60 protein-coding genes and 4 tRNA genes (1 of these 64 cut by a window edge) are annotated in these 55,234 nt (G+C 63.4%); 61 read left to right on the forward strand and 3 right to left on the reverse strand.

The features are described from left to right. The first annotated feature begins 337 nt into the window (after positions 1 to 337). The 49 genes from birA to katG all read left to right on the forward strand — a co-directional run bounded on the left by birA (position 338) and on the right by katG (position 37,160). Positions 338 to 1,303, forward strand: a complete 966-nt coding sequence (gene birA / locus DMO17_RS15085) for a bifunctional biotin--[acetyl-CoA-carboxylase] ligase/biotin operon repressor BirA (RefSeq protein ID WP_110683321.1) — start codon at positions 338 to 340, stop codon at positions 1,301 to 1,303. After that, positions 1,293 to 2,036, forward strand: coding sequence for a pantothenate kinase (locus DMO17_RS15090; RefSeq protein WP_110683322.1), 744 nt, complete (start codon positions 1,293 to 1,295; stop codon positions 2,034 to 2,036). Before birA ends, DMO17_RS15090 begins: the two co-directional genes overlap by 11 nt. A 2-nt stretch (positions 2,037 to 2,038) precedes the next feature. Continuing rightward, on the forward strand, positions 2,039 to 2,716 hold the full coding sequence (locus DMO17_RS15095) for an SPOR domain-containing protein (RefSeq protein WP_110683323.1): 678 nt from the start codon (positions 2,039 to 2,041) through the stop codon (positions 2,714 to 2,716). A gap of 131 nt (positions 2,717 to 2,847) precedes the next feature. Continuing rightward, positions 2,848 to 2,932: transfer RNA gene (locus tag DMO17_RS15100), tRNA-Tyr, on the forward strand. Between the two features lie 25 nt (positions 2,933 to 2,957). After that, a tRNA-Gly gene (locus tag DMO17_RS15105) sits at positions 2,958 to 3,031 on the forward strand. A 26-nt stretch (positions 3,032 to 3,057) separates the two neighbouring features. Further along, positions 3,058 to 3,133: transfer RNA gene (locus DMO17_RS15110), tRNA-Thr, on the forward strand. Positions 3,134 to 3,217: 84 nt separating this feature from the next. After that, positions 3,218 to 4,411 (forward strand): elongation factor Tu, encoded by a 1,194-nt coding sequence (gene tuf, locus DMO17_RS15115; protein ID WP_110683324.1) that lies wholly within the window; start codon positions 3,218 to 3,220, stop codon positions 4,409 to 4,411. A gap of 54 nt (positions 4,412 to 4,465) precedes the next feature. After that, a tRNA-Trp gene (locus DMO17_RS15120) sits at positions 4,466 to 4,541 on the forward strand. Positions 4,542 to 4,590: 49 nt separating this feature from the next. Beyond that, positions 4,591 to 4,959, forward strand: coding sequence for a preprotein translocase subunit SecE (secE, locus tag DMO17_RS15125; protein ID WP_110683325.1), 369 nt, complete (start codon positions 4,591 to 4,593; stop codon positions 4,957 to 4,959). A 9-nt stretch (positions 4,960 to 4,968) separates the two neighbouring features. Next, positions 4,969 to 5,502 (forward strand): transcription termination/antitermination protein NusG, encoded by a 534-nt coding sequence (gene nusG, locus DMO17_RS15130; protein ID WP_021702718.1) that lies wholly within the window; start codon positions 4,969 to 4,971, stop codon positions 5,500 to 5,502. 118 nt (positions 5,503 to 5,620) lie between these two features. Continuing rightward, the gene (rplK, locus tag DMO17_RS15135) at positions 5,621 to 6,052 is read left to right on the forward strand and encodes a 50S ribosomal protein L11 (RefSeq protein ID WP_110683326.1); all 432 of its coding nucleotides are present in this window, start codon (positions 5,621 to 5,623) and stop codon (positions 6,050 to 6,052) included. Then, positions 6,052 to 6,747 (forward strand): 50S ribosomal protein L1, encoded by a 696-nt coding sequence (gene rplA / locus DMO17_RS15140; protein WP_110683327.1) that lies wholly within the window; start codon positions 6,052 to 6,054, stop codon positions 6,745 to 6,747. The genes rplK and rplA overlap by 1 nt, the downstream gene beginning before the upstream one ends. 204 nt (positions 6,748 to 6,951) lie before the next feature. Next, positions 6,952 to 7,452, forward strand: coding sequence for a 50S ribosomal protein L10 (gene rplJ, locus DMO17_RS15145; RefSeq protein WP_110683328.1), 501 nt, complete (start codon positions 6,952 to 6,954; stop codon positions 7,450 to 7,452). A gap of 82 nt (positions 7,453 to 7,534) precedes the next feature. Further along, positions 7,535 to 7,903: a 50S ribosomal protein L7/L12 gene (rplL, locus tag DMO17_RS15150; protein WP_110683329.1), complete on the forward strand. Its 369-nt coding sequence runs from the start codon at positions 7,535 to 7,537 to the stop codon at positions 7,901 to 7,903. A 220-nt stretch (positions 7,904 to 8,123) separates the two neighbouring features. Then, on the forward strand, positions 8,124 to 12,197 hold the full coding sequence (gene rpoB, locus DMO17_RS15155; RefSeq protein ID WP_110683330.1) for a DNA-directed RNA polymerase subunit beta: 4,074 nt from the start codon (positions 8,124 to 8,126) through the stop codon (positions 12,195 to 12,197). A 56-nt stretch (positions 12,198 to 12,253) separates the two neighbouring features. Beyond that, the gene (rpoC, locus tag DMO17_RS15160) at positions 12,254 to 16,453 is read left to right on the forward strand and encodes a DNA-directed RNA polymerase subunit beta' (RefSeq protein WP_110683331.1); all 4,200 of its coding nucleotides are present in this window, start codon (positions 12,254 to 12,256) and stop codon (positions 16,451 to 16,453) included. Between the two features lie 155 nt (positions 16,454 to 16,608). Further along, on the forward strand, positions 16,609 to 16,980 hold the full coding sequence (gene rpsL / locus DMO17_RS15165; protein WP_110683332.1) for a 30S ribosomal protein S12: 372 nt from the start codon (positions 16,609 to 16,611) through the stop codon (positions 16,978 to 16,980). Between the two features lie 104 nt (positions 16,981 to 17,084). Further along, entirely contained in the window at positions 17,085 to 17,555 is a 471-nt protein-coding gene (rpsG, locus tag DMO17_RS15170) for a 30S ribosomal protein S7 (RefSeq protein ID WP_110683333.1), read from the forward strand. 30 nt (positions 17,556 to 17,585) lie between these two features. Further along, positions 17,586 to 19,721 (forward strand): elongation factor G, encoded by a 2,136-nt coding sequence (gene fusA, locus DMO17_RS15175; RefSeq protein ID WP_110683334.1) that lies wholly within the window; start codon positions 17,586 to 17,588, stop codon positions 19,719 to 19,721. Between the two features lie 30 nt (positions 19,722 to 19,751). Continuing rightward, positions 19,752 to 20,945, forward strand: a complete 1,194-nt coding sequence (tuf, locus tag DMO17_RS15180) for an elongation factor Tu (RefSeq protein ID WP_110683324.1) — start codon at positions 19,752 to 19,754, stop codon at positions 20,943 to 20,945. A 152-nt stretch (positions 20,946 to 21,097) separates the two neighbouring features. Further along, positions 21,098 to 21,409 carry a 30S ribosomal protein S10 gene (gene rpsJ / locus DMO17_RS15185; protein WP_003243886.1) on the forward strand — a complete coding sequence of 104 codons (312 nt, stop codon included), beginning with the start codon at positions 21,098 to 21,100 and terminating at the stop codon, positions 21,407 to 21,409. Between the two features lie 83 nt (positions 21,410 to 21,492). Next, entirely contained in the window at positions 21,493 to 22,128 is a 636-nt protein-coding gene (rplC, locus tag DMO17_RS15190) for a 50S ribosomal protein L3 (RefSeq protein WP_076580073.1), read from the forward strand. Positions 22,129 to 22,141: 13 nt separating this feature from the next. After that, positions 22,142 to 22,744 carry a 50S ribosomal protein L4 gene (gene rplD / locus DMO17_RS15195; RefSeq protein WP_110683335.1) on the forward strand — a complete coding sequence of 201 codons (603 nt, stop codon included), beginning with the start codon at positions 22,142 to 22,144 and terminating at the stop codon, positions 22,742 to 22,744. Beyond that, positions 22,741 to 23,040: a 50S ribosomal protein L23 gene (gene rplW / locus DMO17_RS15200; RefSeq protein ID WP_021702707.1), complete on the forward strand. Its 300-nt coding sequence runs from the start codon at positions 22,741 to 22,743 to the stop codon at positions 23,038 to 23,040. Before rplD ends, rplW begins: the two co-directional genes overlap by 4 nt. A 14-nt stretch (positions 23,041 to 23,054) precedes the next feature. Then, entirely contained in the window at positions 23,055 to 23,876 is an 822-nt protein-coding gene (gene rplB / locus DMO17_RS15205; RefSeq protein ID WP_043310307.1) for a 50S ribosomal protein L2, read from the forward strand. A 16-nt stretch (positions 23,877 to 23,892) separates the two neighbouring features. Then, entirely contained in the window at positions 23,893 to 24,168 is a 276-nt protein-coding gene (gene rpsS / locus DMO17_RS15210; protein ID WP_003448728.1) for a 30S ribosomal protein S19, read from the forward strand. A gap of 13 nt (positions 24,169 to 24,181) precedes the next feature. Continuing rightward, positions 24,182 to 24,514, forward strand: a complete 333-nt coding sequence (gene rplV, locus DMO17_RS15215; protein WP_003103908.1) for a 50S ribosomal protein L22 — start codon at positions 24,182 to 24,184, stop codon at positions 24,512 to 24,514. Positions 24,515 to 24,527: 13 nt separating this feature from the next. Further along, a complete protein-coding gene (gene rpsC, locus DMO17_RS15220) occupies positions 24,528 to 25,214 on the forward strand; it encodes a 30S ribosomal protein S3 (RefSeq protein WP_110683336.1) in 687 nt (228 codons plus the stop codon). A 12-nt stretch (positions 25,215 to 25,226) separates the two neighbouring features. Continuing rightward, on the forward strand, positions 25,227 to 25,640 hold the full coding sequence (gene rplP, locus DMO17_RS15225; RefSeq protein ID WP_110683337.1) for a 50S ribosomal protein L16: 414 nt from the start codon (positions 25,227 to 25,229) through the stop codon (positions 25,638 to 25,640). After that, on the forward strand, positions 25,640 to 25,831 hold the full coding sequence (gene rpmC / locus DMO17_RS15230) for a 50S ribosomal protein L29 (RefSeq protein WP_110683338.1): 192 nt from the start codon (positions 25,640 to 25,642) through the stop codon (positions 25,829 to 25,831). Before rplP ends, rpmC begins: the two co-directional genes overlap by 1 nt. A gap of 2 nt (positions 25,832 to 25,833) precedes the next feature. Further along, entirely contained in the window at positions 25,834 to 26,100 is a 267-nt protein-coding gene (gene rpsQ / locus DMO17_RS15235) for a 30S ribosomal protein S17 (RefSeq protein ID WP_110683339.1), read from the forward strand. Between the two features lie 22 nt (positions 26,101 to 26,122). Next, positions 26,123 to 26,491 carry a 50S ribosomal protein L14 gene (rplN, locus tag DMO17_RS15240; protein ID WP_003243907.1) on the forward strand — a complete coding sequence of 123 codons (369 nt, stop codon included), beginning with the start codon at positions 26,123 to 26,125 and terminating at the stop codon, positions 26,489 to 26,491. Positions 26,492 to 26,503: 12 nt separating this feature from the next. Beyond that, on the forward strand, positions 26,504 to 26,818 hold the full coding sequence (rplX, locus tag DMO17_RS15245) for a 50S ribosomal protein L24 (protein ID WP_110683340.1): 315 nt from the start codon (positions 26,504 to 26,506) through the stop codon (positions 26,816 to 26,818). A gap of 19 nt (positions 26,819 to 26,837) precedes the next feature. Beyond that, entirely contained in the window at positions 26,838 to 27,377 is a 540-nt protein-coding gene (rplE, locus tag DMO17_RS15250; RefSeq protein WP_110683341.1) for a 50S ribosomal protein L5, read from the forward strand. Positions 27,378 to 27,389: 12 nt separating this feature from the next. Beyond that, positions 27,390 to 27,695: a 30S ribosomal protein S14 gene (gene rpsN / locus DMO17_RS15255; RefSeq protein WP_021702699.1), complete on the forward strand. Its 306-nt coding sequence runs from the start codon at positions 27,390 to 27,392 to the stop codon at positions 27,693 to 27,695. A 174-nt stretch (positions 27,696 to 27,869) separates the two neighbouring features. Next, positions 27,870 to 28,262: a 30S ribosomal protein S8 gene (gene rpsH, locus DMO17_RS15260; RefSeq protein ID WP_110683342.1), complete on the forward strand. Its 393-nt coding sequence runs from the start codon at positions 27,870 to 27,872 to the stop codon at positions 28,260 to 28,262. Positions 28,263 to 28,274: 12 nt separating this feature from the next. Then, positions 28,275 to 28,808 (forward strand): 50S ribosomal protein L6, encoded by a 534-nt coding sequence (gene rplF / locus DMO17_RS15265; protein WP_110683343.1) that lies wholly within the window; start codon positions 28,275 to 28,277, stop codon positions 28,806 to 28,808. Between the two features lie 10 nt (positions 28,809 to 28,818). Next, entirely contained in the window at positions 28,819 to 29,169 is a 351-nt protein-coding gene (gene rplR, locus DMO17_RS15270; protein ID WP_110683344.1) for a 50S ribosomal protein L18, read from the forward strand. A 3-nt stretch (positions 29,170 to 29,172) separates the two neighbouring features. Continuing rightward, the gene (gene rpsE, locus DMO17_RS15275) at positions 29,173 to 29,703 is read left to right on the forward strand and encodes a 30S ribosomal protein S5 (protein WP_110683345.1); all 531 of its coding nucleotides are present in this window, start codon (positions 29,173 to 29,175) and stop codon (positions 29,701 to 29,703) included. Positions 29,704 to 29,705: 2 nt separating this feature from the next. Beyond that, positions 29,706 to 29,882 carry a 50S ribosomal protein L30 gene (gene rpmD / locus DMO17_RS15280; RefSeq protein ID WP_110683346.1) on the forward strand — a complete coding sequence of 59 codons (177 nt, stop codon included), beginning with the start codon at positions 29,706 to 29,708 and terminating at the stop codon, positions 29,880 to 29,882. Positions 29,883 to 29,884: 2 nt separating this feature from the next. Beyond that, positions 29,885 to 30,319: a 50S ribosomal protein L15 gene (rplO, locus tag DMO17_RS15285; protein WP_110683347.1), complete on the forward strand. Its 435-nt coding sequence runs from the start codon at positions 29,885 to 29,887 to the stop codon at positions 30,317 to 30,319. Next, the gene (gene secY / locus DMO17_RS15290) at positions 30,320 to 31,648 is read left to right on the forward strand and encodes a preprotein translocase subunit SecY (protein WP_110683348.1); all 1,329 of its coding nucleotides are present in this window, start codon (positions 30,320 to 30,322) and stop codon (positions 31,646 to 31,648) included. It abuts the gene before it with no gap. Positions 31,649 to 31,679: 31 nt separating this feature from the next. Beyond that, positions 31,680 to 31,796, forward strand: coding sequence for a 50S ribosomal protein L36 (rpmJ, locus tag DMO17_RS15295; RefSeq protein ID WP_043217073.1), 117 nt, complete (start codon positions 31,680 to 31,682; stop codon positions 31,794 to 31,796). Positions 31,797 to 31,929: 133 nt separating this feature from the next. Beyond that, positions 31,930 to 32,286 carry a 30S ribosomal protein S13 gene (gene rpsM, locus DMO17_RS15300; RefSeq protein WP_021702691.1) on the forward strand — a complete coding sequence of 119 codons (357 nt, stop codon included), beginning with the start codon at positions 31,930 to 31,932 and terminating at the stop codon, positions 32,284 to 32,286. A 30-nt stretch (positions 32,287 to 32,316) separates the two neighbouring features. Next, positions 32,317 to 32,706 (forward strand): 30S ribosomal protein S11, encoded by a 390-nt coding sequence (rpsK, locus tag DMO17_RS15305; RefSeq protein WP_021702690.1) that lies wholly within the window; start codon positions 32,317 to 32,319, stop codon positions 32,704 to 32,706. 16 nt (positions 32,707 to 32,722) lie between these two features. Next, positions 32,723 to 33,343: a 30S ribosomal protein S4 gene (rpsD, locus tag DMO17_RS15310; protein ID WP_110683349.1), complete on the forward strand. Its 621-nt coding sequence runs from the start codon at positions 32,723 to 32,725 to the stop codon at positions 33,341 to 33,343. 22 nt (positions 33,344 to 33,365) lie between these two features. Then, on the forward strand, positions 33,366 to 34,367 hold the full coding sequence (locus tag DMO17_RS15315; RefSeq protein ID WP_110683350.1) for a DNA-directed RNA polymerase subunit alpha: 1,002 nt from the start codon (positions 33,366 to 33,368) through the stop codon (positions 34,365 to 34,367). 43 nt (positions 34,368 to 34,410) lie between these two features. Beyond that, positions 34,411 to 34,800 (forward strand): 50S ribosomal protein L17, encoded by a 390-nt coding sequence (gene rplQ / locus DMO17_RS15320; protein WP_110683351.1) that lies wholly within the window; start codon positions 34,411 to 34,413, stop codon positions 34,798 to 34,800. 209 nt (positions 34,801 to 35,009) lie between these two features. Then, positions 35,010 to 37,160 (forward strand): catalase/peroxidase HPI, encoded by a 2,151-nt coding sequence (gene katG, locus DMO17_RS15325; RefSeq protein ID WP_110683352.1) that lies wholly within the window; start codon positions 35,010 to 35,012, stop codon positions 37,158 to 37,160. A 58-nt stretch (positions 37,161 to 37,218) separates the two neighbouring features. On the opposite strand, the gene uvrA is transcribed toward katG, so the two are convergent. Continuing rightward, on the reverse strand, positions 37,219 to 40,053 hold the full coding sequence (gene uvrA, locus DMO17_RS15330) for an excinuclease ABC subunit UvrA (RefSeq protein ID WP_110683353.1): 2,835 nt from the start codon (positions 40,051 to 40,053) through the stop codon (positions 37,219 to 37,221). 133 nt (positions 40,054 to 40,186) lie between these two features. Between uvrA and DMO17_RS15335 the strand changes: the two genes are divergently transcribed. The 7 genes from DMO17_RS15335 to DMO17_RS15365 all read left to right on the forward strand — a co-directional run bounded on the left by DMO17_RS15335 (position 40,187) and on the right by DMO17_RS15365 (position 47,879). After that, entirely contained in the window at positions 40,187 to 41,581 is a 1,395-nt protein-coding gene (locus DMO17_RS15335; protein WP_220034082.1) for an MFS transporter, read from the forward strand. 9 nt (positions 41,582 to 41,590) lie between these two features. After that, a complete protein-coding gene (locus DMO17_RS15340; protein WP_021703063.1) occupies positions 41,591 to 42,085 on the forward strand; it encodes a single-stranded DNA-binding protein in 495 nt (164 codons plus the stop codon). A gap of 112 nt (positions 42,086 to 42,197) precedes the next feature. Next, a complete protein-coding gene (locus DMO17_RS15345; protein ID WP_110683354.1) occupies positions 42,198 to 42,560 on the forward strand; it encodes a hypothetical protein in 363 nt (120 codons plus the stop codon). Positions 42,561 to 42,619: 59 nt separating this feature from the next. Continuing rightward, a complete protein-coding gene (locus tag DMO17_RS15350) occupies positions 42,620 to 44,725 on the forward strand; it encodes a TonB-dependent copper receptor (protein WP_110683355.1) in 2,106 nt (701 codons plus the stop codon). Positions 44,726 to 44,842: 117 nt separating this feature from the next. After that, positions 44,843 to 45,226 (forward strand): c-type cytochrome, encoded by a 384-nt coding sequence (locus DMO17_RS15355; protein ID WP_110683356.1) that lies wholly within the window; start codon positions 44,843 to 44,845, stop codon positions 45,224 to 45,226. Between the two features lie 115 nt (positions 45,227 to 45,341). After that, positions 45,342 to 46,622 (forward strand): D-arabinono-1,4-lactone oxidase, encoded by a 1,281-nt coding sequence (locus DMO17_RS15360; protein WP_258371564.1) that lies wholly within the window; start codon positions 45,342 to 45,344, stop codon positions 46,620 to 46,622. A gap of 75 nt (positions 46,623 to 46,697) precedes the next feature. Beyond that, a complete protein-coding gene (locus DMO17_RS15365; RefSeq protein WP_110683553.1) occupies positions 46,698 to 47,879 on the forward strand; it encodes a DSD1 family PLP-dependent enzyme in 1,182 nt (393 codons plus the stop codon). Between the two features lie 28 nt (positions 47,880 to 47,907). Here DMO17_RS15365 and DMO17_RS15370 read toward each other — a convergent pair whose 3' ends face one another. Continuing rightward, a complete protein-coding gene (locus DMO17_RS15370; protein WP_110683358.1) occupies positions 47,908 to 48,945 on the reverse strand; it encodes an AraC family transcriptional regulator in 1,038 nt (345 codons plus the stop codon). Between the two features lie 233 nt (positions 48,946 to 49,178). On the opposite strand from DMO17_RS15370, the gene DMO17_RS20230 reads away from it, so the two are divergent. From DMO17_RS20230 to DMO17_RS15385, 3 genes are all read left to right on the forward strand, one after another. After that, entirely contained in the window at positions 49,179 to 50,816 is a 1,638-nt protein-coding gene (locus DMO17_RS20230) for a methyl-accepting chemotaxis protein (protein WP_110683359.1), read from the forward strand. 115 nt (positions 50,817 to 50,931) lie between these two features. Further along, positions 50,932 to 51,816 (forward strand): sugar nucleotide-binding protein, encoded by an 885-nt coding sequence (locus tag DMO17_RS15380; protein ID WP_110683360.1) that lies wholly within the window; start codon positions 50,932 to 50,934, stop codon positions 51,814 to 51,816. Between the two features lie 7 nt (positions 51,817 to 51,823). Then, a complete protein-coding gene (locus DMO17_RS15385) occupies positions 51,824 to 52,753 on the forward strand; it encodes an NAD-dependent epimerase/dehydratase family protein (RefSeq protein WP_110683361.1) in 930 nt (309 codons plus the stop codon). Between the two features lie 4 nt (positions 52,754 to 52,757). Here the strand turns inward: DMO17_RS15385 and DMO17_RS15390 are convergent, their stop codons facing one another. After that, positions 52,758 to 53,645 (reverse strand): acyltransferase, encoded by an 888-nt coding sequence (locus DMO17_RS15390; RefSeq protein ID WP_110683362.1) that lies wholly within the window; start codon positions 53,643 to 53,645, stop codon positions 52,758 to 52,760. Between the two features lie 156 nt (positions 53,646 to 53,801). On the opposite strand from DMO17_RS15390, the gene DMO17_RS15395 reads away from it, so the two are divergent. Together DMO17_RS15395 and DMO17_RS19725 are read left to right on the forward strand one after the other, a co-directional pair. Continuing rightward, entirely contained in the window at positions 53,802 to 55,049 is a 1,248-nt protein-coding gene (locus DMO17_RS15395; RefSeq protein ID WP_110683363.1) for an HD-GYP domain-containing protein, read from the forward strand. Positions 55,050 to 55,217: 168 nt separating this feature from the next. Next, positions 55,218 to 55,234 carry the 5' end (the start) of a hypothetical protein gene (locus DMO17_RS19725; RefSeq protein ID WP_181418795.1) on the forward strand. The gene runs 139 nt beyond the window's last position, so 17 of the gene's 156 nt are visible here — the first part of the coding sequence; it begins with the start codon at positions 55,218 to 55,220; the stop codon falls past the right edge of the window.

A 55,234-nucleotide genomic window follows, 5' to 3' on the forward strand; every position in this document is an offset into this window, starting at 1 on the left:
CAGTAGTGAAACGACGCATCGCCGATGGTAGTGTGGGGTTTCCCCATGTGAGAGTAGGTCATCGTCAAGCTTCTATCCCCAAACCCCCATCCGCTCACGCGGGTGGGGGTTTGGCCTTTCTGGGCGAAATACTTTCCAGGACAGCGTTCTCGGCAGTCCGAGGGCAAAGTGCGCAGGCCGCATGCGTGAATCGCGCACATTAAAAAGCCGCCGCACCGGTGGCTTTTGTCTCTGTGGCAAGTCTGCGCGGCTCTTGTGCTCCGCGCGGGGTCACATTTCTAGGCATTTCCGGGCCGCATCGTTATGATGCCTGCCTCTTTGCCTGGGCGTTATTTAGATGCGCGAAGTGCTGCAACTGCTGCGAGATGGCGAGTTTCATTCCGGTGAGGCCCTGGGGGCTTTGCTGGGGGTGAGTCGTGCGGCTGTATGGAAGCGCCTGGAGCATCTCGAGGCTGAGCTCGGTCTGGTAATTCACCGGGTGCGTGGTCGGGGCTATCGCCTTGCGTCGCCGCTGTCTCTCCTGGATCGGGAGGCGATTGTCTCCGCCTCCCGCGATGCCGGTTGGAATGCCTTGGTCTTTGATAGTCTCGACTCGACCAATGCCGAAGTGCTGCGCCGTCTGGCGGCGGGAGAGGCGGCGCCCTTGCTGGTCCTGGCGGAGCGACAGGAGAGTGGTCGTGGTCGCCGCGGTCGGGCCTGGGTGAGTCCTTATGCCGAGAATCTCTATTACAGCCTTGGTCTGCGTCTGGAGGGTGGGGTCTTTTCTCTCGACGGCCTCAGCCTCTCCGTGGGTCTTGCGGTGTTGCGTAGCCTGCATGAGTTTGGGGTGACCGATGCCGGGCTCAAGTGGCCCAATGATCTGCTGGTGGCGGGGCGCAAGATAGCCGGCGTGCTGCTGGAGCTTTCGGGCGACCCTGCCGGTGCTTGTCAGGTGGTGATAGGCATTGGCGTGAACGTGAATATGCTGCCAGGGCTCGGCGTCGCTATCGACCAGCCTTGGACGTCGCTGCGTGAGCGCTGTGGCCGCCTGGTCGGGCGTACCGAATTGGCCCTGGCGTTGGGGCAGTGGTTGCGGCATTACCTGGGGCGGCATGAGCGCGGGGGATTCGCGGCGTTGCGCGAGGAGTGGGAGTCCTGCCACCTCTGGCAGGGGAGAGAAGTCAGCTTGTTAGCTGGCCCGCAATGCATCGATGGTGTCGTTCTGGGGGTGGATCACCAGGGGGCATTGCGCCTGGATGTGGCGGGGCGGGAGCGGCAGTTCAGTGGTGGCGAGCTTAGCCTGAGGTTGCGTGATGATTCTTGAGCTGGACTGCGGGAATAGTCTGATCAAATGGCGATTGCTGGGTCGTGATCCGGTCGGCGGTGTGGTCGGCTCCGACGATGAGCTGCTGCAAGTGCTGCGTGCTATCGCCGGGCTCGTTCTCGAAGGCTGTCGGTTGGTCAGTGTACGCAGCGATGCGGAAACCTCCGCGCTGGTCGCGGCACTGACCGCCGAGTTCGGCTGTCGAGTGCTGTGCGCGCAGCCGGCGCAAGTGTTGGCCGGGGTGCGCAATGGCTATGACGAGTATGCGCGGCTGGGGCTGGACCGCTGGCTGGCTGTGGTGGGCGCCTACCAGTTGGCCCGGGGGGCTTGCCTGGTCCTGGATCTCGGTACTGCGGTGACTTCCGATTTCGTCGCGGCTGACGGCGAGCACCTGGGGGGCTTCATCTGCCCGGGGCTGCCGCTGATGCGCAACCAGCTGCGTACCCATACCCGGCGCATTCGTTATGACGATGCTGCGGCCATGCAGGCCTTGCAGAGCCTGGTACCGGGGCGTTCGACGGTGGAGGCTGTCGAGCGTGGATGCGCCCTGATGCTGCGCGGCTTTGTCCTGACGCAGGTCGAGATCGCTCGAGAGCGCTGGGGTGATGAGTTCAGTATCTACCTGACCGGAGGGGACGCCGGGCTCGTTTGCGAGGTGCTGCCGCAGGCCAGGCTGGTATCTGACCTGGTGTTCGTGGGGCTGGCGCAGGCCTGTCCATTGTCTGGAGACTGAGCATGCGCTGGTTCTTTCTGCTTCTACTGGTTCTCAACCTCTTCTATTACGTCTGGCATCAGCAGCAGGCGCCGCTGAGGGTGAAGGAGGTCGAGCCCATGCTGCTGTATCAGGGCGGGCAGCAGGGGTTGCGTCTGCTCGATGCCGCGGATCGTGCCAAGGTTCGTCCCGAGGCTCCGCAGCCTTCGCTGGTGGCGCAGGGGGAGACCTGTCTGTATCTCGGCAGTTTCCAGCAGGAGGATGGCGCACGGCAGGTGGAGCAGCGTCTGATGGCGCTGGATATTCAGGCGCAGGTGCGTGCCGTCGATGCGGCGGCCGGGCTGGATTACTGGGTCTACCTGGCTCCCCTTGCATCACGGCAGGCGTCGCTGCGTCAGCTCAAGGAGCTGCAGGCGCGCAAGATCGACAGCTACATCATCACCCAGGGGGATCTGGCCAATGGCATTTCTCTGGGTATCTTTCCGCGCAGTGATTCGGCGGAGAGTGTCATGCAGCGTTTGCGCGATGCGGGCTATGAGCCGCTCCTGCGCGAGTTGCCGCGAGCGCAGCGCAGTTTCTGGGTGCGCATCGCCCCCGAGAGCAGGCGCCTGGCGGATGATGCGCTGCCGCAGCTCGCCTTGGACTTCAAGGAGCTGCAGCATCAAATAATGCCATGCGAAAACGTTGCAACTGCCCAATAGTTTGCATAGAATGGCGCCCGCTTTGCGGGGGTGGATTCGCAGAGTTGCTGTCAGACATTGCTAACCTCAAGTTTTTATTGAGAAATTGCTTGACAGTAGGGTGGCATGAGAAGAGAATGCCGCCTCCATTTGGAGGGGTTCCCGAGCGGCCAAAGGGATCAGACTGTAAATCTGACGTCATAGACTTCGAAGGTTCGAATCCTTCCCCCTCCACCAGATTAAAGCGTGAGCTGCAGGCTCCGCGGGCATAGTTCAGTGGTAGAACCTCAGCCTTCCAAGCTGATGATGCGGGTTCGATTCCCGCTGCCCGCTCCAAGTTTGTTGTTCGTGCAAAGTGTTTCGCTCATGTAGCTCAGCTGGTAGAGCACACCCTTGGTAAGGGTGAGGTCAGCGGTTCAAATCCGCTCATGAGCTCCACTTCAACAAAGGCAGATATGCAGATATCTGCCTTTGTTTTAATGGCAGTGTCAGTTCTCAATTCCTTGTTCGGAGACGAGTCAGATGGCTAAGGAAAAATTCGAGCGTAACAAACCGCACGTCAACGTTGGCACCATCGGTCACGTTGACCACGGTAAAACCACTCTGACCGCTGCTCTGACCCGCGTCTGCTCCGAAGTGTTCGGTTCGGCCAAGGTCGAGTTCGACAAGATCGACTCGGCTCCGGAAGAGAAGGCTCGTGGTATCACCATCAACACCGCTCACGTTGAGTACGACTCGGCCGTGCGTCACTACGCGCACGTTGACTGCCCGGGCCACGCCGACTACGTGAAGAACATGATCACCGGTGCTGCCCAGATGGACGGCGCGATCCTGGTTTGCTCGGCTGCCGACGGCCCCATGCCGCAGACCCGCGAGCACATTCTGCTGTCCCGCCAGGTAGGTGTTCCCTACATCGTCGTGTTCCTGAACAAGGCCGACATGGTTGACGATGCCGAGCTGCTGGAGCTGGTCGAGATGGAAGTTCGCGACCTGCTGAGCACCTATGACTTCCCGGGTGATGACACCCCGATCGTCATCGGTTCCGCTCTGATGGCTCTGAACGGCCAGGACGACAACGAGATGGGTACCACCGCTGTCAAGAAGCTGGTCGAGACCCTGGACTCCTACATTCCGGAGCCGGTTCGTGCCATCGACATGCCGTTCCTGATGCCGATCGAAGACGTGTTCTCGATCTCCGGTCGCGGCACCGTGGTTACCGGTCGTGTCGAGCGCGGTATCGTCAAGGTTCAGGAAGAGATCGAGATCGTCGGTCTGCGTCCGACCACCAAGACCACCTGCACCGGCGTGGAAATGTTCCGCAAGCTGCTCGACGAAGGTCGTGCCGGCGAGAACTGCGGCGTGCTGCTGCGCGGCACCAAGCGTGATGAAGTCGAGCGTGGCCAGGTTCTGGCCAAGCCGGGCACCATCAAGCCGCACACCAAGTTCGAAGCCGAAGTGTACGTGCTGTCCAAGGAAGAAGGTGGTCGTCACACCCCGTTCTTCAAGGGCTACCGTCCGCAGTTCTACTTCCGTACCACCGACGTGACTGGTTCGTGCGAGCTGCCGGAAGGCGTTGAGATGGTAATGCCGGGCGACAACATCAAGATGGTTGTCACCCTGATCAAGCCGATCGCCATGGACGACGGCCTGCGTTTCGCGATTCGCGAAGGCGGCCGTACCGTTGGCGCCGGCGTGGTTGCCAAGGTCATCGAGTAATCGGTTGATCTGACTCGGTAAGGCCGGCATAATGGTCGGCCTTACTTCGATTTTAGGCCAGTAGCTCAATTGGCAGAGCGGCGGTCTCCAAAACCGCAGGTTGGGGGTTCGATTCCCTCCTGGCCTGCCAGATTCCTGGTTAGAAGTGGATCTGGCGTTTCTTTCAACAGGGTTTTCTCATGAATGCCAAAGCTGAAGCTCAAAACTCCCGCTTTGACGCGCTGAAGTGGCTCGCTGCAGCTGCTCTGGTCGTCGCAGGTGTTGTCGGCAATCAGTACTTCTCGGCTGAACCGCTTCTGTATCGCGTGCTGGCTCTGCTGGCGCTGGCCGTAGTGGTCGGCTTCGTCGCGCTGCAGACCGCGAAAGGTCAGGCGTTCTTTGCTCTGGCAAAAGAGGCGCGCATCGAGATCCGCAAGGTTGTCTGGCCGACGCGCCAGGAGACCACCCAGACCACGCTGATCGTGGTCGCCGTGGTGCTGGTGATGTCGCTGGTCCTCTGGGGCCTGGACAGCCTGCTGGGCTGGCTTGTTTCGTTGATTGTCGGTTAAGGGTGTCCCGTGGCTAAGCGTTGGTACGTTGTGCATGCTTACTCGGGTTACGAGAAGCATGTCATGCGCTCGTTGATCGAGCGCGTCAAGCTGGCTGGCATGGAAGACGAGTTCGGCGAAATTCTGGTCCCCACCGAAGAAGTGGTGGAGATGCGTAACGGCCAGAAACGCAAGAGCGAGCGCAAGTTCTTCCCTGGCTATGTGCTGGTGCAGATGGAAATGAACGAGGCGACCTGGCACCTGATCAAGGATACGCCGCGCGTCATGGGCTTCATTGGTGGTACTGCCGACAAGCCGGCGCCGATTACCGAGAAAGAGGCTGATGCCATCCTGCGTCGGGTTGCCGACAGTGGTGACAAGCCGAAGCCGAAGACCCTGTTCGAGCCGGGCGAAACCGTCCGCGTCATCGACGGTCCGTTTGCCGACTTCAATGGCGTCGTCGAAGAAGTTAACTACGAGAAGAGCCGGATCCAAGTGGCCGTGCTCATTTTCGGTCGCTCCACGCCGGTGGAGCTGGAGTTCAGTCAGGTCGAGAAGGCATAACTGGACAATGCATCCCGTACCCCGCAGCCATAGGCTGCGGGGTTTTGTCGTCACTGGGATAAATGCGTACTAACCGGGGAGCCTTGCCGAGGCGTCTGACCCGATATTGGAGTAGCTCATGGCTAAGAAGATTCAGGCTTACATCAAGCTGCAAGTGAAGGCCGGCCAGGCCAACCCGTCGCCGCCCGTCGGTCCCGCTCTGGGTCAGCACGGCGTGAACATCATGGAATTCTGCAAGGCGTTCAACGCCAAGACCCAGGGCATGGAACCTGGTCTGCCGACTCCTGTGATCATCACCGTTTACAGCGACCGCAGCTTCACCTTTGAAACCAAAAGCACCCCGGCTTCGGTGCTGCTGAAGAAGGCTGCCGGCCTGACCAGCGGTTCCGCTCGTCCGAACACCGTCAAAGTGGGCACCGTTACCCGTGCTCAGCTGGAAGAGATCGCCAAGGCCAAGCAGGCCGATCTGACCGCAGCTGACCTGGATGCGGCCGTGCGTACCATCGCCGGCTCCGCGCGTAGCATGGGCCTCAACGTGGAGGGTGTGTAATGGCTAAGCTGACCAAGCGCCAGAAGGCAATCGCCGAGAAAGTCGAAGCCGGCAAGGCTTACAACTTCGAAGAGGCCGCCAAGCTGCTGGCCGAGCTGTCCACCGTCAAGTTCACCGAGTCCTTCGACATCGCCGTGAACCTGGGTGTGGATCCGCGTAAATCCGACCAGGTCGTGCGTGGCGCCACCGTGCTGCCGAACGGCACTGGCAAGACCGTCCGCGTTGCCGTGTTCACCCAGGGTCCGGGCGCCGAAGCCGCTCTGGCCGCCGGTGCCGACAAGGTCGGCATGGATGACTTGGCCGCCGAGATGAAGGCTGGCGATCTGAACTACGACGTGGTCATCGCTTCCCCGGACGCCATGCGTGTCGTCGGCCAGCTGGGCCAGGTTCTCGGCCCGCGTGGCCTGATGCCGAACCCGAAGGTCGGTACCGTGACTCCGGACGTGGCCACTGCCGTGAAGAACGCCAAGGCCGGTCAGGTACGTTTCCGTACCGACAAGAACGGCATCATCCACACCTCCGTCGGCAAGGTCGGCTTCGACGCCGCCGCGCTGAAGCAGAACGTGGAAGCCCTGCTGACCGACCTGAAGCGCCTGAAGCCGTCGACCTCCAAAGGTATCTACGTCAAGCGCGTGACCCTGAGCACCACCATGGGTCCGGGTCTGGTGATCGATCAGGCTTCTCTGGAAGCGTAAGTGACAAGGCCGGCGGTTACGTCCGCCGGCCCGCAAGATTGGGGTCCCTGCCTGGCGGGGGCTATCCAAGACCGTAGGCGGCGCAAGCCTTAAACCAGGACGTTCTCAAGCCTACGCAGATGGTGCTCCCGATTCTACCGAATCAGACACCAAAACGACGTCAGCCCCAGGGCCGACGAAACGGTAACATCCAGGAGTAAACCCGTGGCAATTAAACTCGAAGACAAGAAGGCCATCGTCGCTGAAGTCAACGAGGCTGCCAAAGCCGGTCTGTCCGCTGTCGTGGCTGATGCCCGTGGCGTGACCGTCGGCGCAATGACCGGACTCCGTAAAGAGGCCCGCGAAGCTGGCGTATACGTGCGTGTCGTGCGTAACACCCTGCTCAAGCGCGCCGTTGAAGGCACTCAGTTCGACGTGCTCAGCGACGTGTTCAAAGGCCCGACCCTCATCGCTTTCTCCAACGAGCATCCGGGCGCTGCCGCCCGTATCTTCAAGGAGTTCGCCAAGGGTCAGGACAAGTTCGAGATCAAGGCAGCTGCGTTCGAGGGTCAATTCCTCGCAGCTAATCAGATCGACGTACTGGCAACTCTGCCGACCTACAACGAAGCCGTTGCCCAGCTGATGAGCGTGATTCAGGGCGCCACCAGCAAGCTGGCTCGTACTCTGGCGGCTATTCGCGACCAGAAAGAAGGCGCTGCCGCCTGATTCAGGCGCGACGTCCCTTTCCCGTTAATTTGTTTAATTCGATGGCCGCGAAGGCTGTCACCCCAATACAGGAATTAGAGTCATGGCTCTGACCAACGAAGACATCATCAACGCCGTATCCGAAATGTCCGTCATGCAGATCGTTGAACTGATCAAGGCGATGGAAGAGAAGTTCGGCGTAACCGCCGCTGCCGCAGTTGCCGCTGGCCCGGCTGTTGCTGCTGCCGCTGCTGAAGAGCAGACCGAGTTCAACGTCGTTCTGGCCGAAGCCGGCGACAAGAAAGTGAACGTGATCAAGGTCGTTCGCGAACTGACCGGTCTGGGTCTGAAAGAAGCCAAAGAGAAAGTCGACACCGCTCCTCAGGTCGTTGCCGAAGGCCTGACCAAGGAAGCTGCCGAAGACGCCAAGAAGAAGCTGGAAGAAGCTGGCGCCAAAGTCGAGCTCAAGTAAGCGACGACCTTGCGTCTACAGCCCGAGCTTTGAGCGAAAGGCTGATGGCTGGTGGCAAATGCCACCGGCCTTTTTCCGTTATGGGCAGCTGGCCGAAAGCCGCTGCCCATGGCGTGGAAACCCCGCCCGAGGGCGGCGCAAACCGAGGGGTTTGCACGATTTTCTGGTTGTTGCCGTCGGCAGCGACCAAACAAGCAGGTGACCAAGCTGGGGAACGCTGATGGCTTACTCATACACTGAGAAAAAACGTATCCGCAAGGACTTTAGCAAGTTGCCGGACGTGATGGATGTGCCTTATCTCCTGGCCATCCAGCTGGATTCGTATCGCGAATTCCTGCAGCAAGGAGTGAGCAAGGAGCAGTTCCGCGACGTTGGCCTGCATGCGGCCTTCAAGTCCGTATTCCCGATCATCAGCTACTCCGGCAACGCCGCTCTGGAATACGTCGGCTACCGCCTGGGTGAGCCCGCGTTCGACGTCAAAGAGTGCGTTCTGCGTGGCGTGACCTTCGCCGTGCCGCTGCGCGTTAAAGTCCGTCTGATCATTTTCGACAAAGAATCGTCGAACAAGGCGATCAAGGACATCAAAGAGCAAGAAGTGTACATGGGCGAAATTCCGCTCATGACCGAGAACGGTACCTTCATCATCAACGGTACCGAGCGTGTGATCGTTTCCCAGCTGCACCGCTCCCCGGGTGTGTTCTTCGACCACGACCGTGGCAAGACCCACAGCTCCGGCAAGCTGCTGTACTCCGCGCGCATCATCCCCTACCGCGGCTCCTGGCTGGACTTCGAGTTCGACCCGAAGGACTGCGTGTTCGTCCGTATCGACCGTCGCCGCAAGCTGCCGGCCTCCGTCCTGCTGCGCGCCCTGGGCTACAGCACCGAGGAAGTGCTGGACACCTTCTATGCCACCAACGTGTTCCACGTGAAGGGCGAGAACCTCAGCCTGGAACTGGTGCCGTCGCGTCTGCGTGGCGAGATCGCCGCGTTCGACATCAAGGACGAGAAGGGCAAGGTCATCGTTGAGCAGGGCCGCCGTATCACCGCGCGCCACATCAACCAGATCGACAAGGCCGGCATCAAGGAGCTGGAAGTTCCGCTCGACTACGTGCTGGGTCGCACCACCGCCAAGGCCATCGTCCATCCGGCCACCGGCGAGATCGTTGCCGAGTGCAACACCGAGCTGACCGTCGACCTGCTGGCCAAGATCGTCAAGGCCCAGGTGGTCCGCATCGAGACCCTGTACACCAACGACATCGACTGCGGTCCGTTCATCTCCGACACCCTGAAGATCGACTCCACCGGCAACCAGCTGGAAGCCCTGGTCGAGATCTACCGCATGATGCGTCCGGGCGAGCCGCCGACCAAGGATGCCGCCGAGACCCTGTTCAACAACCTGTTCTTCAGCGCCGAGCGTTACGACCTGTCCGCCGTCGGCCGCATGAAGTTCAACCGTCGTATCGGTCGCACCGAGATCGAAGGCTCCGGCGTGCTGTCCAAAGAGGACATCGTCGACGTGCTGAAGACCCTGGTCGACATCCGTAACGGCAAGGGCATCGTCGACGACATCGACCACCTGGGTAACCGTCGCGTACGTTGCGTCGGCGAGATGGCCGAGAACCAGTTCCGCGTCGGTCTGGTCCGCGTCGAGCGTGCCGTCAAAGAGCGTCTGTCGATGGCCGAGAGCGAAGGCCTGATGCCGCAGGACCTGATCAACGCCAAGCCGGTTGCGGCGGCGGTGAAAGAGTTCTTCGGTTCCAGCCAGCTCTCGCAGTTCATGGACCAGAACAACCCGCTCTCCGAGATCACCCACAAGCGCCGCGTCTCCGCACTCGGCCCAGGCGGTCTGACCCGCGAGCGCGCCGGCTTCGAAGTCCGCGACGTACACCCGACCCACTACGGCCGCGTGTGCCCGATCGAGACCCCTGAAGGTCCGAACATCGGCCTGATCAACTCGCTGGCCGCCTATGCCCGCACCAACCAGTACGGCTTCCTGGAAAGCCCGTACCGCGTGGTGAAGGACACCCAGGTCACCGACGAGATCGTGTTCCTGTCCGCCATCGAAGAGGCCGATCACGTGATCGCCCAGGCTTCGGCGACCATGAACGCCAAGGGCCAGCTGGTCGACGAGCTGGTGAACGTACGTCACCTCAACGAGTTCACCGTCAAGGCGCCGGAAGACGTCACCCTGATGGACGTGTCGCCGAAGCAGGTCGTCTCCGTCGCTGCCTCGCTGATTCCGTTCCTCGAGCACGACGACGCCAACCGTGCACTCATGGGTTCGAACATGCAGCGTCAGGCCGTGCCGACCCTGCGTGCCGACAAGCCCCTGGTCGGTACCGGCATGGAGCGCAACGTCGCCCGTGACTCCGGCGTCTGCGTCGTGGCCCGTCGTGGCGGCGTGATCGACTCGGTCGACGCCAGCCGTATCGTGGTGCGTGTGGCCGATGACGAAGTCGAAACTGGCGAAGCCGGCGTCGACATCTACAACCTGACCAAGTACACCCGCTCCAACCAGAACACCTGCATCAACCAGCGTCCGCTGGTGAGCAAGGGTGACGTGGTTTCGCGCGGTGACATCATGGCCGACGGCCCGTCCACCGACATGGGTGAACTGGCGCTGGGCCAGAACATGCGCGTGGCGTTCATGCCGTGGAACGGCTTCAACTTCGAAGACTCCATCTGCCTGTCCGAGCGTGTGGTCCAGGAAGACCGCTTCACCACCATCCACATCCAGGAACTGACCTGTGTGGCGCGTGACACCAAGCTCGGTCCAGAGGAAATCACCGCGGACATCCCGAACGTCGGTGAAGCCGCGCTGAACAAGCTGGACGAGGCCGGTATCGTCTACGTCGGTGCCGAAGTCATGGCCGGCGACATCCTGGTTGGCAAGGTCACCCCGAAGGGCGAGACCCAGCTGACTCCGGAAGAGAAGCTGCTGCGTGCGATCTTCGGTGAGAAGGCGTCCGACGTGAAGGACACCTCCCTGCGCGTGCCGACCGGCACCAAGGGCACCGTCATCGACGTGCAGGTGTTCACCCGTGACGGCGTGGAGCGCGACAGCCGCGCCCTGGCCATCGAGAAGCAGCAGCTCGACGAGATCCGCAAGGACCTCAACGAGGAGTTCCGCATCGTCGAAGGCGCCACCTTCGAGCGTCTGCGTTCCGCCCTGGTCGGTGCCAAGGCCGAAGGCGGCGCCGGCCTGAAGAAGGGTGCCGTGATCACCGACGAGTACCTGGACGGCCTCGAGCGCGGCCAGTGGTTCAAGCTGCGCATGGCCGACGACGCTCTCAACGAGCAGCTGGAGAAGGCCCAGGCCTACATCAGCGACCGTCGCCAGATGCTCGACGACAAGTTCGAAGACAAGAAGCGCAAGCTGCAGCAGGGCGACGACCTGGCGCCGGGTGTACTGAAGATCGTCAAGGTCTACCTGGCCATCAAGCGCCGCATCCAGCCGGGCGACAAGATGGCCGGCCGTCACGGTAACAAGGGTGTGGTCTCGGTGATCATGCCGGTCGAAGACATGCCGCACGACGCCAACGGTACTCCGGTCGACATCGTGCTGAACCCGCTGGGCGTACCTTCGCGTATGAACGTCGGGCAGATCCTCGAAACCCACCTGGGCCTGGCGGCCAAGGGCCTGGGCGAGAAGATCAACCGCATGCTCGAAGAGCAGCGCAAGATCGCCGAGCTGCGCAAGTTCCTCAACGAGATCTACAACGAGATCGGTGGCCGTCAGGAAAACCTCGACGAGTTCTCCGACGCCGAGATTCTCGAGCTGGCGAAGAACCTGAAAGGCGGCGTGCCGATGGCTACCGCCGTGTTCGACGGTGCCAAGGAAACCGAGATCAAGGCCATGCTGAAGCTGGCCGATCTGCCGGAAAGCGGCCAGATGCGCCTGTTCGACGGTCGTACCGGTAACCAGTTCGAGCGTCCGACTACCGTCGGCTACATGTACATGCTCAAGCTGAACCACCTGGTCGACGACAAGATGCACGCCCGTTCCACCGGTTCCTACAGCCTGGTTACCCAGCAGCCGCTGGGTGGTAAGGCGCAGTTCGGTGGTCAGCGCTTCGGTGAGATGGAGGTCTGGGCGCTGGAAGCCTACGGCGCCGCCTACACCCTGCAGGAAATGCTGACCGTGAAGTCGGACGACGTGAACGGCCGGACCAAGATGTACAAGAACATCGTGGACGGCGATCACCGCATGGAGGCCGGCATGCCCGAGTCCTTCAACGTGCTGATCAAAGAGATCCGCTCGCTCGGTATCGACATCGAACTGGAAACCGAATAACACGCCTTGCTGCGGCCGCATCGCCGGCCGCAGCAAGTCTGTGAGGAGGAAAGGCCTTGAAAGACTTGCTGAATCTGTTGAAAAACCAGGGTCAAATCGAAGAGTTCGATGCCATCCGTATTGGCCTGGCCTCGCCCGAGATGATCCGTTCCTGGTCCTTCGGTGAAGTGAAGAAGCCGGAGACCATCAACTACCGTACCTTCAAGCCGGAGCGCGATGGCCTGTTCTGCGCCAAGATCTTCGGCCCGGTGAAGGACTACGAGTGCCTGTGCGGTAAGTACAAGCGCCTCAAGCACCGCGGCGTGATCTGCGAGAAGTGCGGCGTGGAAGTGGCCCTGGCCAAGGTCCGTCGTGAGCGCATGGCGCACATCGAACTGGCCTCGCCGGTCGCCCACATCTGGTTCCTGAAGTCCCTGCCGTCCCGTATCGGCCTGCTGCTGGACATGACCCTGCGTGACATCGAGCGCGTGCTCTATTTCGAGAGCTACGTGGTGATCGACCCGGGCATGACCACCCTGGAGAAGGGCCAGCTGCTGAACGACGAGCAGTACTTCGAAGCCCTCGAAGAGTTCGGTGACGACTTCGATGCGCGCATGGGCGCAGAGGCCGTGCGCGAGCTGCTCAACGCCATCGACCTGGATCACGAGATCGGCCGCCTGCGCGAAGAAATCCCGCAGACCAACTCCGAGACCAAGATCAAGAAGCTGTCCAAGCGCCTGAAGCTGATGGAAGCCTTCAAGGACTCCGGCAACCACCCGGAGTGGATGGTCCTGACCGTTCTGCCGGTACTGCCGCCGGACCTGCGTCCGCTGGTTCCGCTGGATGGCGGCCGCTTCGCGACTTCCGATCTGAACGATCTGTACCGTCGCGTGATCAACCGTAACAACCGTCTGAAGCGCCTGCTCGACCTGGCCGCGCCGGACATCATCGTGCGCAACGAAAAGCGCATGCTGCAGGAAGCGGTCGACGCCCTGCTCGACAACGGCCGTCGCGGTCGCGCCATCACCGGCTCGAACAAGCGTCCGCTGAAGTCGCTGGCCGACATGATCAAAGGTAAGCAAGGTCGCTTCCGTCAGAACCTGCTCGGTAAGCGCGTGGACTACTCCGGTCGTTCCGTGATCACCGTGGGCCCGACCCTGCGCCTGCACCAGTGCGGTCTGCCGAAGAAGATGGCCCTCGAGCTGTTCAAGCCGTTCATTTTCGGCAAGCTCGAAGCCCGTGGCATGGCCACCACCATCAAGGCGGCCAAGAAGATGGTCGAGCGCGAACTGCCCGAGGTCTGGGACGTTCTCGCCGAAGTCATCCGCGAACATCCCGTGCTGCTCAACCGCGCACCGACCCTGCACCGTCTGGGTATCCAGGCGTTCGAACCGGTACTGATCGAAGGTAAAGCCATCCAGCTGCACCCGCTGGTCTGCGCCGCGTACAACGCCGACTTCGACGGTGACCAGATGGCCGTGCACGTTCCGCTGACCCTCGAGGCCCAGCTGGAAGCCCGCGCGCTGATGATGTCGACCAACAACGTGCTGTCGCCCGCCAACGGCGAGCCGATCATCGTGCCGTCCCAGGACGTGGTTCTGGGTCTGTACTACATGACCCGCGAAGCGGTGAACGCCAAGGGCGAAGGTCGCGTGTTCGCCGACCTGCAGGAAGTCGACCGCGTGTTCCGCGCCGGCGAAGCCTCGCTGCACGCCAAGGTCAAGGTGCGCATCAACGAGACCGTCAAGCAGAAGGACGGCAGCCTGGTCAAGAACACCCGCATCGTCGACACCACCGTCGGCCGCGCGCTGCTGTTCCAGATCGTGCCGGCCGGCCTGTCCTATGACGTGGTCAACCAGTCGATGAAGAAGAAGGCGATCTCCAAGCTGATCAACCAGTGCTACCGCACCGTTGGTCTGAAGGACACCGTGATCTTCGCCGACCAGCTGATGTACACCGGCTTCGCCTACTCGACCATCTCCGGTGTGTCGATCGGCGTGAACGACTTCGTCATCCCGGACGAGAAGGCGCGCATCATCGACGCCGCCACCGAGGAAGTGAAGGAAATCGAATCGCAGTACGCCTCCGGCCTGGTAACCCAGGGCGAGAAGTACAACAAGGTGATCGACCTCTGGTCCAAGGCCAACGACGAAGTGTCCAAGGCGATGATGGCCAACCTCTCGAAAGAGAAGGTCATCGACCGCGAGGGCAAGGAAGTCGAGCAGGAGTCCTTCAACTCCATGTACATGATGGCGGACTCCGGTGCGCGTGGTAGCGCCGCCCAGATTCGTCAGCTGGCCGGTATGCGTGGCCTGATGGCCAAGCCGGACGGCTCCATCATCGAGACCCCGATCACCGCGAACTTCCGTGAAGGCCTGAACGTACTGCAGTACTTCATCTCCACTCACGGTGCGCGTAAGGGTCTGGCGGATACCGCACTGAAGACCGCGAACTCCGGTTACCTGACCCGTCGTCTGGTCGACGTGGCCCAGGACCTGGTGGTGACCGAAGTCGACTGCGGCACTGAACACGGTCTGCTGATGACTCCGCACATCGAAGGCGGCGACGTGGTCGAGCCGCTGGGTGAGCGCGTCCTCGGCCGTGTGATCGCCAAGGACGTGCCGAAGCCGGGCAGCGACGAGATCATCGTCCCGGCCGGCACCCTGGTCGACGAGAAGTGGGTCGAGTTCATCGAGCGCAACAGCATCGACGAAGTGGTCGTGCGTTCGCCGATCACCTGCGAAACCCGCTATGGCATCTGCGCCAAGTGCTACGGCCGCGATCTGGCCCGTGGTCACCAGGTCAACATCGGTGAAGCGGTCGGCGTCATCGCCGCCCAGTCCATCGGTGAGCCGGGTACCCAGCTGACCATGCGTACCTTCCACATCGGTGGTGCGGCTTCGCGTACCTCGGCTGCCGACAACGTCCAGGTGAAGAACGGCGGCGCGATCCGCCTGCACAACCTGAAGCACGTCGAGCGTGCCGACGGCAACCTGGTGGCCGTGTCGCGTTCCGGCGAGCTGGCCGTGGCCGACGAGTTCGGTCGCGAGCGCGAGCGCTACAAGCTGCCGTACGGCGCCGTGATCTCGGTGAAGGAGGGCGACAAGGTCGAAGCTGGCGCCATCGTCGCCAAGTGGGACCCGCACACCCACCCGATCGTGACCGAAATGAAGGGTACTGTGACCTTCGTCGGCATGGAGGAGGGCATCACCATCAAGCGCCAGACCGACGAACTGACCGGTCTGACCAACATCGAAGTCCTCGATCCGAAGGACCGTCCGGCTGCTGGCAAGGACATCCGTCCGGCGATCAAGATGGTCGACGCCAATGGCAAGGAGCTGCTGCTGCCGGGTACCGACGTTCCCGCCCAGTACTTCCTGCCGGCCAACGCCCTGGTCGGTGTGGCCGACGGTGCGCAGATCGGTGTCGGTGACGTCATCGCCCGTATCCCGCAGGAAACCTCGAAGACCCGCGACATCACCGGTGGTCTGCCGCGCGTGGCCGACCTGTTCGAAGCTCGTCGTCCGAAGGAGCCGTCGATCCTGGCGGAAATCAGCGGCACCATCAGCTTCGGCAAGGAGACCAAGGGCAAGCGCCGTCTGGTCATCACTCCGACCGATGGCAGCGATCCGTACGAGGAGCTGATTCCGAAGTGGCGCCACCTGAACGTGTTCGAGGGTGAGCAGGTCAACAAGGGCGAAGTGATCTCCGACGGCCCGAGCAACCCGCACGACATCCTGCGCCTGCTGGGTGTCAGCGCGCTGGCCAAGTACATCGTCAACGAGATCCAGGACGTGTACCGCCTGCAGGGCGTGAAGATCAACGACAAGCACATCGAGACCATCCTGCGTCAGATGCTGCGCAAGGTCGAGATCACCGAGTCCGGCGACTCCAGCTTCATCAAGGGCGACCAGATGGAGCTGACCCAGGTGTTGGAGGAGAACGAGCAGCTGGCGAGCGAAGACAAGTTCATCGCCAAGTTCGAGCGCGTCCTGCTGGGTATCACCAAGGCCTCGCTGTCCACCGAGTCGTTCATCTCCGCGGCTTCCTTCCAGGAAACCACCCGCGTGCTGACCGAAGCGGCCGTGACCGGCAAGCGCGACTACCTGCGCGGCCTGAAGGAGAACGTCGTGGTGGGTCGTCTGATCCCGGCCGGTACCGGTCTGGCCTACCACAGCGAGCGCAAGCGCAAGCGTGACGCCGACAAGCCGCAGCGCGTGAGCGCCAGCGAAGTGGAAGCGGCGCTGACCGAGGCGCTGAACTCCAGCGGCAGCTGATAAGGCAAGCCCCGGTCGAGCGATCGTCCGGGGCTTCGTCTTGACTGGGGCAGTGAGTCTCTTTAGACTCATGCACCCCTAAATTTGGCAGGGCGCTTGGCTCTGCCATTTTGCTTTAGGGCAATAGCGTCGAAAGACAACAGTGGAGCTTATAGATGGCAACTATCAACCAGCTGGTACGCCAGCCGCGCAAGCGTCTCGTCGAGAAGAGCGACGTGCCTGCGCTGCAGAACTGCCCGCAGCGTCGTGGCGTGTGCACTCGCGTGTACACCACCACGCCGAAGAAACCGAACTCCGCACTGCGTAAAGTGTGCCGTGTTCGTCTGACCAACGGTTTCGAAGTCACCTCCTACATCGGCGGTGAAGGTCACAACCTGCAGGAGCACAGCGTAGTGCTGATCCGTGGCGGTCGTGTAAAAGACCTCCCGGGTGTGCGTTACCACACCGTGCGCGGCTCGCTGGACACCACCGGTGTCAAAGACCGTAAGCAGGGTCGTTCCAAGTACGGTACCAAGCGTCCGAAGTAATTCGGTGCACCCTTTTTCTTTTTATTGAGTCGATAAGAGTAAGGTCGGGCGTAATCAACTGGTTATGGTCCCGGGCTAACCTGAAGACCGTTTGAGGGCTTATCATGCCAAGACGTCGTGTAGCAGCTAAGCGTGAGATTCTGGACGATCCGAAATACGGAAGCCTGATTCTCGCCAAATTCATGAACCACGTGATGGAAAGCGGCAAGAAGGCCGTTGCCGAGCGCATCGTTTATGGTGCTCTGGATACCGTCAAGACCCGCAAGAACACCGACCCCCTGGAAGTCTTCGAGAAAGCTCTCGACGCCATCGCTCCGCTGGTCGAAGTCAAGTCCCGCCGTGTAGGCGGTGCTACCTACCAGGTTCCGGTCGAAGTTCGTCCGTCCCGCCGTAATGCGCTGGCCATGCGCTGGCTGGTGGAAAGTGCGCGCAAGCGTGGTGAGAAGTCCATGGCTCTGCGCCTGGCTGGTGAGCTGCTGGACGCCTTCGAAGGCAAAGGCGCCGCCGTCAAGAAGCGTGAAGACGTGCACCGCATGGCCGAAGCCAACAAAGCGTTCTCGCACTACCGCTTCTAATCACGGCATCCATTCTTTTGCGAGGGCTTTATGGCTCGTACCACACCAATTAACCGCTACCGGAACATCGGTATCTGCGCCCACGTTGACGCGGGCAAGACCACCACGACCGAGCGGATCCTGTTCTACACAGGTCTCAGCCACAAGATGGGTGAGGTGCACGACGGCGCTGCTACCACCGACTGGATGGTGCAGGAGCAGGAGCGCGGTATCACCATCACTTCCGCGGCGATCACCACCTTCTGGGAAGGTTCGCGCGGTCAGTACGACAAGTACCGTGTAAACGTCATCGACACCCCCGGCCACGTAGACTTCACCATCGAAGTCGAGCGCTCCCTGCGCGTACTGGACGGTGCTGTCGTGGTGTTCTGCGGCACCTCCGGCGTTGAGCCGCAGTCCGAAACCGTATGGCGTCAGGCCAACAAGTATGGCGTTCCGCGTATCGTCTACGTGAACAAGATGGACCGCGCCGGCGCCAACTTCCTGCGCGTCGTCGGTCAGATCAAGAACCGTCTGGGTCATACCCCGGTTCCGGTTCAGCTGGCCATCGGTGCCGAGGATGACTTCCAGGGGCAGGTCGACCTGCTGAAGATGAAGGCCATCTACTGGAACGAAGACGACAAGGGCACCAGCTACCGCGAGGAAGAGATTCCGGCCGAGCTGGTCGACCTGGCCAACGAGTGGCGCTCCAACATGGTCGAGGCTGCGGCCGAAGCCAACGAGGAGCTGATGAACAAGTACCTCGAAGAGGGTGACCTGTCCATCGAGGAGATCAAGGCCGGTCTGCGTCAGCGCACCATCGCCTGCGAAATCGTTCCGGCCGTCTGCGGTTCCTCGTTCAAGAACAAGGGCGTGCCCCTGGTTCTCGACGCGGTGATCGACTTCCTGCCGGCCCCGACCGAGATCCCGGCGATCCAGGGTATCCATCCGGATCACATCGACGACGGCGACGAGGCTCCGAAAGACGAGCGTCATGCCGACGACAATGCGCCGTTCTCCGCGCTGGCGTTCAAGATCGCGACCGACCCCTTCGTCGGTACCCTGACCTTCGTGCGCGTCTACTCGGGCGTTCTGGAGTCTGGCCAGTCGGTCATCAACTCCGTGAAAGGCAAGAAAGAGCGCGTTGGTCGTATGGTGCAGATGCACGCCAACCAGCGTGACGAGATCAAGGAAGTGCGCGCGGGCGACATCGCCGCCCTGATCGGCATGAAGGACGTTACCACCGGTGACACCCTGTGCGATCCGGAAAAGCCGATCGTTCTCGAGCGTATGGACTTCCCGGAGCCGGTTATCCACGTAGCCGTCGAGCCGAAGACCAAGGCTGACCAGGAGAAGATGGGCATCGCACTGGGCAAGCTGGCCCAGGAAGACCCGTCGTTCCGCGTCAAGACCGACGAAGAGTCCGGCCAGACCATCATCGGTGGTATGGGTGAGCTGCACCTGGACATCATCGTCGACCGCATGAAGCGCGAGTTCGGTGTTGAGGCCAACATCGGCAAGCCGCAGGTGGCCTACCGCGAAACCATCTCCAAGGACAATGTCGAGATCGAAGGCAAGTTCGTTCGTCAGTCCGGTGGTCGCGGTCAGTTCGGTCACTGCTGGATCCGCTTCTCGTCCGCCGATGTCGACGACAAGGGCAACATCACCGAAGGTCTGGTGTTCGCCAACGAAGTCGTGGGTGGTGTGGTTCCGAAAGAATACATCCCGGCGATCCAGAAGGGTATCGAAGAGCAGATGAAGAACGGCGTTGTTGCCGGCTACCCGCTCATCGGCCTGAAGGCAACCGTGTTCGATGGCTCGTACCACGACGTCGACTCCAACGAGATGGCGTTCAAGATTGCGGCTTCCATGGCGACCAAGCAGCTGGCCCAGAAGGGTGGCGGTAAAGTGCTTGAGCCGATCATGAAGGTCGAAGTGGTGACCCCCGAGGACTACATGGGTGACGTGATGGGTGACCTGAACCGTCGTCGTGGTCTGATTCTGGGTATGGAAGATTCGGTTTCCGGTAAGGTAATCCGTGCCGAAGTTCCGCTGGGCGAGATGTTCGGTTATGCGACCGACGTTCGTTCCATGTCTCAGGGTCGTGCCAGCTACTCCATGGAATTCTCCAAGTACGCCGAAGCTCCGTCGAACATCGTCGAAGCGCTGGTTAAAAAACAAGGCTAATCCCGCCCTTTAAGTAAGAGGTTTACTGTCGTGGCTAAGGAAAAATTCGAACGTAACAAACCGCACGTCAACGTTGGCACCATCGGTCACGTTGACCACGGTAAAACCACCCTGACCGCTGCTCTGACCCGCGTCTGCTCCGAAGTGTTCGGTTCGGCCAAGGTCGAGTTCGACAAGATCGACTCGGCTCCGGAAGAGAAGGCTCGTGGTATCACCATCAACACCGCTCACGTTGAGTACGACTCGGCCGTGCGTCACTACGCGCACGTTGACTGCCCGGGCCACGCCGACTACGTGAAGAACATGATCACCGGTGCTGCCCAGATGGACGGCGCGATCCTGGTTTGCTCGGCTGCCGACGGCCCCATGCCGCAGACCCGCGAGCACATTCTGCTGTCCCGCCAGGTAGGTGTTCCCTACATCGTCGTGTTCCTGAACAAGGCCGACATGGTTGACGATGCCGAGCTGCTGGAGCTGGTCGAGATGGAAGTTCGCGACCTGCTGAGCACCTATGACTTCCCGGGTGATGACACCCCGATCGTCATCGGTTCCGCTCTGATGGCTCTGAACGGCCAGGACGACAACGAGATGGGTACCACCGCTGTCAAGAAGCTGGTCGAGACCCTGGACTCCTACATTCCGGAGCCGGTTCGTGCCATCGACATGCCGTTCCTGATGCCGATCGAAGACGTGTTCTCGATCTCCGGTCGCGGCACCGTGGTTACCGGTCGTGTCGAGCGCGGTATCGTCAAGGTTCAGGAAGAGATCGAGATCGTCGGTCTGCGTCCGACCACCAAGACCACCTGCACCGGCGTGGAAATGTTCCGCAAGCTGCTCGACGAAGGTCGTGCCGGCGAGAACTGCGGCGTGCTGCTGCGCGGCACCAAGCGTGATGAAGTCGAGCGTGGCCAGGTTCTGGCCAAGCCGGGCACCATCAAGCCGCACACCAAGTTCGAAGCCGAAGTGTACGTGCTGTCCAAGGAAGAAGGTGGTCGTCACACCCCGTTCTTCAAGGGCTACCGTCCGCAGTTCTACTTCCGTACCACCGACGTGACTGGTTCGTGCGAGCTGCCGGAAGGCGTTGAGATGGTAATGCCGGGCGACAACATCAAGATGGTTGTCACCCTGATCAAGCCGATCGCCATGGACGACGGCCTGCGTTTCGCGATTCGCGAAGGCGGCCGTACCGTTGGCGCCGGCGTGGTTGCCAAGGTCATCGAGTAATCGACGACTGCTGGAGAAAGGGGCCCTTCGGGGCCCTTTTCTTTTGATTGGTTAAAAGTTGACACCCCCGGGGGGCATCCGTACAATCACGCCTCCTTTTAACGGGCGTAGTCCGTCCGTTGGGGAAAGCAGAGATAGAGTCTGAGGTCAAAATGCAGAACCAACAAATCCGTATTCGGTTGAAGGCTTTTGACCATCGCCTGATCGATCAATCCACCCAGGAAATCGTGGAAACCGCGAAACGTACTGGTGCTCAGGTGCGTGGTCCTATTCCTCTGCCTACTCGCAAAGAGCGGTACACCGTTCTGATCTCCCCGCACGTCAACAAAGACGCGCGTGATCAGTACGAAATCCGTACCCACAAGCGTGTGCTGGACATCGTCCAGCCGACGGATAAAACCGTCGACGCGCTGATGAAGCTCGACCTTGCGGCAGGCGTGGAAGTGCAGATCAGCCTCGGCTAAAACCTGGCGGTTTTAGTCGTGTAACGCTCTGAAATGGGCGGCCATAGCGGGTGAAAGCCCCGTACACTCATGAGGTTTACAACATGACTATTGGTGTAGTCGGTCGTAAGTGCGGCATGACCCGCATTTTCACCGAAGAAGGTGTCTCCATTCCGGTCACGGTCATCGAGATCGAACCGAATCGCGTCACCCAGTTCAAATCCGAAGAAAGCGATGGCTACCGCGCTGTGCAGGTAACCGTGGGCGAGCGTCGTGCTTCCCGCGTTACCAAGGCTCAGGCCGGTCACTTCGCCAAAGCTAATGTCGCTGCTGGTCGTGGCGTCTGGGAATTCCGCCTGGAAGAAGGCGAGTACCAGGCTGGCGATCAGATCACTGCCGAACTGTTCCAAGCTGGCCAGCTGGTAGACGTTACCGGCGAGTCCAAGGGTAAAGGCTATGCCGGTACCATCAAGCGCTGGAACTTCCGCGGTCAGGACAATACCCACGGTAACTCCGTTTCCCACCGCGCTCCGGGCTCCATCGGCCAGTGCCAGACTCCTGGTCGTGTATTCAAGGGCAAGAAAATGTCCGGTCATCTTGGCGCCGAGCGCGTGACCGTGCAGTCCCTGGAAGTGGTCCGTGTCGACGCCGAGCGTAATCTGCTGCTGGTCAAGGGTGCCGTTCCGGGCGCTACCGGTGGCGACGTGCTGGTGCGTCCGGCTGTCAAAGCTCGCGGTTAATAGGGGAACTGAGATGCAACTGAATGTAAATGGCGCTCAGGCTATCGAAGTCAGCGAGCGCACTTTCGGCGGCGAGTTCAACGAGACTCTGGTGCACCAGGCTGTCGTCGCCTACATGGCTGGCGGTCGTCAGGGCTCCCGTGCTCAGAAGACCCGCGCTGAAGTCACCGGTGGTGGCAAGAAGCCGTGGCGTCAGAAGGGCACCGGTCGTGCTCGTTCCGGCTCCAGCGTTGGCCCGATCTGGCGTGGCGGTGGCGTGACCTTCGCGGCCAAGCCGCAGGATCACAGCCAGAAGCTGAACAAGAAGATGTACCGCGCTGCTCTGCGCTCCATCCTCTCCGAGCTGGTCCGTCTGGATCGCCTGGTCGTGGTTGAAGACTTCGCCGTCGAAGCCCCGAAGACCAAGGCTCTGCTGGGCAAGCTGAACGGCATGGGTCTGAACGATGTGCTGATCGTCACCGAAGCCGTCGACCAGAACCTGTACCTGGCTGCGCGCAACCTGCCGCACGTTGATGTTCGCGACGTTCAAGGCACCGATCCGGTCAGCCTGATCGCCTTCGACAAAGTGCTGGTAACCGTGTCGGCCGTGAAGAAATTCGAGGAGCTGCTGGCATGAACCAGGAACGCGTATTCAAAGTGCTGGTTGGCCCGCACATCTCCGAGAAGGCCTCCGTGCTGGCAGATGGCAAGAGCCAATTCGTTTTCAAGGTTGCCGTTGATGCAACCAAGCTGGAAATCAAGAAGGCCGTCGAAAGCCTGTTCAGCGTGAAAGTGGACGAGGTCCGCACTGTCAATGTACAGGGCAAGACCAAGCGTACCGCTCGCGGTCTGGGCAAGCGCAACGACTGGAAGAAGGCGTACGTCTCCCTCCAGGCTGGCCAAGATCTCGATTTCACCAGCAGTGCTGAGTAAGGTAGGGGCGCATCATGGCAATCGTTAAATGCAAACCGACTTCCGCTGGCCGCCGTTTCGTGGTCAAAGTGGTCAATCAGGAGCTGCACAAAGGCGCTCCTTATGCTCCGCTGCTCGAGAAGAAGTCGAAAACTGGCGGCCGTAACAACAACGGTCGTATCACCACTCGCCACATCGGCGGTGGCCACAAGCAGCACTACCGTCTGGTCGACTTCCGTCGCAACAAGGATGGCATTCCTGCCGTCGTTGAGCGCGTGGAATACGATCCGAACCGTACCGCCCACATCGCTCTGCTGAAATACGCCGACGGTGAGCGTCGCTACATCATCGCCCCGAAAGGCGTGAGCGCTGGCGACCAGCTGGTATCCGGTGCCGCTGCTCCGATCAAGGCCGGTAACAGCCTGCCGCTGCGCAACATCCCCGTCGGTTCGACCGTTCACGCGATCGAGCTGAAGCCGGGTAAAGGCGCACAGCTGGTTCGCTCCGCTGGTGCTTCCGCCCAGCTGGTGGCTCGTGAAGGTGCCTACGTCACCCTGCGTCTGCGCTCCGGCGAGATGCGCAAGGTTCTCTCCGAGTGCCGTGCAACCCTGGGTGAAGTATCCAACTCCGAGCACAGCCTGCGTTCCCTGGGTAAAGCCGGTGCCAAGCGTTGGCGCGGCGTTCGCCCGACCGTTCGTGGTGTTGCCATGAACCCGGTCGACCACCCGCATGGTGGTGGTGAGGGTCGTACTTCTGGTGGTCGTCACCCGGTTTCGCCGTGGGGCTTCCCGACCAAGGGTGCGAAGACCCGTGCGAACAAGCGTACCGACAACATGATCGTTCGCCGCCGTAAGTAATTAGAGGGATACGACAGTGCCGCGTTCTCTGAAAAAAGGTCCTTTTATCGATCTTCACCTACTGAAGAAGATCGAAGTGGCGGTGGAAAAGAACGATCGCAAGCCGGTTAAAACCTGGTCGCGTCGCTCCATCATTCTGCCGCAGATGGTCGGTCTGACCATCGCTGTGCATAACGGTCGTCAGCATGTCCCGGTCCTCGTGAACGAAGACATGGTCGGCCACAAACTCGGCGAGTTCGCTGGTACCCGCACTTATCGTGGGCACGCTGCGGACAAGAAAGCCAAGCGTTAAGGGGTAAGGAAAGATGGAAGTAGCCGCTAAGCTGTCGGGCGCTCGAATCTCCGCCCAGAAAGCCCGCTTGGTCGCCGACCAGATCCGCGGGAAGAAGGTGGGCGAAGCGCTCAACCTGCTGGCTTTCAGCTCGAAGAAAGCCGCCGAGATCATGAAGAAAGTGCTGGAGTCGGCCGTTGCCAACGCCGAGCACAACGAAGGCGCAGACGTTGATGACCTGAAGGTCAGCACCGTTTTCGTCAACGAGGGGCGTTCGCTGAAGCGCATCATGCCGCGTGCCAAGGGCCGTGCTGATCGCATCGTCAAGCGGTCTTGCCATATCACTGTCAAGGTTGCGGACAAGTAACGGAGTCGATCAGATGGGTCAGAAAGTACATCCCGTTGGCATCCGCCTGGGAATCGTCAAGGAGCACACCTCCGTCTGGTACGCAGACAAGCGTCAATACGCTGATTATCTGCTGGCCGACCTTCAGGTTCGTGAGTACCTCCAGGACAAACTAAAAAGCGCGTCCGTAAGCCGCATCGACATCGCTCGCCCGGCTCAAACCGCACGCATCACCATCCACACCGCTCGTCCCGGCATCGTGATCGGCAAGAAAGGTGAAGATGTTGAGAAGCTGCGTCAGGACCTGACCAAGCAAATGGGTGTGCCGGTGCACATCAACATCGAAGAGATCCGTAAGCCGGAGCTCGACGGTATGCTGGTAGCTCAGAGCGTTGCTCAGCAGCTGGAGCGCCGCGTCATGTTCCGTCGCGCCATGAAGCGCGCCGTGCAGAACGCCATGCGCATTGGTGCCAAGGGCATCAAGATCCAGGTGAGCGGTCGTCTCGGCGGCGCGGAAATCGCCCGTACCGAGTGGTATCGCGAAGGTCGTGTGCCCCTGCACACCCTGCGTGCCGACATCGACTACGCCACCTACGAAGCGCACACCACCTACGGTGTGATCGGTGTGAAGGTTTGGATCTTCAAGGGTGAGGTCATTGGTGGCCGCACTGAAGAGCTGAAGCCGCAAGCGCCCGCTCCTCGTAAAAAAGCTGCTAAGTAAGGAGTACGCAAAATGCTGCAACCCAAGCGTACAAAATTCCGCAAGCAGATGACCGGCCACAACCGTGGTCTGGCTCATCGCGGTAGCAAGGTCAGCTTCGGCGAATTCGCCCTGAAAGCTGTTTCCCGTGGTCGCCTGACTGCCCGTCAGATCGAGGCAGCCCGTCGCGCCCTGACCCGTCACGTGAAGCGTGGCGGCAAGATCTGGATCCGCGTGTTCCCGGACAAGCCGGTTACCAAAAAGCCCCTCGAAGTTCGTATGGGTAAAGGTAAGGGTGGCGTGGAGTACTGGGTAGCCCAGATCCAGCCGGGCAAGGTGCTGTACGAGATCGAAGGTGTTCCGGAAGAGCTGGCGCGTGAGGCTTTCGCCCTGGCTGCTGCAAAGCTGCCCCTCGCCACCTCCTTTGTTAAGCGGACGGTGATGTGATGAAAGCGAAAGAACTCCGTGAAAAATCGGTTCAGCAGCTGAACGAGCAACTGCTCGGCCTGCTGCGCGATCAGTTCAATCTGCGCATGCAGACGGCGACTGGTCAGTTGGGGCAGTCTCACCTGCTCTCGCAAGTGAAGCGCGACATCGCTCGCGTGAAAACTGTGCTCAACCAGCAGGCAGGTAAGTGATCATGGCTGAAGCAGAGAAAATCGTCCGTACGCTGACTGGCCGTGTCGTCAGCGACAAAATGGACAAGACCATCACCGTCCTGATCGAGCGCCGCGTCAAGCACCCGATCTACGGTAAATACGTGAAGCGTTCGACCAAGCTGCACGCTCACGACGAGAACAACCAGTGCAAGATCGGCGACAAGGTCACCATCCGTGAGACCCGTCCGCTGGCCAAGACCAAGTCCTGGGCGCTGGTGGAAATCGTCGAACGTGCCGTGGAAGTCTAAGGACTAAGGGTCGGAGAAAGATATGATTCAGACTCAATCCATGCTCGACGTCGCTGACAACAGCGGTGCTCGTCGCGTTATGTGCATCAAGGTCCTGGGTGGTTCGCACCGTCGTTATGCCGGTATCGGTGACATCATCAAGGTCACAGTGAAGGAAGCGATTCCGCGCGGCAAGGTGAAGAAAGGCCAGGTGATGACCGCTGTCGTGGTCCGCACCCGTCACGGCGTACGCCGTGCCGACGGCTCGATCATCCGCTTCGACGGCAACGCCGCTGTTCTGCTGAACAACAAGCAAGAGCCGATCGGCACCCGTATCTTCGGGCCGGTGACTCGTGAACTGCGTTCCGAGAAGTTCATGAAGATCGTCTCGCTCGCCCCCGAAGTGCTGTAAGGAGAAGCCGTCATGCAAAAGATTCGTCGTGACGACGAGATCATCGTCATCGCCGGCAAAGACAAGGGCAAGCGCGGCAAGGTGCTGAAAGTGCTGGCTGACGATCGTCTGATCGTCGGCGGCATCAACCTCGTCAAGCGTCATACCAAGCCGAACCCGATGATCGGTGTTCAGGGCGGTATCGTCGAGAAAGAGGCGCCCCTGCACGTTTCCAACGTCGCCATCTTCAACAGCGAAACCAACAAGGCTGACCGCGTTGGTTTCAAGGTCGAAGACGGCAAGAAAATTCGTGTCTTCAAGTCCACCCAAAAGCCGGTTGGCGCTTGAGAATCATAGGTAAAACACCATGGCACGACTGAAAGAGATTTACCGGAAAGAAATCGCGCCCAAGCTGAAGGAAGAACTGCAGCTGGCCAACGTGATGGAAGTTCCGCGCGTTACCAAAATCACCCTGAACATGGGTCTTGGCGAAGCGATCGGTGACAAGAAGATCATCGAAAACGCCGTTGCCGACCTGGAAAAGATCACCGGTCAAAAGCCCGTCGTGACCTTCGCCCGCAAGTCCATTGCCGGCTTCAAGGTTCGTGAAGGTTGGCCGATCGGTGTCAAGGTGACCCTGCGTCGCGATCGCATGTACGAATTCCTGGATCGCCTGCTCTCCATCTCCCTGCCGCGTGTGCGTGACTTCCGCGGCCTGAATGCCAAGTCCTTCGACGGTCGTGGCAACTACAGCATGGGCGTAAAAGAGCAGATCATCTTCCCGGAAATCGATTACGACAAGATCGATGCTCTGCGCGGCCTGGACATCACCCTGACCACCACCGCCCGTACGGACGATGAAGGTCGCGCCCTGCTGCGCGCTTTCAACTTCCCGTTCCGCAACTGATTGGAGTAGGACATGGCCAAGAAGAGCATGAAGAACCGCGAGCTGAAGCGTCAGCTGACGGTTGCCAAGTTCGCTAAGAAGCGCGCTGAGCTCAAAGCTGTTATTGCCAACCCGAACTCCACTCCGGAGCAGCGTTGGGAAGCTCAGATCGCCCTGCAAAAGCAACCGCGTGACGCCAGCGCCAGCCGCCTGCGTAACCGTTGCCGCATCACCGGCCGTCCGCACGGCGTGTACCGCAAGTTCGGCCTCGGCCGTAACAAGCTGCGCGAAGCTGCGATGCGCGGTGATGTACCGGGTCTGGTGAAAGCCAGCTGGTAAGAAAAGCGAAGCCGGCCTAGCGCCGGCTTTGTTTTTAACGATCAAGCCCCTTTGGGGCTTGATTCATTTTTGATCGATCTCTAGAATGTCCGGCTCTCCTGAGCCTGGCATTTCCGGGCTCGAGGATGGTTCCAGCCGCAAGGCTGTTCTTTTTGTATCAGGAGCATCTAGCCCATGAGTATGCAGGACCCGTTAGCGGACATGCTAACTCGTATCCGTAATGCCCAGATGGCTGAAAAGTCGGTAGTAAGCATGCCGTCTTCCAAGCTGAAGGTGGCAGTAGCCAAAGTTCTCAAGGACGAAGGCTACATCGCGGGATACCAGGTCAGCAGCGACGCCAAGCCGCAGCTGTCCATCGAGCTGAAGTACTTCGAAGGCCGTCCGGTCATCGAGGAAGTCAAGCGCGTCAGTCGTCCTGGCCTGCGCCAGTACAAGCCTGTCGACCAGCTGCCGAAAGTTCGCGGCGGTCTGGGCGTTTCCATCGTCTCCACCAATAAAGGTGTGATGACTGATCGCGCTGCACGCGCTGCCGGTGTCGGCGGTGAAGTGCTCTGCACCGTGTTCTAAGGGGGGATAAGCATGTCTCGCGTTGCTAAGAACCCCGTCAAGCTGCCGGCAGGCGTCGAGGTCAAACTCGCTGGCCAGCAGCTCTCGGTCAAGGGCGCCAAGGGCACCCTGGAGCTGAATGTGCACCCGTCCGTGGAAGTCATCCAGGACTCCGGTGAGCTGCGTTTTGCCGCCCGCAATGGCGATCTGCAGAACAAGGCCATGGCCGGTACCACCCGGGCACTGGTCAACAACATGGTCATTGGCGTGAGCCAAGGCTTCGAGCGCAAGCTGCAGCTGGTCGGTGTGGGCTACAAGGCCCAGGCCAAAGGCCAGGTGCTGAATCTCGCGCTGGGCTTCTCCCATCCGATCGACTACGAACTGCCGCAGGGCATTACCGCCGAAACCCCCAGCCAGACCGATATCCTGATCAAGGGCATCGACAAGCAGCTGGTCGGTCAGGTGGCTGCGGAGATCCGCGACTTCCGTCGTCCTGAGCCTTACAAGGGCAAGGGTGTGCGTTACGCCGATGAAGTCGTACGTCGCAAAGAAGCTAAGAAGAAGTAGGGCATAGCAAATGAGCGTAAAGAAAGAAACTCGTCTGCGTCGCGCTCGCAAGGCACGCCTGAAAATGCGCGAGCTGGAAACCGTACGCCTTTGCGTGTACCGCTCTTCCCAGCACATCTACGCCCAGGTCATTTCGGCCGACGGCGCCAAGGTTCTGGCCAGCGCCTCGACCCTGGACAAAGAACTGCGTGACGGTGCCACCGGCAACGTCGACGCGGCCAAGAAAGTCGGCCTGCTGGTTGCCGAGCGCGCGAAAGCCGCTGGTGTTACCCAGGTAGCGTTCGATCGTTCTGGCTTCAAGTACCACGGCCGCGTGAAAGCGCTGGCTGATGCTGCTCGTGAAGGCGGGCTGGAGTTCTAAGTTATGGCAAATCACGAGCAAAAGCGCGATCGCGACAATCGCGGTGACGACGCCCAGGGCGAAGGCTACATCGAGAAACTGGTCCAGGTTAACCGCGTTGCCAAGACCGTTAAGGGTGGCCGTATCTTCACCTTCACCGCGTTGACCGTGGTGGGTGATGGCAAGGGTCGCGTCGGTTTCGGTCGCGGCAAGTCCCGCGAAGTGCCGGCCGCCATCCAGAAGGCGATGGAAGCTGCGCGTCGCAATATGATCCAGGTCGACCTGAACGGCACCACCCTGCAATACCCGATGAAGTCCGTGCATGGCGCTTCCCGCGTCTTCATGCAGCCGGCTTCCGAAGGTACCGGCATCATCGCCGGCGGCGCCATGCGTGCCGTGCTGGAAGTGGCTGGCGTGCAGAACGTTCTGGCCAAGTGCTACGGCTCTACCAACCCGGTGAACGTGGTGTACGCCACCTTCAAGGGGCTGAAAGCCATGCAGTCGCCGGAATCCGTGGCTGCCAAGCGTGGTAAGAGCGTCGAGGAGATTCTCTGATCATGGCTACCGTCAAAGTCACTCTGGTCAAGAGCACCAATGGCCGTCTGGCCAACCACAAAGCTTGCGTCAAGGGCCTGGGCCTGCGTCGCATCGGTCACACCGTCGAAGTTCAGGACACTCCTGAAAACCGCGGCATGATCAACAAGGCTTACTACCTGCTGAAGGTGGAGGGTTAATCATGCAACTGAACGATCTGCGTTCCGCGCCGGGTGCCCGTCGCGAAAAGCACCGTCCGGGCCGTGGTATCGGTAGCGGTCTGGGCAAGACCGGTGGCCGTGGCCACAAGGGTCAGACCTCCCGTACCGGTGGCTCCATCGCCCCGGGCTTCGAGGGTGGTCAGCAGCCGCTGCACCGCCGTCTGCCGAAGTTCGGCTTCGTTTCCCTGAAGGCCATGGATCGCGCTGAAGTGCGCACTTCCGAGCTGGCCAAGGTGGAAGGCGACGTCGTAACCCTGCAGTCGCTGAAGGATGCCAACGTGATCAACCAGAACGTACAGCGTGTGAAAGTCATGCTGTCCGGCGAGGTTACTCGTGCGGTCACCCTGAAAGGTATCGCCGCCACCAAGGGTGCGCGCGCGGCTATCGAAGCAGCTGGCGGTAAGTTCGAGGACTAAATGGCTAAGCAAGGTGCTCTCTCCGCGCTCAGCAATGGCGGGTTGTCCGAGCTCTGGGCTCGACTGCGTTTCCTGTTCCTGGCGATCATCGTCTATCGGATCGGCGCGCACATTCCGGTGCCCGGAATCAACCCTGACCGGCTGGCCGACCTGTTTCGACAGAACGAGGGGACCATTCTTAGCCTGTTCAACATGTTTTCCGGCGGCGCGCTGGAGCGGATGAGCATCTTTGCACTGGGGATCATGCCGTACATCTCGGCCTCGATCATCATGCAGCTGATGACCGCTGTCAGCCCGCAGCTGGAGCAGTTGAAGAAGGAAGGTGAAGCTGGCCGTCGCAAGATCAGCCAGTACACCCGCTACGGCACCCTGGTGCTGGCCGTGATTCAGGCAATCGGCATGTCCGTTGGTCTGGCGGGTCAGGGCGTGGCTTTCTCGGCTGATTTCGGCTTCCACTTCGTGGCGGTGACGACCTTCGTGGCCGGCGCCATGTTCATGATGTGGCTGGGCGAGCAGATCACCGAGCGGGGTGTCGGCAACGGTATTTCGATGCTGATCTTTGCTGGCATCGTGGCCGGTCTGCCGTCGGCAATCGGGCAGTCTTTCGAGTCTGCACGCCAGGGCGATATCAATATCTTCGCCCTGATTGCCATCGGTCTGCTGGCGGTAGCGATCATCGGTTTCGTGGTGTTCATCGAGCGTGGTCAGCGTCGCATTGCGGTGCACTACGCCAAGCGTCAGCAGGGCCGCAAGGTTTTCGCTGCGCAGACCAGCCACCTGCCGCTGAAGGTGAACATGGCGGGCGTGATCCCGGCCATCTTCGCCAGCAGCCTGCTGCTGTTCCCGGCTTCGCTGGGTACCTGGTTCGGTCAGTCCGAGGGTCTGGGCTGGCTGCAGGATATTTCGCAGGCGATCGCTCCCGGACAGCCGTTGAACATTCTGCTGTTTAGTGCAGGGATCATCTTCTTCTGCTTCTTCTACACGGCGCTGATGTTCAACCCGAAAGACGTAGCGGAAAACCTGAAGAAGTCCGGTGCCTTTATTCCGGGCATCCGTCCGGGCGAGCAATCCGCGCGCTATATCGATGGCGTGCTGACCCGCTTGACCATGTTCGGTGCTCTTTACATGACGGCCGTTTGCCTCCTCCCGCAGTTCCTGCAGGTGGCAGCCAACGTTCCGTTCTACCTTGGCGGGACCTCGTTGCTGATCGTGGTCGTGGTTGTGATGGACTTTATGTCGCAAGTACAATCGCACCTCGTTTCGCACCAGTACGAATCCCTGATGAAGAAAGCCAACCTGAAGGGCTATGGCGGCGGCATGCTCCGCTAACATGGTTTCCGTAAGGTTCTAGGAGTTACTGATGAAAGTTCGTGCATCGGTCAAGAAGCTGTGCCGCAACTGCAAGGTCATCCGTCGCGACGGCGTCGTGCGCGTGATCTGCAGCGCGGAGCCGCGTCACAAACAGCGCCAAGGCTGAGTGTGATCCACGCGTAATGAGCCCGGCAGCTAGTGCGCTGCCGGGTTGATTCTTTGTTATTACAGCGCTAATATCGCGCGCCCTATTTCTTGGCTTCCAGGGCGTGGGTAGCTGTCAATTGGAGTTCCACTGAATGGCCCGTATTGCAGGCGTCAACATTCCGGATAACAAGCACACTGTTATCTCGCTGACCTACATCTACGGTGTTGGTCGCACCACTGCGCAGAAGATCTGCGCAACCACCGGTGTCAATCCGGCGGCAAAGATCAAGGATCTCTCTGACGAGCAGATCGAGCAGCTGCGTGGCGAAGTCGCCAAGCTCACCACCGAAGGTGACCTGCGCCGCGAAATCAACATGAAGATCAAGCGTCTGATGGACCTGGGCTGCTACCGCGGTCTGCGTCACCGCCGTGGCCTGCCGGTCCGCGGTCAGCGCACCAAGACCAACGCGCGCACCCGCAAGGGCCCGCGTAAGCCGATCCGCAAGTAATTGCGCCCGCGAATCGACAGGAAATAAGTCATGGCTAAGCCTGCTGCTCGTACTCGTAAGAAAGTCAAAAAGACAGTGGTGGATGGCATCGCCCATATCCACGCGTCTTTCAATAACACCATCGTGACCATCACCGACCGTCAGGGCAATGCTCTGTCCTGGGCGACCTCCGGTGGTTCCGGTTTCCGCGGCTCCCGTAAGAGCACCCCGTTCGCTGCCCAGGTGGCTGCCGAGCGTGCCGGTCAGGCAGCTCTGGAATACGGCCTGAAGAACCTCGACGTGAACGTCAAGGGCCCGGGCCCGGGTCGCGAATCCGCTGTGCGTGCTCTGAACGCCTGCGGCTACAAAATCGCCAGCATCACCGACGTGACGCCGATCCCGCACAACGGGTGCCGTCCGCCGAAGAAGCGTCGCGTGTAATAGGAGACAGTGAAGAATGGCTCGTTACATTGGTCCCAAGTGCAAACTGTCTCGTCGTGAAGGCACCGATCTCTTCCTGAAGAGTGGTGCGCGCGCGCTCGAATCCAAGTGCAACATCGAATCGGCTCCTGGCCAGCACGGCGCTCGCCGCGGCCGTCAGTCCGACTACGGTACCCAGCTGCGTGAGAAGCAGAAAGTCCGTCGTATCTACGGCGTGCTGGAGCGTCAGTTCAGCGGTTACTACAAGGAAGCTGCCCGTCGCAAGGGTGCTACCGGCGAGAACCTGCTGCAGCTGCTGGAATGCCGTCTGGACAACGTGGTTTACCGCATGGGCTTTGGTGCCACCCGCGCCGAATCCCGCCAGCTGGTATCGCACAAAGCCATCACCGTGAACGGTTCGACCGTGAACGTCCCGTCCTACCAGGTCAAGGCTGGTGATGTGGTTGCGGTTCGCGAAAAGGCCAAGAACCAGCTGCGCGTTGCCCAGGCTCTCGAGCTGTGCGCCCAGCGTGGTCGCGTTGAGTGGGTCGAAGTGGATGCTGAGAAGAAGTCCGGCGTGTTCAAAAGCGTCCCGGCTCGCAGCGATCTGTCCTCCGACATCAACGAAAGCCTGATTGTCGAGCTCTACTCCAAGTAAGGGCTAGAAAATAGGTGCATCCATGCAGATTTCGGTAAATGAGTTCCTGACCCCCCGTCATATCGACGTTCAGGCGGTCAGTCCGACCCGCGCCAAGATCACCCTCGAGCCCCTCGAGCGTGGTTTTGGCCATACCCTGGGCAACGCGCTGCGTCGCATCCTGTTGTCCTCCATGCCTGGCTGTGCAGTAGTCGAGGCCGAGATCGACGGCGTACTCCATGAGTACTCCGCCATCGAAGGTGTGCAGGAAGATGTCATCGAGATCCTGCTCAACCTGAAAGGTCTGGCCATCAAGCTGCACGGTCGTGACGAAGTCACCCTGACTCTGGCCAAGAAGGGCTCGGGTGTGGTCACCGCTGCCGATATTCAGCTGGATCACGATGTCGAGATCGTCAATGGCGATCACGTGATCGCCAATCTGGCGGACAACGGCGCTCTGAACATGAAGCTCACCGTGCGTCGTGGCCGTGGCTACGAGCCGGCCGATGCCCGTCAGAGCGACGAGGACGAGAGCCGCAGCATCGGTCGTCTGCAGCTGGACGCTTCGTTCAGCCCGGTTCGCCGTGTGGCCTACGTGGTTGAGAACGCCCGCGTCGAGCAGCGTACCAACCTGGACAAGCTGGTCATTGACCTGGAAACCAACGGCACCCTGGATCCTGAAGAGGCCATCCGTCGTGCCGCGACCATCCTCCAGCACCAGCTGGCGGCTTTCGTCGACCTTAAGGGCGACAGCGAGCCGGTGGTGGTCGAGCAGGAAGACGAGATCGATCCGATCCTGCTGCGTCCGGTAGACGACCTCGAACTGACCGTGCGTTCGGCCAACTGCCTGAAGGCGGAGAACATCTACTACATCGGCGACCTGATCCAGCGTACCGAAGTAGAGCTGCTCAAGACTCCGAACCTGGGCAAGAAGTCCCTGACCGAGATCAAGGACGTCCTGGCCTCCCGTGGTCTGTCCCTCGGCATGCGCCTCGACAACTGGCCGCCGGCAAGTCTGAAGAAGGACGATAAGGCGACTGCCTGATCGTCCGTAATCACCGAACCGAAAGTTTGGTAAGGAATTAATCATGCGTCATCGTAAAAGTGGCCGTCACCTCAGCCGCACCAGCGCTCACCGCAAGGCCATGTTCCAGAACATGGCGGTGTCGCTGTTCGAACACGAACTGATCAAAACCACCCTGCCGAAAGCCAAGGAACTGCGTCGCGTTGCCGAGCCGCTGATCACCCTGGCCAAGGTAGACAGCGTTGCCAACCGTCGCCTGGCCTTCGACCGTACCCGTTCGAAAGCCATCGTCGGCAAGCTGTTCAACGACCTGGGCAAGCGCTACGCCACCCGCCAGGGCGGCTACCTGCGCATCCTCAAGTGCGGTTTCCGCGCTGGCGACAACGCACCCATGGCGTACGTCGAGCTGGTTGACCGCAAGGTTGCTGGCGAGGCCGTAGAAGCCGCCGAATAAGCGACTTCTGCTTCACGAAGAACCGGGCCTAGGCCCGGTTTTTTGTTTTCAGGGCTTCGAGCTTGCCCGTGCTTGTACTTTATCAAGAGAGAAAAGCTATCAGGTCGTTACTCTCCATAAATTGGTTCTTCGGATAAGGCGGGTCTACTCTTGATCCATCGTCGGCCGCAGTCGATGGGACCGACCCGGTGAGAAGAAAGGAGAGAGCGATGTCGAACCAAGGTAAATGTCCGTTCCACCATGTCGCCGGTGGCGGCACGACCAACAGGGACTGGTGGCCGAACCAGCTGCGCGTGGATCTGCTCAACCAGCACTCGGAAAAGTCCAACCCGCTCGGCGAGAAGTTCAACTACGCCGAAGAGTTCAAGAAGCTCGATTACAAGGCGCTCAAGGCGGATCTGGTCAGACTGATGACCGACTCGCAGGACTGGTGGCCCGCCGACTTCGGCCACTACGGCCCGCAGTTCATCCGCATGGCCTGGCACGCTGCCGGCACCTATCGCACCACCGACGGCCGCGGCGGCGGCGGTCGCGGCCAGCAGCGCTTCGCTCCGCTGAACTCCTGGCCGGACAACGTCAACATCGACAAGTCGCGGCGTCTACTGTGGCCGATAAAGCAGAAATACGGCCAGCAGATTTCCTGGGCCGACCTGCTGATCCTCGCCGGCAACGTTGCGCTGGAGTCCATGGGCTTCCGTACCTTCGGCTTCGCTGGCGGCCGCGAGGATGTCTGGGAACCGGATCAGGACGTCAACTGGGGCGCCGAGATGCAGTGGCTGGGCGTCGACCCGGAGCGGATCAAGGATAACCGCGAGCTGAACGGCCCGTTCGGCGCCACCCACATGGGCCTGATCTACGTGAATCCGGAAGGGCCCAACGCCAGTGGTGACTACCTGGAGGCGGCCAAGGACATCCGCGCCACCTTCTACCGCATGGCCATGAACGACGAGGAAATCGTCGCGCTGATCGCCGGTGGCCACACCTTCGGCAAGGCCCATGGCGCCGCGCCGGAGTCGCACAAGGGGCCGGAGCCGGAAGCCGCGCCGATCGAGGCCCAGGGCCTGGGCTGGATGAGCAACTTCGGCAGTGGCCACGGCAAGGACACCATCTCCAGCGGCATCGAGGTCACCTGGACCAAGACCCCGGCGCTGTGGAGCAACAACTTCTTCGAGAACCTGTTCAAGTACGAGTGGGAGCTTACCAAGTCGCCGGCTGGAGCCAAGCAATGGGTGGCCAAGGATGCCCCGGAGATCATTCCGGACGCGCACATTCCGGGCAAATTCCACAAGCCGACCATGCTCACCACCGACCTGACCCTGCGCTTCGATCCGGAGTTCGGCAAGATATCCAAGCGCTTCCTCGATGATCCGCAGGCCTTCGCCGAGGCCTTCGCCCGCGCCTGGTTCAAGCTGACCCACCGCGACATGGGGCCGAAGGCCCGCTACCTCGGCCCGGAAGTGCCGAAGGAAGACCTGATCTGGCAGGACCCGCTGCCGGCCGCCACGCACAACCCGAGCGCGGCCGATATCGCCGACCTCAAGGCCAGGATCGCCGCCTCCGGCTTGTCGGTGGGCGACCTGGTGTCGGTGGCTTGGGCCTCGGCCTCCAGCTTCCGTGGCAGCGACAAGCGCGGTGGCGCCAATGGTGCGCGCCTGGCGCTGTCGCCGCAGAAGGACTGGGCCGTCAACCAGCGGGCGATCAAGGCCCTGCCCAAACTGGTGGAGATCCAGAAGGCCTCGGGCAAGGCTTCGCTGGCCGACGTGCTGGTTCTGGCCGGTAACGTGGGCGTGGAGCAGGCCGCCAAGGCTGCCGGTGTCAGCGTGGATGTGCCGTTCGCGCCAGGGCGGGTCGATGCCCGTCAGGACCAGACCGACGTCGAGTCCTTCGCCGTGCTGGAGCCGGTTGCCGATGGCTTCCGCAACTACAACAAGGGCAATCTGGGCGTGCCGACCGAGGCCATGCTGATCGACAAGGCGCAGCTGCTGACCCTGACCGCGCCCGAACTGACCGCGCTGGTCGGCGGCCTGCGGGTGCTTGGTGCCAACCACGACGGCAGCAGCCATGGCGTATTCACCGACAAGGTCGGTGTGCTGTCCAACGACTTCTTCGTCAACCTGCTGGACATGGGGCTGGAGTGGAAGGCGACCGGCGCCGATGCCGAGCTGTTCGAGGGCAAGTGCCGCAAGACCGGCAAGGTGCAGTACACCGGCACACGCAACGACCTGATCTTCGGCTCCAACTCGGTGCTGCGCGCCTACGCCGAGGTCTACGCCAGCGCCGACGGCAAGCAGAAGCTGGTCAAGGACTTCGTCGCCGCCTGGACCAAGGTGATGAACCTGGATCGCTTCGACCTGGCCTGATTCACCTGCGCCCAGAAAAAAGCCCCGCATCTGCGGGGCTTTTTCATGCTGGCGACGGTCAGGCGCGATCGCGTTCCAGCAGGGGCTTGAGGAAGTGCCCGGTATGCGACGCCGGGTTGGCGGCGACCTCCTCCGGGGTGCCGGTCGCGATGATCATGCCGCCCTTGGAGCCGCCCTCGGGGCCGAGGTCGACGATCCAGTCGGCGGTCTTGATCACGTCCAGGTTGTGCTCGATCACCACCACCGTGTTGCCGTGGTCGCGCAGGCGGTGCAGCACGTCGAGCAGCTGCTGGATGTCGGCGAAGTGCAGGCCGGTGGTCGGCTCGTCGAGGATATACAGGGTCTTGCCGGTGTCGCGCTTGGACAGCTCGCGACTCAGCTTGACCCGCTGCGCCTCGCCGCCGGACAGGGTGGTCGCGCTCTGCCCCAGCTTGATATAGGACAGGCCGACGTCGACCAGGGTCTGCAGCTTGCGCGCCAGCGCCGGCACGGCATCGAAGAAGTCGCGGGCTTCCTCGATGGTCATGTCGAGCACCTCGGTGATGCTCTTGCCCTTGTACTTCACCTCCAGGGTTTCGCGGTTGTAGCGCTTGCCCTTGCACACGTCGCACGGCACGTAGATGTCCGGCAGGAAGTGCATCTCCACCTTGATCACGCCGTCGCCCTGGCAGGCCTCGCAGCGGCCGCCCTTGACGTTGAAGCTGAAGCGGCCCGGGCCGTAGCCGCGCGAGCGGGCCTCCGGCACGCCGGCGAATAGTTCGCGGATCGGGGTGAACAGGCCGGTGTAGGTGGCCGGGTTCGAGCGTGGCGTGCGGCCGATCGGGCTCTGGTCGATGTCGACCACCTTGTCCAGGTGCTGCAGGCCGTCGAACGAGTCGTGCGGCGCGGTCTCCAGGGTGGTGGCGCCGTTCAGCGCGGTGGCGGTGATGGGGAACAGGGTGTTGTTGATCAGCGTCGACTTGCCCGAGCCGGATACGCCGGTGACGCAGGTGAGCAGGCCGACCGGGATCTCCAGGTCGACGTTGCGCAGATTGTTGCCGCGCGCGCCCTTGAGCTTGAGCAGCTTCTTCTTGTCGCGCGGGGTGCGGGTGGCCGGGTAGCGGATCTTTTCGCGGCCGGAGAGGTACTTGCCGGTCAGCGAGTCGGGGTGGTTCATCACCTGCTCCGGGGTGCCCTCGGCGACCACGCGGCCGCCGTGCACGCCGGCGCCGGGGCCGATGTCGACCACGTAATCTGCCAGGCGGATGGCGTCCTCGTCGTGCTCGACCACGATTACCGTGTTGCCCAGGTTGCGCAGGTGGGTGAGGGTGCCGAGCAGGCGCTCGTTGTCGCGCTGGTGCAGGCCGATGCTGGGTTCGTCGAGGATATACATGACTCCGACGAGTCCCGCGCCTATCTGGCTGGCCAGGCGGATACGCTGGGCCTCGCCGCCGGACAGGGTGTCGGCGCTGCGGTCCAGGGTCAGGTAGTCGAGGCCGACGTTGACCAGGAACTGCAGGCGTTCGCGGATTTCCTTGAGGATCTTCTCGGCGATCTCGCCGCGGCGCCCGGTCAGGCTCATGCCGCCGAAGTAGTCGCAGGCCTCGCCGACCGGCAGGCCGGTAACGGCCGGCAGGGTACGGTCGCCCACCCACACGTGGCGCGCCTCGCGGCGCAGGCGGGTGCCGCGGCAGTCCGGGCAGGGCTGGGTGCTGAGGAACTTGGCCAGCTCCTCGCGCACGGTGGCCGACTCGGTCTCGCGGTAACGGCGTTCCAGGTTGGGGATGATGCCCTCGAAGGGGTGCGAGCGCTTGACGATGTCGCCACGGTCGTTGAGGTACTTGAAGTCGACGTTCTGCGTGCCGCTGCCGAACAGGATGACCTTCTGGTGCTCGGCGGCCAGGTCGTCGAACGGCTCCTCCAGGCTGAAGCCATAGTGCGCGGCCAGCGAGCCGAGCATCTGGAAGTAGTAGACGTTGCGCCGGTCCCAGCCGCGGATGGCACCTTCGGCCAGGGTCAGCTCGCCGTTGACCAGGCGCTTGGCGTCGAAGAACTGCTTCACCCCCAGGCCGTCGCAGGTCGGGCAGGCGCCGGCCGGGTTGTTGAAGGAGAACAGCTTGGGCTCCAGCTCGCTGATCGAGTGGCCGCAGTGCGGACAGGCGAAACGCGCGGAGAAGATGATTTCCTCACCTTCCTCATCGTCCATCGGCGCGACCAGGGCGATGCCGTCGGCCAGGTTGATGGCGGTCTCGAAGGACTCGGCCAGGCGCTGCTGCAGGTCCTCGCGCACCTTGAAGCGGTCCACCACCACGTCGATGCTGTGCTTCTTCTGCTTGTCCAGCTTGGGCAGCTCGTCCAGCTCGTAGAGCTTGCCGTTGACCCGGGCGCGGACGAAGCCCTGGGCGCGCAGCTCGTCGAACACCGCCAGGTGCTCGCCCTTGCGCTCGCGGATCACCGGGGCCAGCAGCATCAACTTGCGGCCCTCGGGCAGGGCCAGCACCTGGTCGACCATCTGGCTGACGGTCTGCGCCTCCAGCGGCACGTCGTGGTCCGGGCAGCGCGGGATGCCGACGCGGGCGTAGAGCAGGCGCAGGTAGTCGTAGATCTCGGTGATGGTGCCGACCGTCGAGCGCGGGTTGTGCGAAGTCGACTTCTGCTCGATGGAGATGGCCGGGGAGAGGCCCTCGATGGTGTCGACGTCGGGCTTCTCCATCATCGACAGGAACTGCCGGGCGTAGGCCGACAGCGACTCGACGTAGCGGCGCTGGCCTTCGGCGTAGAGGGTGTCGAAGGCCAGCGACGACTTGCCGGAACCGGACAGGCCGGTGATCACGATCAGCTTGTCGCGCGGCAGGGTCAGGTCGACGTTTTTCAGGTTATGGGTGCGCGCACCCCGGATCAGAATCTTGTCCACGAACGGCCTCGCAGGTGGGCGGGCGGAAACCACGCAGTATACGGCCGCGGGCTGGCACGCGGCAAAGCGCCGCGCCTGTATCGGCGCGGGGATGGCTGCTAGAATCGCCGGCCAATTTGTTCAGGGTTTTTCCATGCACGATCCGCACAGCGAACGCATGAGCGCCAGCGAGACGCGCGCCGCGAGCGGCCTGGCCCTGGTGTTCGCCTTCCGCATGCTGGGCATGTTCATGGTCCTGCCGGTGCTGGCCACCTACGGCATGGACTATGCCGGCGCCACGCCGGCACTGATCGGTCTGGCCATCGGCGCCTACGGCCTGACCCAGGCGCTGCTGCAGATTCCCTTCGGTGTGCTCTCCGACCGTATCGGCCGCCTGCCGGTGATCTACGTCGGCCTGCTGATCTTCGCCGCCGGCGCCGCCCTGGCGGCCAGCGCCGACTCCATCTGGGGGGTGATCGCCGGGCGCGTGCTGCAGGGCGCCGGCGCCATCTCGGCGGCGGTGATGGCGCTGCTCTCGGACCTGACCCGCGAACAGCACCGCACCAAGGCCATGGCCATGATCGGCATGAGCATCGGCCTGTCGTTCGCCGTGGCCATGGTGGTCGGCCCGCTGCTGACCCGCGCCTTCGGCCTTTCCGGGCTGTTCTGGGCCACCGCCGGCATGGCCCTGCTGGGCATGCTGATCATCGCCGCCTTCGTCCCGCGCGCCTCCCGCACGCTGCAGCACCGCGAGTCCGGTGTCGCCCGTCAGGCGCTGCGACCGACCCTGCGCAACCCCGAGCTGCTGCGCCTGAACCTGGGCATCGGCGTGCTGCACGCGATCCTCATGGCCAGCTTCGTGGTGCTGCCGCTGGCGCTGGTGGAGCAGGGCGGGCTGGCCAGGGAGGAGCACTGGTGGGTCTACCTCAGCGCCCTGCTGATCGGCTTCTTCGGCATGGTGCCGTTCATCATCTACGCCGAGAAGAAGCGCCAGATGAAGCGCGTGCTTTCCGGTGCGGTGCTGGTGCTGGTGCTCTGCGAGCTGTACTTCTGGGCCTTCGGCCACAGCCTCTCGACGCTGGTGCTGGGCTTCATCCTGTTCTTCACCGCCTTCAACCTGCTGGAGGCTTCGTTGCCTTCGCTGGTGAGCAAGGTGGCGCCGGCCGGCGGCAAGGGCACGGCCATGGGCGTGTACTCCACCAGCCAGTTCCTCGGCGCCGCGCTGGGCGGCATCCTCGGCGGCTGGCTGTACCAGCATGGCGGCCTCGGCCTGGTATTCGTCGGCTGTGCGGCGCTGGGGGTTTTCTGGCTGCTGGCAGCTGCTACTATGCGCGAGCCGCCTTATGTGACCAGTCTGCGCCGCCCGCTTGCCGAGACGGCGCTGGCCGACAGCGGACTGGTGGGGCGACTCCTCGCGATACCCGGCGTCAGCGACGCCATCGTGGTGGCCGAGGAGGCCGCGTTGTACATCAAAGTGGACACCCAACAATTGGACCGCGCGTTGCTCGAGCAGGTGCTCGAAGAGGCCGCGGAGACGCATTCAGCTTAGGAGAACGAAATGGCCCGTGGGGTTAACAAAGTCATTCTGATCGGCAACGTCGGCGGCGACCCGGAAACCCGTTACCTGCCCAATGGCAATGCGGTGACCAACATCACCCTGGCCACTACCGATAGCTGGAAGGACAAGCAGACCGGCCAGCAGCAGGACCGCACCGAATGGCACCGCGTGGTGTTCTTCGGCAAGCTCGCCGAGATCGCCGGCGAATACCTGCGCAAGGGCAGCCAGTGCTACGTCGAAGGCCGTCTGCAGACCCGCGAGTGGGAGAAGGACGGCGTCAAGCGCTACACCACCGAGATCGTGGTCGACATGAACGGCACCCTGCAGCTGCTCGGCGGCCGCGGTGGCAACCAGGAAGGCGGTGGCGACTACGCCCCGCGCCAGCAGCAGTCGCGCCCGGCCCCGCAGCAGGCCGCACCGCGCCCGGCGCCGCAACCGGCGGCCCAGCAGCCGGCCCAGGACTTCGACAGCTTCGACGACGATATTCCGTTCTAAGCCTGGCCGAAGGTCCACGAGAAGCCCGCCCCGTGCGGGCTTTTTGTTGTCTGCGGGGTGCGACGCCGTGTCCGGCGCGCCGCCCGGGTCGGGGCGCTAGAATGCCCGGCCCATGAACCCGCTCAGCCGCAATTTCCGCGATTGGCTCTACGCCTTTGCCCTGGTGGGCATGCTCCTGCGCGTGAGCATGCCGCTGTGGGCATTGCCGCAGATGAGCGATGCGGCCTTCATGCTGATGTGCACCTCGCACGGTCTGCAGTGGCAGATCGGTGGCGAGGAAGACGCCGGCCTGGCCGCCCAGCAGCTGCCCTGCGTGCAGTGCGGCGCACAGCTGGCCAGCCTGCAGTCGTTTCCCTTCACCCCACCGCCGCCTCCGGTCGCCGCCCCCGAGCGGCCGCGTTTCGCCGAGGCGCTGAGCCTCAGCCCGCCGTTCCTGGTGGCGCCGCCCGGCAGGGCACCCCCCGCCATTTCCTGATCCAGCCATTAAGCGCCCTCCGTGCGAGGGCATAGCGCTGTCTTTTTTCAGGAAACACCATGAACGCATCCGTATTCGTGCCGGCACGTGGCTGCCGTCTGCCTTTCATCCTCTCTACCCTGGCGATGGCCATCGCTGCACCGGTCCTCGCTGCCGATTCCGCCGATGTCGAGTTGGCACCTGGCGTGGTCACTGCCGTGCAGCAGAGCTCGCCGCTGACCGTGAGCGCCAATCCCAAGGACGCCCGCCAGCCGGTGCCGGCCAGTGACGCCACCGACTACCTGAAGACCATCCCCGGCTTTTCCGCCATCCGCAGTGGCGGCAGCAATGGCGACCCGGTGCTGCGCGGCATGTTCGGTTCACGCATCAACCTGCGCAGCAACGGCGGCCTGATGCTGGGCGCCTGCCCGGGACGCATGGACGCCCCGAGCTCCTATATCTCGCCCGAGACCTACGACCAGCTCACCGTGATCAAGGGGCCGCAGACCGTGCTCTGGGGGCCGGGTGCCTCGGCCGGTACCGTGCTGTTCGAGCGCCAGCCGGAGCGTTTCGGCGAGCTCGGCACGCGTCTGCATGCCAGCCTGCTCACCGGCTCCAACGGCCGCTTCGACAAGGTGCTGGATGCTGCCGCGGGGGGCGAGCAGGGCTATCTGCGTTTCGCCGGCAACCAGGCGCAGTCCGATGATTACGAGGATGGCGACGGCGATACCGTGCCGTCGCGCTGGAAGAAGTGGAACGGCGACCTGGCCATCGGCTGGACGCCGGACGCCGACACGCTGCTCGAACTCAGCGCCGGCAAGGGCGATGGCGAGGCACGCTACGCCGGGCGCGGCATGGACGGTGCGCAGTTCGCCCGCGAGAGCCTCGGCCTGCGTTTCGACAAGGGCAACCTGGGCGGCGTGCTGGAGAAGGTCGAGGCGCAGGTCTACTACAACCATGCCGACCACATCATGGACAACTTCAGCCTGCGCGATCCCGACCCGAGCAGCATGATGCCCATGCCGATGGCCTCGCAGGTCGACCGCCGCACCACCGGCGCACGCGTGGCGGCCACCTTCGCCTGGAGCGAGGTCGAGCTGGTCGCCGGGCTGGATGCGCTGCGCAGCGAACACCGCGCCCGCGCCTCGCGCTACCGCATGCCGATGATGGGCCAGCCGGCGCAGTACAGCGATGCCGACCAGTTCCCCTGGACCAAGGACTCGGTGATGCACAACTACGGCGCCTTCGCCGAGCTGACCTGGCAGGCCGCCGAGCGCAGCCGGGTGATTGGCGGCGCGCGCCTGGACCGTGCCGACGCCACGGACTACCGGCAAACCGTCACCCACATGAGCATGGTGCAGGCCAACCCGACCGCCGGCGAGCAGCGCAGCGACACCCTGCCCAGCGGCTTTGCCCGCTACGAGTATGACCTGGCCGACTCGCCGACCACCCTCTACGCCGGTATCGGTCATGTGCAGCGCTTCCCCGACTACTGGGAGCTGTTCTCGCCCAAGCGCGCTCCCGAGGGCGAGGTCAACGCCTTCGCCGGGATCGAGCCGGAGAAGACCACTCAGCTCGACTTCGGCGTGCAGTACGCCGGAGAGGACCTGCAGGCCTGGGCATCCGGCTATGTCGGCCAGGTGCGCGACTACATTCTGTTCAGCTACAGCCGCAACATGATGGGCAGCCTGGTCTCCCAGGCCGACAACATCGATGCGCGCATCATGGGCGGCGAGCTGGGTGTCGCCTATGACCTCACCGACACCTGGAAGACCGACGCCACCCTGGCCTACGCCTGGGGCAAGAACAGTTCCGATGGCGAGGCGCTGCCGCAGATGCCGCCGCTGGAAGCGCGCCTGGGGCTGACCTACGAGCGTGAGTCCTGGAGTGCCGGCGCCCTGTGGCGCGTGGTGGCCCAGCAGAACCGCGTGGACGAGGGCAAGGGCAACGTGGTCGGCCGTGACCTCGGCAAGAGCGCCGGCTTCGGCGTGTTCTCGCTCAATGGCGCCTACCGCGTCAGCGAGCAGGTCAAGCTCAGCGCCGGCGTCGACAACCTGTTCGACAAGGACTATGCCGAAAACCTCAACCTGGCCGGCAACGCCGGTTTCGGCTACCCGGCAGCCCCCGTGGCCATCGACGAGCCGGGGCGCACCCTGTGGACCAAGGTGGAGCTGAGCTTCGACTGAACGGCGCCACGCCTTGGCCGCGAACAGGCGCTTGGCTGGCCGTTTGGGCCCTCATCTGTCGCTGGGTGCTGCTCTAGTGTGATGGCATCGTAACGACAGCGAGCGTGGGAGAGGGCTATGCGGGCAGGGTGGGGCAGGGGCTGGCGCGGTCGGGCCGCGGTGCTGGGGCTGTGTGTGGGGCTGGCAGGCTGCGGCGAGGAGGCCGGCACGCCGTCGCCGGTCGTAGCGGCGCAGGCCATGCCGGCGGATGCGGCACTGGCGCAACTGTATGGCGCCAGTTGCCGGCAGTGCCATGCCAACCCGGCCGCCGGCGCACCGCTCAGCGGCGATGTCGCGGCCTGGGCGCCGCGCCTGGACAAGGGCATGGACACCCTGCTGGAGCACAGCATCAACGGCTTCCAGGGCATGCCGCCGATGGGCATGTGCATGCAGTGCTCGGAGCAGGAATTCCGCGCGCTGATCGCCTTCATGGCGGGCGCCTCCGCGGCGCAGGAGCGCTGACATGGGCCTGCCGTTCTCGCGTCGCCAACTGCTGCAGCGTGCCAGCCTGCTGGGCGCCCTCCTGGCGTTGCCGGGGCGCGGCCTGTGGGCCGAGCCGGCCGGCGCGGCGCGGCCAATGCCCTGGCGCAACTGGTCGGGGGCGCAGAGCTGCCTGCCGCTGGAGCGCCTGGCCCCCAGGGACCTCGACGAGCTGGTGCAGGCCATCCGCCGGGCGCCGGGCAAGATCCGCCCGGTGGGCTCCGGGCATTCCTTCAGCGCGCTGGTGCCCACCGATGGCACCCTGCTGTCGCTGAGCCACTTCGCCGGTCTGCTCGAGCACGACGCCCGGACCCTGCAGGCCGAGTTCGGCGGCGGTACGCCGATGTCGCAGATGGGCGCGCCGCTGCAGGCGGTCGGCCAGGCGCTGGTCAACATGGCCGACATCGATTACCAGGCCCTGGCCGGGGCCATCGCCACCTCGACCCACGGCACCGGCATCGAGTTTGGCTCCTACTCCACCCAGGTCTGCGGCCTGCAACTGGTCAGCGCCAGCGGCGAGGTGTTCGACTGCAGTCGCGAGCAACGTCCCGAGCTGTTCGACGCCGCCCGCGTGTCGCTCGGCGCGCTGGGCGTGGTGACCCGCGTGCGCCTGCAGAACCGCACTGCCTATCGCCTGCGCGAGCGCCAGTGGATCGCCAGGACCGAGGAACTGCTGGAGGACGTCGACAACCTCAAGCGCGACAACCAGCACTGGGAGATGCTGGTGGTCACCCATTCCGACTACGCCCTGGCGGTGGCGCTGAACGAGACCGAGGACCCGGCGACGCCGCCGCTGGCGCCGGACGAGGAGGGCGGCAACGGCTTCATCGGCCTGATCGAGGGGCTGGACAAGCACCTCAGCGACTTCCCCGAGCTGCGCCGCAGCCTGCTCAACAACCTGCGCCACCTGGCCAGTTTCGAGGACCGCGTGGGCGCCTCCCACGAGGTCTTCGCCAACGTGCGCAACGTGCGCTTCAACGAGATGGAGTACTCGGTGCCGGCCGAGCATGGCCCGGCCTGCCTGCGCGAGATCCTCAAGCGCATCGACGACGGCAACCTGCGCACCTGGTTCCCCATCGAGTACCGCTACATCAAGGCCGACGACATTCCCCTGAGCATGTTCGAGGGCCGCGACAGCTGCGCGATCTCGGTGCACCAGCACTATGCGATGGACCATCACAACTTCTTCGCCGCCATCGAGCCGATCTTCTGGAAGTACCAGGGCCGGCCGCACTGGGGCAAGCTGCACAGCCTGGGCGCGCGCCAGCTGCAGGCGCTATACCCGCGCTGGCAGGAATTCACCGAGGTGCGCCAGGCGCTGGACCCCCAGGGGCGCTTCGTCAACGCACACCTGGCCGGCCTGTTCGGCCTCGCCTGAGGGATGAGCATGAAACGACGTGCATTGTTGCTGGGCGGGCTGGGGGCCGCCGGCGGGCTGCTGGCGGCCGCCTGGCTGCGCCCGGGAGATCGCGGGCAGCCGCACGACGCCTACTTCCAGGCGCTCAACCGCGAGCTGCAGGCCAACGGGCCGATGCGCCCGGTGCTGCTGATCGACCTCGACCGGCTCGACCACAACATCGAGGTGGTGCGCCAGTTCCTCGCCCGCAGCGGCAAGCAGCTGCGCCTGGTGGAGAAGTCGCTGCCGTCCCCCGAGCTGCTGCGCTACCTTGGCGAGCGCCTCGGCACGCAGCGCCTGATGTCCTTCCACCAGCCCTTCCTCAACCACGATGCGCGGCTGTTTCCCGAGGCCGACATCCTGCTCGGCAAGCCCCTGCCGGTGCGCTCCGCGCAGCTGTTCTACCAGCAGCACCGCGGCCCCTTCGACCCGGCGCGCCTGCAGCAGTACCTGGCGCTGGCCCGGGGGCTGGGCACGCGGCTGCGCATCAACATCGAGCTGGATGTCGGCCTGCATCGCGGCGGGGTGGGCGAGGCGCAGGCGCTGGCGCCGCTGCTGCAGCTGATCGCGGACCATCCGCAGCACCTGCAGTTCGCCGGCTTCATGGGCTACGACCCCTTCGTCGGGATGAACCTGCCGGCGCTGCTCGGCACCCCGGACGAGCTGCTGGCCAAGGTCATGGCGCGCTACCAGGGCTGCGTGGACTTCACCCGCCAGCGCTTCCCCGCGCTGTGGCGCGAGGGCCTGACCCTGAACACCGCCGGCAGCCCCAGCTACCGTGCCCACGAGCAGGAGACCCTGAGCAGCGAGGTGGCGATCGGCACCGGCCTGCTCAAGCCCAGCCACTACGACCTACCGTCGCTGGCCGAGCATGTGCCGGCGGTATACATCGCCACGCCGGTGCTGAAGAGCACCGGGGCGCTGCGCCTGCCGGCGCTGGACGAGAAGTCGCGGCTGCTGGCCTGGTGGGACGTCAACCGGCGCGAGACCTTCTTCATCTATGGCGGCAACTGGCAGGCCGACTTCGCCTCGCCGGCCGGGCTGCAGCTGAGCGGCCTGTACGGGCGCAGTTCGAACCAGGAGCTGCTCAACGCCTCGCCGGCGGCGGGGCTGCGGGTGGACGACCAGGTGTTCCTGCGGCCGACCCAGAGCGAGTCGGTGCTGTTGCAGTTCGGCGACCTGCTGGCCGTGCGCGGCGGTCGGATCGTCGAGCGCTGGCCGGTCTACCAGGAAGGCTGAAGCCCGTGCCGGCCAAGGCGAGCCGGTGCTAGGGCTCCTGGGCGATGCGCTGCTTCGCCGTGCGCGGCGTGACCCCGGTCCAGCGCTTGAAGGCGCGGCGGAAGTTGCGCACGTCGCTGAAGCCGGTGGCGCAGGCCACGTCGATCAGGCGGTTGTCGCGCTGGCCGAGCAGCTGCAGGGCGCGGGTGCGGCGCAGCTCGTCGACGATGCCGGAGTAGCTCAGGCCGGCCTCGCCGATGCGCCGGCGCAGGGTGCGCTCGCTCAGGTTCAGCTGGCGCGCCAGCTGGCCCAGCGCCGGCGGTTCACCGAGGTTCTTGCGCACCTCGCGCTCGATGGTCTCGACCAGGTCGCTCAGGCCCTGGTCGTGGCGGATGGTCTCGTCCAGCAGCAGGCAGGCCTCGGCCACCACGTAGTCGTCGCGGGTCGGTAGCAGCAGCTCCAGCCAGGCGAGCGGGAACTGCATCAGGTTGTGCTCGCCGGAAAAGCGCAGCGGGCAGCGGAACAGCTCGGCATAGCGCTGCGCGTGCGCCGGCCTGGGGTACTGCACCTCGATGCGGCTGGCGACCAGGTCCTGCCCGGCGAGGAAGCGCACGATGGCCAGGCTGCTGGAGAAGGCCTCCTCCAGGTAGAACACCGCCACTTCCGGGTCGAAGAAGCGCGGCGTGGCATGCACCAGTACCTGGTCGCCGGCGATCTCCATGCGGTAGTCGAGCAGGCTGCCGATGTGCCACTGGTAGCGCAGCGCCAGCTGCAGGGCCATGCCCAGGTCCGCACAGGCCAGCATGGCCAGGCCGACCAGGCCCCAGGACACCGGGGTCTGCCGGCTGCCGACGGTCAGGCCCAGGCCGCCGTCGTCCAGCAGCTGCTGGGCGCGCCGCACCAGCTGGTAGCTCTGGCGGAAGGACAGGCGATAGTCCGGCCGCTTCAGGTCGTCCGGGGCGAAGCCCAGCCCGCGGCACAGCAGCGCCGGGTCATGCCCGCAGGCGCGTGCGTGCTGCAGCAGGAAGCGGGAAATCTGCGGCGGTGCCGAGGCCTCCGAATAGCGCGGATCGACTATGGGTTTCACCCTGCATTCCCCCCCTGCGGTAGTCGACGGGCAGTGTGCCGCAAATGCCTGGCGGGCGATGTGATAGCGCGAGCGATGAGAGGCAATGCCAGGCGAGGGTAGAAGACTGCGGGCGCGACAGGCTTATACAAAATCTATTCCTTGTATAGGAAAAATCAAAAACATGTACACCGCAATGATGACGCTATGACATCAAATTGACGTCGTTTTTCCATCTGCCCCCGGAGTTCATCATGCGCACGCCCATGAGCATTGCCCTGCGTCTCAGCCTGGGCTTCGGCCTGATCCTGTCCCTCATGCTGCTGATCAGCCTGATCGGCGTTCAGCGAGTCGGCTTTATTGATGCCACGCTGACCGACGTCAGTGAGGATGCCGCGCTGAAGCAGCGCTATGCCATCAACTTCCGCGGTAGCGTGCATGACCGCGCCATCGCCATTCGCGATGCGGTGCTGGTGGATGACGAGCAGGCATTGCAGGCCCATCTGCGCGACATCGAGCGCCTGGCCGGCTTCTATGCCGAGTCCGCTGCCCCGATGAGTGCGCTGGTGGCCGATACGGGCGCCTCTGCCCAGGAGCGGCGCCTGCTGGAGCAGATCAACGAGATCGAGCGAAGCACCCTGGCCCTGACTGGCCAGCTGATCGTCGAACGCCAGGGCGGTGAGCGCGAGCGTGCCGTGCGCCTGCTGCTGGATGAGGTCTCCCCCGCCTACAGCGAATGGCTCAGGCGCATCAATGCCTTCATCGACTTCCAGGAGGCGATCGTCAACCAGAAGGTCGGCGCCGTGCGTGAGGCCGCCACCGGCTTCAAGTGGCTGATCCTGCTGGCGACGCTGATCAGTGCCGTGCTCAGTGTGGTCATCTCGCTGGTGATCATCCGCCAGCTGAAGTCCACCCTGGGTGCCGAGCCCTATCAGGTGGCCGAGGCGATCCGCAACCTGGCGGCGGGGCAGCTGCAGCAGAAGCTGGACACCCGCTACCCGGACAGCGTGATGGGGGCCCTGCATGGCAGCCTGGGCAACCTGGCGCAAACCATAGTGCAGGTGCGCAGCGCCTCCGAGCAGCTGGCGGCGGCTGCCGCGCAGCTGCAGCAGACCGCCGACAGCAACCAGGAGCAGATTCGCCTGCAGTCCGACGAGGCGCAGCAGATGGCCGCCGCCGTCAACCAGATGGCGGCCACCGTCAGCGAGGTCGCGAACTATGCCGGCACTGCCGCCGCGGCCACGCGCAATGCCGACAGCGAGGCCGACCAGGGGGACCGCCTGGTCAAGGACAGCGCCGGCGGCATCCAGCACCTGGCGCAAACCCTGGAGAACGCGGCCGTCACGGTGCAGCAGGTATCCCACGACAGCGCCGACATCGAAACCATCATCGAGGTGATCAATTCCATCGCCGAGCAGACCAATCTGCTGGCGCTCAATGCGGCCATCGAGGCGGCCCGCGCCGGCGAGCATGGCCGTGGTTTCGCCGTGGTGGCCGACGAGGTGCGTTCCCTAGCGAGCCGTACCCAGGAATCGACCCGCGAGATTCGCGAGATGATCGGCAAGCTGCAGGATGGCGCCGGCAAGGCCGCCGCGGTGATGCATGCCAGTCGGGATCTGGCCCGGCAGACGGTGGAGCAGACCAGCCAGGCCGAGAACGCGCTGGCCAGGATTCGCCAGGAGGTCAGCGCGATCAACAGCATGAACGCGCAGATCGCCAGCGCCTCGGAGCAGCAGAGCCAGGCGGCCGAGGAGGTGAGCCAGAATATCAGCCGTATCCACCTGGCGACTCGGCAAACGGCGGTCGGTTCGGAGCAGGTGGCGGCGGCCAGCCGGGAGCTGGCGGGGCTGGCCACCCAGCTGAGCAGCCGCGTGAGCTTCTTCCAGGCGTGACGGGGCCGTGATCGGTCCGCGCTAGTGACGCGCCACCGCGAAACCCGCAGAATGCCGTTTTCGCCCCGTCGCCAGGCGGGGGCTTCTTCGGGTCTGTCGGGTCTTGTGCTAAATCATGCGAATGCGGCTGTTGTTGCTGGGAGGGGGTAATGCCCTGGGTCAGGCGCTGGTGCGCCAGGGTGCCGAGGAGGACATCGGCTTCCTCGCCCCGCGCCCGCCGGAAGGTGGCTGGGATGTCGCCAGCCTCACCCAGCTGCTCGACGAGACCCGCCCGGACGCGCTGATCAATCTGGCCTATTACCACGACTGGTTCCAGGCCGAGGGCTGCGATGCGGCGCGTTTCGCCCAGCAGGAGCGCGCCGTGGAGCGCCTCGCCGAGCTGTGCCAGCACCACAACATCCTGCTCCTGCAGCCCTCCAGCTACCGGGTGTTCGATGGCGCGCGCGCCACCGCCTACAGCGAGAAGGACGAGCCGGTGCCGCTGGGCCAGCGCGGCCAGGCCCTGCTGCGCATCGAGCAGAGCGTGCGCGCCACCTGCCCGCGGCATGTGCTGCTGCGCTTCGGCTGGTTGCTGGACGACAGCGCCGATGGCCTGCTCGGCCGTTTCCTGAAGCGTGCCGCGGAGGACCAGGAACTGCTGATGGCCGACGACCGCCGTGGCAACCCGACCCTGGTGGACGACGCCGCGCGGGTCATCCTCGCCGTGCTCAAGCAGCTGGACTGCCAGAGCCCGCTCTGGGGCATCTATCACTACGGCGCCCACGAGGCCACCACGCCGCTGGCCCTGGGCCAGGCGCTGCTCGGCGAGGCGCGCACGCGCCACCCGCTGCGGGTCCAGGAGATCACCCCCCAGGCCCATGCCGCGCGCCCCGATGCGGCCGAGGAGCCGCAGCACGCGGTGCTGGCCTGCAAGAAGATCCTGCACACCTTCGGCATCAAGCCCAGGGCCTGGCGCGCCGGCCTGCCGGCGCTGCTGGACCGTTACTACCGTCACGCCTGAGGCCCGTATGTCCGACTCCCTGATCCTCATCACCGGCGGCGCCGGCTTCATCGGCTCGCACCTGTGCGATGCCCTGCTGGCCGCCGGCCACCGGGTGCGCGTGCTGGACAACCTGTCCACCGGCAAGCGCAGCAACCTGCCGCTGCACGATGCCCGCGTCGAACTGATCGAGGGCGACGTCGCCGACGCCGCACTGGTGCGCCGCGCCGTGGCCGGCTGCGCGGCGGTGGCGCACCTGGCGGCGGTGGCCTCGGTGCAGGCCTCGGTGGACGACCCGGTGGCCACCCACCAGAGCAACTTCATCGGCACCCTGAATGTCTGTGAAGCCATGCGCGAGGCCGGCGTGCGCCGCGTGCTGTTCGCCTCCAGCGCCGCCATCTACGGCAACAACGGCGAAGGCGTTGCGGTCACCGAGGACACCGCCAAGGCACCGCTCACGCCCTACGCCGCGGACAAGCTGGCCAGCGAGCACTACCTGGATTTCTACCGCCGCCAGCATGGCCTGGAGCCGGCGATCTTCCGCTTCTTCAACATCTTCGGCCCGCGCCAGGACCCGTCCTCGCCCTATTCCGGGGTGATCAGCATCTTCACCGAGCGGGCCCTGAAGGGCGCGCCGATCACGGTGTTCGGCGACGGCGAGCAGACCCGCGACTTCTTCTACGTGGCCGACCTGGTGCCGCTGCTGGTGCAGGGCCTGACCCGCGCCGAGGTGGTGGGCGAGGCGGTGAACGTCGGCCATGCCCAGTCGATCAGCCTCAACCAGCTGCTGGCGGCCATCGGTGAGGTGCTCGGCCAGCTGCCGCCGGTGCGCCATGCCGAAGCCCGCCCCGGCGACATCCGCCATTCGCGGGCGGACAACCGCCTGCTGCGCCAGCGCTACCAGCTGGCGCCGGCCACCCCGCTGCGCGACGGCCTGGCCCGCCTGCTCGGCCGCTGAGGCCTCACAGCTCGCGGCGCAGCTCGGCGATGCGCGCGTCCTTGTCCTGCCACAGCGCGCTGACCCAGGCCTGCACGTACTGGCGGAACTGCGGGTCGCCCTCGTAATCGCCGGCCCACAGCTGGGCATCCAGCTCGCGGGTGCGGATATCCATGATCACCCGCGGCACCTGGCCGCTGATCAGCGCCCAGAACCCCGGCGCCTGGCCGCCGGGGTAGACCAGGGTGACGTCGAGCAGGGCGTCCAGCTGCGGGCCGAGGGTGGCCAGGGTGAAGGCCACGCCGCCGGCCTTGGGCTTGAGCAGGTGCTGGTAGGGCGAGCCCTGCTGGGCCTGCTTGGCCGCGGTGAAGCGGGTGCCCTCCAGGTAGTTGACCACGGTCACCGGCAGGTCCTTGAAGCGCTCGCAGGCACGCCGGGTGATCTCCAGGTCCTTGCCGGCCATCTCCGGGTGGCGCGCCAGGTAGGCCTTGGAGTAGCGCTTCATGAAGGGGTAGTCGAGGGCCCAGAAGGCCAGGCCGAGGAAGGGCACCCAGATCAGCTCTTGCTTGAGGAAGAACTTGAAGTAGGGCGTCTTGCGGTTGAAGGCCTGGACCAGTGCGGGGATGTCGACCCAGGACTGGTGGTTGCTCACCACCAGGTAGGAGCGGTCGCGGCGCAGCCCCTCGCCGCCGCGGATGTCCCAGACGGTCGGGGTGAGGCTGGCGAAGATCAGCTTGTCGATCTCCGCCCAGGTCTCCGCCACCCACATCACCCCGCGCGAGAACAGGGCACGCAGGCGCCGGTTGGGCGCCGCCAGCTTGAGCAGGGCGATCAGCAGCAGCGGGCCGATCAGGACCAGGGTGTTGAGCAGCAGCAGGAGCAGGACACTGAGGGCGGTAAGCGAGCGGCGCATGAGGTCTTCCATGGGTTGGGCTGCGGCGATGATAGCCGGCGCCGCCTCTGTCGCGAATGCTCGGCGCAGCCTAGAATTCCCCGTGATAGCAATGTGCCCTGATTTGGCGCCGGGGGTCCGCGCCAGGCACAGGCTGCCGATTTGCGGTCATCCACTGTGCTGAAACGTATCGCCGTTGCCGAGCTGTGCCTCGGCATGTACATCCACGAGTTCTGCGGTTCATGGATGGACCACCCGTTCTGGAAGGGGCGCTTCCTGCTCGACAGCGAGCGCGACCTGCAGCGCATCCGCGACACCAACATCCACGAGGTGTGGATCGACGTCAGCAAGGGCAAGGACGTGGCGCCGGGCCACGCCAGCCGCTCGGTCGAGGAGGTCGAGGCGGAGACCGAGGCGCAACTGCTGGCGGCGGCCGAGGCCAGCCCGACACCGGCGCGGGCCAGCCTGGAGGCGGAAGTGCAGCGTGCCCGCCAGCTGTGCGCGCGCTCCAAGCAGGCCATAGTCGAGATGTTCCGCGACGCGCGCATGGGCCAGGCCATCGAGCTGGAACATGCGGCCGAGCTGGTCGAGGAAATCTCCGCCTCGGTGCTGCGCCATCCCAATGCGCTGATCAGCCTGGCCCGGCTGAAGACCAGCGACGAATACACCTACATGCACTCGGTGGCGGTGTGCGCCCTGATGATCGCCCTCAGCCGCCAGCTCGGCCTGGGCGAGGAGCAGGTGCGCGAGGCCGGCATGGCTGGCCTGCTCCACGACGTCGGCAAGATGGCCATTCCCGATGCCATCCTGAACAAGCCGGGCAAGCTCACCGACAGCGAATTCGGCACCATGCGCCGCCACCCCGAGGCCGGTGCCGAGCTGCTGCTGGAGAACCGCCAGGTCAGTGCCCTGGTGCTCGACGTGTGCCTGCACCACCACGAGAAGTTCGACGGCTCCGGCTACCCGCACCGCCTGGCCGGCGAGCAGATCAGCCTGTTCGCGCGCATGGGGGCGATCTGCGACGTGTACGACGCCATCACCTCGGACCGGCCCTACAAGCAGGGCTGGGACCCGGCCGAGGCGATCCGCAAGATGGCCGAGTGGCAGGGCCACTTCGACCCGCAGCTGTTCCAGGCCTTCGTCAAATCGGTGGGCATCTACCCGGTCGGCGCCCTGGTGCGCCTGGAGAGCGGCCGCCTCGGGGTGGTCATGGAGCAGCACGCCAAGTCGCTGCTCACGCCGCGGGTCAAGGTGTTCTTCTCCGCCCGTTCCAGGGTGCCGATCCCGACCGAGGTGATCGACCTGGCCAAGCTGGTCGGGCGCGACAAGATAGTCGGGCGCGAGTCGGCCGAGGAGTGGGGCTTCCGCCACATCGAGGAACTCTGGTCCGGTCTGGAAGCGCCCAGGGGCTCCTACTTCGGCTGACGCCGTACCGTTCGTCGGCAACCCGGCGGCCCCGGCCGGGTGCGAACGAATGGCGAACGCCGCCTCGTCAACCTGCTCCCGTGACCCGCCGGCAGAGCGCCGGTGGGCATGGCTGGCCACCAGCGAGGAAGTCGGTGGCGCTTCTTCAGGAACGACGAGGAACACACCATGTATCAGAAACTCGC

Origin of the sequence: Aquipseudomonas alcaligenes, from assembly GCF_003205495.1 — a bacterium.
GTDB lineage: Bacteria > Pseudomonadota > Gammaproteobacteria > Pseudomonadales > Pseudomonadaceae > Aquipseudomonas > Aquipseudomonas alcaligenes_B.

Coding starts and splice junctions, on each gene's coding strand:
- rpsN (WP_021702699.1), top strand. CDS start 27,390: ATGGCCAAGAAGAGCATGAAGAACCGCGAGCTGAAGCGTCAGCTGACG.
- DMO17_RS15380 (WP_110683360.1), top strand. CDS start 50,932: ATGCGAATGCGGCTGTTGTTGCTGGGAGGGGGTAATGCCCTGGGTCAG.
- rpmC (WP_110683338.1), top strand. CDS start 25,640: ATGAAAGCGAAAGAACTCCGTGAAAAATCGGTTCAGCAGCTGAACGAG.
- rpsQ (WP_110683339.1), top strand. CDS start 25,834: ATGGCTGAAGCAGAGAAAATCGTCCGTACGCTGACTGGCCGTGTCGTC.
- DMO17_RS15095 (WP_110683323.1), top strand. CDS start 2,039: ATGCGCTGGTTCTTTCTGCTTCTACTGGTTCTCAACCTCTTCTATTAC.
- rpoB (WP_110683330.1), top strand. CDS start 8,124: ATGGCTTACTCATACACTGAGAAAAAACGTATCCGCAAGGACTTTAGC.
- tuf (WP_110683324.1), top strand. CDS start 3,218: ATGGCTAAGGAAAAATTCGAGCGTAACAAACCGCACGTCAACGTTGGC.
- DMO17_RS15350 (WP_110683355.1), top strand. CDS start 42,620: ATGAACGCATCCGTATTCGTGCCGGCACGTGGCTGCCGTCTGCCTTTC.
- rpsC (WP_110683336.1), top strand. CDS start 24,528: ATGGGTCAGAAAGTACATCCCGTTGGCATCCGCCTGGGAATCGTCAAG.
- rplN (WP_003243907.1), top strand. CDS start 26,123: ATGATTCAGACTCAATCCATGCTCGACGTCGCTGACAACAGCGGTGCT.
- DMO17_RS15385 (WP_110683361.1), top strand. CDS start 51,824: ATGTCCGACTCCCTGATCCTCATCACCGGCGGCGCCGGCTTCATCGGC.
- rplL (WP_110683329.1), top strand. CDS start 7,535: ATGGCTCTGACCAACGAAGACATCATCAACGCCGTATCCGAAATGTCC.
- DMO17_RS15390 (WP_110683362.1), bottom strand. CDS start 53,645: ATGCGCCGCTCGCTTACCGCCCTCAGTGTCCTGCTCCTGCTGCTGCTC.
- rpsE (WP_110683345.1), top strand. CDS start 29,173: ATGGCAAATCACGAGCAAAAGCGCGATCGCGACAATCGCGGTGACGAC.
- DMO17_RS15355 (WP_110683356.1), top strand. CDS start 44,843: ATGCGGGCAGGGTGGGGCAGGGGCTGGCGCGGTCGGGCCGCGGTGCTG.
- DMO17_RS15315 (WP_110683350.1), top strand. CDS start 33,366: ATGCAGATTTCGGTAAATGAGTTCCTGACCCCCCGTCATATCGACGTT.
- rpsG (WP_110683333.1), top strand. CDS start 17,085: ATGCCAAGACGTCGTGTAGCAGCTAAGCGTGAGATTCTGGACGATCCG.
- rplO (WP_110683347.1), top strand. CDS start 29,885: ATGCAACTGAACGATCTGCGTTCCGCGCCGGGTGCCCGTCGCGAAAAG.
- rplF (WP_110683343.1), top strand. CDS start 28,275: ATGTCTCGCGTTGCTAAGAACCCCGTCAAGCTGCCGGCAGGCGTCGAG.
- rplW (WP_021702707.1), top strand. CDS start 22,741: ATGAACCAGGAACGCGTATTCAAAGTGCTGGTTGGCCCGCACATCTCC.
- DMO17_RS15340 (WP_021703063.1), top strand. CDS start 41,591: ATGGCCCGTGGGGTTAACAAAGTCATTCTGATCGGCAACGTCGGCGGC.
- rplE (WP_110683341.1), top strand. CDS start 26,838: ATGGCACGACTGAAAGAGATTTACCGGAAAGAAATCGCGCCCAAGCTG.
- rpsJ (WP_003243886.1), top strand. CDS start 21,098: ATGCAGAACCAACAAATCCGTATTCGGTTGAAGGCTTTTGACCATCGC.
- rpsH (WP_110683342.1), top strand. CDS start 27,870: ATGAGTATGCAGGACCCGTTAGCGGACATGCTAACTCGTATCCGTAAT.
- rplC (WP_076580073.1), top strand. CDS start 21,493: ATGACTATTGGTGTAGTCGGTCGTAAGTGCGGCATGACCCGCATTTTC.
- rplQ (WP_110683351.1), top strand. CDS start 34,411: ATGCGTCATCGTAAAAGTGGCCGTCACCTCAGCCGCACCAGCGCTCAC.
- rpmD (WP_110683346.1), top strand. CDS start 29,706: ATGGCTACCGTCAAAGTCACTCTGGTCAAGAGCACCAATGGCCGTCTG.
- rplD (WP_110683335.1), top strand. CDS start 22,142: ATGCAACTGAATGTAAATGGCGCTCAGGCTATCGAAGTCAGCGAGCGC.
- secY (WP_110683348.1), top strand. CDS start 30,320: ATGGCTAAGCAAGGTGCTCTCTCCGCGCTCAGCAATGGCGGGTTGTCC.
- rpsM (WP_021702691.1), top strand. CDS start 31,930: ATGGCCCGTATTGCAGGCGTCAACATTCCGGATAACAAGCACACTGTT.
- fusA (WP_110683334.1), top strand. CDS start 17,586: ATGGCTCGTACCACACCAATTAACCGCTACCGGAACATCGGTATCTGC.
- secE (WP_110683325.1), top strand. CDS start 4,591: ATGAATGCCAAAGCTGAAGCTCAAAACTCCCGCTTTGACGCGCTGAAG.
- rplA (WP_110683327.1), top strand. CDS start 6,052: ATGGCTAAGCTGACCAAGCGCCAGAAGGCAATCGCCGAGAAAGTCGAA.
- rpmJ (WP_043217073.1), top strand. CDS start 31,680: ATGAAAGTTCGTGCATCGGTCAAGAAGCTGTGCCGCAACTGCAAGGTC.
- rplX (WP_110683340.1), top strand. CDS start 26,504: ATGCAAAAGATTCGTCGTGACGACGAGATCATCGTCATCGCCGGCAAA.
- rplK (WP_110683326.1), top strand. CDS start 5,621: ATGGCTAAGAAGATTCAGGCTTACATCAAGCTGCAAGTGAAGGCCGGC.
- rplP (WP_110683337.1), top strand. CDS start 25,227: ATGCTGCAACCCAAGCGTACAAAATTCCGCAAGCAGATGACCGGCCAC.
- DMO17_RS15090 (WP_110683322.1), top strand. CDS start 1,293: ATGATTCTTGAGCTGGACTGCGGGAATAGTCTGATCAAATGGCGATTG.
- birA (WP_110683321.1), top strand. CDS start 338: ATGCGCGAAGTGCTGCAACTGCTGCGAGATGGCGAGTTTCATTCCGGT.
- rplB (WP_043310307.1), top strand. CDS start 23,055: ATGGCAATCGTTAAATGCAAACCGACTTCCGCTGGCCGCCGTTTCGTG.
- DMO17_RS15335 (WP_220034082.1), top strand. CDS start 40,187: ATGCACGATCCGCACAGCGAACGCATGAGCGCCAGCGAGACGCGCGCC.
- rplR (WP_110683344.1), top strand. CDS start 28,819: ATGAGCGTAAAGAAAGAAACTCGTCTGCGTCGCGCTCGCAAGGCACGC.
- katG (WP_110683352.1), top strand. CDS start 35,010: ATGTCGAACCAAGGTAAATGTCCGTTCCACCATGTCGCCGGTGGCGGC.
- rpsD (WP_110683349.1), top strand. CDS start 32,723: ATGGCTCGTTACATTGGTCCCAAGTGCAAACTGTCTCGTCGTGAAGGC.
- rplV (WP_003103908.1), top strand. CDS start 24,182: ATGGAAGTAGCCGCTAAGCTGTCGGGCGCTCGAATCTCCGCCCAGAAA.
- DMO17_RS20230 (WP_110683359.1), top strand. CDS start 49,179: ATGCGCACGCCCATGAGCATTGCCCTGCGTCTCAGCCTGGGCTTCGGC.
- DMO17_RS15360 (WP_258371564.1), top strand. CDS start 45,342: ATGCCCTGGCGCAACTGGTCGGGGGCGCAGAGCTGCCTGCCGCTGGAG.
- rpsL (WP_110683332.1), top strand. CDS start 16,609: ATGGCAACTATCAACCAGCTGGTACGCCAGCCGCGCAAGCGTCTCGTC.
- DMO17_RS15345 (WP_110683354.1), top strand. CDS start 42,198: ATGAACCCGCTCAGCCGCAATTTCCGCGATTGGCTCTACGCCTTTGCC.
- rpsK (WP_021702690.1), top strand. CDS start 32,317: ATGGCTAAGCCTGCTGCTCGTACTCGTAAGAAAGTCAAAAAGACAGTG.